Origin of the sequence: Sphingomonas citri (assembly GCF_019429485.1) — a bacterium.
Classification (GTDB): Bacteria; Pseudomonadota; Alphaproteobacteria; order Sphingomonadales; family Sphingomonadaceae; genus Sphingomonas; species Sphingomonas citri.
This window is the reverse complement of the sequence record NZ_JAHXZN010000005.1, coordinates 1-54,814: the sequence shown is the minus strand read 5'-3', so window position 1 is coordinate 54,814 and position 54,814 is coordinate 1. Positions and strand designations below refer to the sequence as shown.

Sequence of the window (54,814 nt, the reverse complement as noted above, 5' to 3'; positions counted from 1 at the left end):
TATCCTGGCACCTCCGCAGAAACGGCCGCGACTATGCTGGTCGCGTTTGACACGACACAGATCACCAGCGCCGCCAATTTCAGCAATCCGAAGCCAGGCGACCCCTGCCACCCTCTCGCGCGCGGGCAGCATGCGCCAGCGATCGCGTTTGCGATTCAGGAGCGTGCCCTAAGCGAGAACCTTGCTGCCGGCCCGCAGGGTGCCGGCTTCCAGGCTGACATCGCCTACACGCTGGAAGCACGGCACCACACCCAGTCGGTCGCTACCAGCTCGGTTCGCCGGCTGACGCCGCGCGAGTGCGAGCGGCTTCAAGGCTTCCCGGACGATTACACTCTCGTCCCTCACCGCGGAAAGCCGATGGCGGACGGTCCCCGATACAAGGCGCTCGGCAACAGCATGGCCGTGCCCGTCATGCGCTGGATCGGCGAGCGGATCGCCGCCGTAGACGCGCTGACCAACACCACTCTCGCCGCATGACGGAGCATACCATGAAGCGCATGAGGCTCGAGTTGCGCCGGGCACGCGGCTGGCTGGCCTTCCACTGGGTCTGTCACCTGACGCCGGCGGGCGCGCGGTGGCTGTGGTGGCCGTTCCTCTCGTGGGCCGGCCTCTACGCGCACTGGGACTATGACCGCGCCAATTGGAACCCCCGCCATGACGCATGAAGCAGCGGAGATCGCGAAGCCGGCGGAGGACCACGATCGTCTGGCGCGGTCGATAGCCGCGCGTATGGGGCGGGACCCGTCGTTTAAGGAGTTGTGGGCGCGCTTGGAGCGGGCCGAGGCCGACCGCGACCGGATGATGAACGCGCTCCAGCTCGTGCTCGATCGAGCTGGCAACGGCAAGGTCTTGCTCAGCCCGCACACTCGCACGCTGATCAAGCGCGCGCTGTCGCGGATCCAGCCCGCCCGAGCCATCCTGTCCGAGAAAGGGGAGCAGAAGTGACCACCGCCGCGAAAGCAGCATACCCGCGCCGCTCGATGATTGAGCGCGCGATCGCCGCGGCGAAGGCCAGCGGCATCAAGGTGGGTGGGTTCGAGGTCGACCCCGACGGGACGATCCGGATTCTGTCGGAGCGCAACTCAGCGGGCGGCGAAGATGCCTATGCCCGGTGGAAGGCGAAGGAGCGCGCGCAGGGATGACCGCGGGCCTGCACATCGTCACCAAACGCCGCCCGGGCAAGACGCTGATCCACTACGTCTATGCCTGGCGCGGCGGGCCGCTGATTCACCGCGCCGAGGGTCCGCGCCCGCGGATCACCGCCGCGATTTCGGACGCAGCTGCCGAGGCGCGAGCGGCGCGGCGCGACGACGAGGCGAAGGGGCTGACGATCAAGGGGCTGATCCAGCTGTTCTGCGCGGCGCCCGAGTTCACCCGGCTGGCCAAGTCGACGCAGACCTCGCACAACACCTGGCTGACCCGGATTGAGGAGCGCTTCGGCAAGTGGCCGCTCGCACTCTTCAACGACCGCCGCACCCGCGCCGACATCCTCGATTGGCGCGACCGCTGGGCCGACAAGCCGCGCAGCGCCGACGCGGCCATGCAGACCTTCACCCGGCTGCTCAGCTGGGGCTACGACCGCGGCAAGCTGCGCGAGAACGTCGCGAAGGGCATCGGCCAGCTCTACGACGCCAACCGGTCCGAGGTGATCTGGGAGGCGGAGGATTTCGAGAAGGTCGCCGCCGTCGCGTCGGTCGAGGTCAACGAGGGCGTCGCGCTCGCGGCGTTCACCGGCCTGCGCCGCGGCGATCTGGTGAAGCTTCCCTGGTCGGCGATAGGCGAGCACGCGATCGTCTGGAAGACGAACAAGAGCCGCGGCCGCAACCTGGCGACCGTGCCGCTGCTGCCCGAGACCAAGGCGCTGCTGGCGCGGATACGCGCGCGTCACGCCGACGAGATGGCCAAGCTGACCGAGGACAAGCGCCGGCCGCTGCCCGAGACCGTGCTGTCGAACACCCGCTGGCAGCCGTGGACCCCGACCGGGTTCGGCTCGCGGTACGACGACGCGAAGAAGGCCGCCGGTATCGACAAGCACCTGCACGACCTGCGCGGCACCTTCGTGACCCGCTGCTGCATCGCCGGGCTCAACGACCGCGAGATCGCTGACATTGTCGGGTGGGACACCAAGGACGTGGCGTCGATCCGGGCGAAGTACGCAGACCAGGCTAGGGTGGTGGTGGCCATCGGTGAGCGGTTGGCGAGAGCGGCGATAGCATAAGTGCTGAGCCAGCTCCGGCCAGTTCCGGTCGCGCCGAGCATCAAGTCGGGCCATATATCGGTCGACAGCAGCAGCTGGTGCCGGACCGCCCGGGAGCGCCAGCGAGACGACGAACGCGCTGTCGGTGCTTTGGGAGGTGCAGATCGCGCTCGCATCAACGGGTGAAATTTGCGAGGCTGTGAAGATAATTAGTGTCTCGCGGCCGTCAAGGAGCTATATAGGTGGTGCGGTAAACTTGCCGCTTGAACGGAGATAACAGAAACATGATCAAAGAAAACTCACAGCTGCTCAGTAAGACACCGCACCAATATAAGGGACGGAACTTCGAGATCGTCACGTACGTAGACCCACATGATCCTGACCGTATCTCGGTTGAACCTCTTGAGGACGGTAAGCCGGTCGTGGTCACTTTTCCGGACGGCTTTAAGGCTACACGCACGTATACCGTTGATTTCATCACCCGAGTCGAGATGGCAACCGGGCCGCTGAAGATGGACGCCGTAGACAATCTCGTTCGCACGGCGATTCAGGACCTCGAGGCCTCGATCTGACGGGCGATCAGGGCCGCGTATCACAAGGCCGCAGACGCTCAGGCAAGCTTGGGTCGGTTTCGTGCGGCGAAATCCAGCTTCGCAGCGCAGGAAATGCACGCCGGTTGAGCCGAGCGGCGAGGCCCCAGACGATGGGGCAGAGCTCCGCCGCCCTGTAAACCGGTATGTAAACCGGCTCACGACGCGATCTCAGAAATGCCGGAAAAGGTGGTCGGGGAGACAGGATTCGAACCTGCGACATCCTGCTCCCAAAGCAGGCGCGCTACCAGACTGCGCCACTCCCCGACGCGGCTGCCGGCCTAGTCGCCGCGGCGCGGCGGCGCAAGCTCGGCCGGACAAGCGAAGGGGCACCCGCGGGTGCCCCTAGCCGATCCCGACGCCTCACCGGCTCCAGCGCTCAGCGCGTCACCGGTTCGGCCGCGACGTTGCCGGCATTGCCCGCCTCGTCGCCGAAGTTCGTCTCAGCACCGGCGAGCATCGCCGCGGCACTGTCGTTGGCGGCGGCCTCGGCCATCGCCTCGAGATTGTCGGCGCGACGCTCGAGCGCGTCGGCCATCATCTCGGTGTTGTTCCCGATCGAGGCGGGTTCGGGGCTGCGGTCGCACGCGGTGACGCCGAGCGGCGCGACGGCGGCGAGCAGCGGAAGCAGCGAGCGCCTCATCCTCCCGAACCCGACCCGGTCGATCACATGTTGTGCGCGGCGTCCTCGCCGGCGTCGCGGACGTTGTCAGCGGCCGAGTGGATGTTCTCGGCGACCGCCTCGGCATTGTCCTCGGCGAACGGGTTCGCGGTGGTGTTCGACATGTCAGCGACGTTGCTCGCGAGCGCGTCCATGTTGTCCGCCATCATGTCGGCGTTGTTCTCGACCGAGGCGGCCTCCGGCGACTTCGAGCAGGCGGCGACCGACATCAGCGACGCGGCGGCGGCGACGAGCAGGATCTTCTTCATCTGAATGCTCCCAAGCATCATAAACCATTCGCGGCCGACCCCAACGCCGTCGCGAACGCTCGCCATACCCTACCGCCGCGGGGGGTCAATAAGCAAAATTCATCTCTCCGAAAGGTTGCGACGAACGGTGACGCCCGCCGCCGCTCGCGCTCACGACCGCGGTACCGGCCCGATCTCCTCCGGCGCGTCGGCGACGACCGCGAGCATCGTCGTCCAGGCCGCGACATTCTGCCGCAGCTGCTCGGGGTCGACTCGCTCGAGCGTGTCGTCGGGCGTGTGATGCGTGTCGAAATAGCGCAGCCCCGACTGGTTGAGGTCGACCCCCGCGACGCCCGTCGCGATCGTCGCGGCGATGTCGGTGCCGTCGCCCGCCTTGCCGGCGCCGCGCACGATGCCGAGCGGCGCGAGCGCGCTGGCGAGCCGGTCGCCGACCGCCGTGGCGGTCTCCGGCAGCATCGTCTCGAAACGCCACACGCGGTCGGCGCCGAAGTCGCTCTCCGCCGCTATCGCGTGGCGCTCCTTGCCGTGGCGCTCGGCATAGGCCGCGCCGCCGAGCCCGCCGACCTCCTCCGCGCCGAACCAGACGACGCGGATCGTGCGCCGCGGGCGATGGCCGCTGTCGAGGATGCGCTTGGCCGCGGCGGCGGTGATCGCCACACCGCTGGCATCGTCGATCGCGCCGGTGGCGAGGTCCCAGCTGTCGAGATGGCCGCCGACCAGCACCACGCCCGCCCTCGGGTCGGTGCCGGGCACCTCCGCGATGACGTTGCCCGACTGGCTCGGCCCGGGCGAGCGCGGGGTGAGCAGCAGGTGCATCCGGATCGGCTGGCCGCGCTGGGCCATGCGCTCGATCAGCGTGGCGTCGGGCACCGACAGCGCGGCGGCGGGGATCGGCTTCACGCCTTCGGGGAAGTCGGTCGTGCCGGTATGCGGCAGGCGGTGCGTGTCGGTGCCGATCGAGCGGATGACGATCGCCGCCGCGCCCTTGCTCGCCGCCACGCCGGGGCCGTTGAAGCGCGCGACGCCGTTGGCGCCGTAGCCCGAGCCGTCCTGCGTCGGCTGCATGCTGTTGCCGACATAGGCGATCTTGCCCCTGAGCGAGCCCGCCGGCGCGGCGACGAGATCGCCGTACGTCGGGAACACGACCAGCTCGGCGGTGATCCCCTTGGGCGGAGTCGCGGCGGAGTGGCCGAGCGCCACCAGTTTCAGTTTCTGCGGGAAGGGCGCGACGATCTCGGCTTCCTCCTCGCCGCGCAGCCACAGCGGCATGGTGAAGGGCTCGGCGCGGACGTTGCTGAAGCCCAGCGCGGTCAGCTTCTTCACCGCCCAGTCGCGCGCGCGCGCCTCGGCGTCGGTGGCGGCGAGGCGCTGGCCGATCTCGGTGGTGAGCCCCTCGACCAGCTCATAGGCGAGCTCGTCCTTCAACGCGGCGTCGCGCAGCGCCGCCACCTCGGGCGCCACCGCCGCGGGCGCGCGCGGCACCGCGTGCTGGGCGACGGCCGGCGCGGCGAGTGCGACGAGGGCGGCGAGGGCGCTGGAGGCGAGCGCGGCGATCCGGTGCGGGGAGCGGTTCATGCGCCGCGGCGTAACCAAAGCTTGCCGGTTTGCCAACGCGCCCGCGCGCGCTTACATGCGCGCCACCGATTTCCCGTCGCACCCAGCCCATGGAGCAGCGCGCCAGATGGCCGTCCAGTACACCTATGTCATGAAGGGTCTGACCAAGACCTTCCCGGGCGCGAACAAGCCCGTTCTCAACAACATCCACCTGCAGTTCATCCCCTCGGCGAAGATCGCGATCATCGGTCCCAACGGCGCCGGCAAGTCGACGCTGATGAAGATCATGGCCGGGATGGACCCGGACTTCACGGGCGAGGCCTGGGCGGCGGAGGGCGTGCGCGTCGGCTATCTCGCGCAGGAGCCGCAGCTCGATCCCAGCAAGGACGTGATCGGCAACGTCAAGGACGGCGTGCGCCCGATCGCGGACCTGGTCGATCGCTTCAACGCGATCTCGGCCGAGATGGGCGATCCCAAGGACGACACCGACTTCGACGCGCTGATGGAGGAGATGGGCGAGCTCCAGGGCAAGATCGACGCGGTCGACGGCTGGACGCTCGACAATCAGCTCGAGGTGGCGATGGAGGCGCTGCGCTGCCCGCCGGGCGACGCCGACGTCACCAAGCTGTCGGGCGGCGAGCGCCGCCGCGTCGCATTGTGCCGGCTGCTGCTGGAGAAGCCCGACATCCTGCTGCTCGACGAGCCGACCAACCATCTCGACGCCGAGAGCGTGTCGTGGCTCGAGAACTTCCTCAAGGAATATGCGGGCAACGTCATCCTCGTCACCCACGATCGCTATTTCCTCGACAATGTCGTCAACTGGGTGCTCGAGCTCGATCGCGGGCGCTACTACACCTATGAGAGCAACTACTCGGGCTACCTCGAGAAGAAGGCCAAGCGGCTCGAGCAGGAGGAGCGCGAGGAGGCGGGCAAGCAGAAGGCGATCGCCGACGAGCTTGCCTGGATGCGCCAGACCCCCAAGGCCCGCCAGACCAAGAGCAAGGCGCGTATCCGCGCGTTCGACGAGCTGATGGCGAAGCAGGAGAACCGCGTCGCCGGCAAGGCGCAGATCCTGATCCAGCTGCCCGAGCGGCTCGGCGGAAAGGTGATCGAGGCCAAGGGGCTGACCAAGTCCTATGGCGACAAACTGCTGTTCGAGAACCTCGACTTCATGCTCCCGCCGGGCGGGATCGTCGGCGTGATCGGGCCGAACGGCGCGGGCAAGTCGACGCTGTTCAAGCTGATCACCGGCCAGGAACAGCCCGACGCGGGGACGATCGAGGTCGGCTCGACCGTGAAGCTCGGCTATGTCGACCAGAGCCGCGACGACCTCGATCCCAACAAGAACGTCTGGCAGGAGATCTCGGACGAGCTGGAGGTGTTCCGCTTCGGCAAGCAGGAACTGGGCACGCGTGCCTATGTCGGCGCGTTCAACTTCCGCGGGCCGGACCAGCAGAAGAAGGTGGGCCAACTCTCGGGCGGTGAGCGCAACCGCGTTCACATGGCCAAGATGCTCAAGGAGGGCGGCAACGTCCTGCTGCTCGACGAGCCGACCAACGATCTCGACGTCGAGACGCTGCGCGCGCTCGAGGAGGCGCTGGAGACCTTCGCCGGCTGCGCGGTGGTGATCAGCCACGATCGCTTCTTCCTCGATCGCCTGTGCACGCACATCCTCGCGTTCGAGGGCGACAGCCATGTCGAGTGGTTCGAGGGCAATTACGAGAGCTACGAGGAAGACAAGCGCCGCCGCATGGGCGACGCCGCCGACCGCCCGACGCGGCTCGCGTACAAGAAGCTGACCCGCTGAGGGCAGGGCGGGGGCGGCGCGCGCGAGCGATCGTGCCCGCGCCGCCGCCTCTTCGCCACGCTAATCGCTTCCCCTCGCTGCCCCGGCTGGCCTAGCGCTGCACGGATGGACCGACCCAATTACATCACCCCCGCGGGCTATGCCGCGCTGCGCGCCGAGTACGACCAGCTGTTCGCCACCGAGCGTCCCGCGCTGGTCGAGACGATCGCCTGGGCCGCGGGCAACGGCGACCGCTCCGAGAACGGCGACTATATCTACGGCCGCAAGCGACTGCGCGAGATCGACCGGCGGCTCGGTTGGCTGTCGAAGCGGATGAAGGCCGCCAAGGTGGTCGATCCGGCGCAGCAGCCCGACCGCGCGCGCGTCTGGTTCGGTGCCACCGTCACCCTCGTCGACGACGACGACAGGGAGCGCGTGCTCACGCTCGTCGGCGACGACGAGGCGGACGCCGGCGCGGGACGGGTCGGCTGGAACGCGCCGCTCGCCCGCGCGCTGCGCGGCGCCGCGGTCGGCGACCTGCGCCGCGTCCACCTGCCCGCGGGCGAGCGCGATTACGAGATCGTCACGATCTCCTACCCGACCGGCTGAGGAACGCTGGTGCGAGCTAAGCCGTTGATCTCCCGAGAAGGAGACAGACGATGGCGAGCGAGAACCCGCGCACCGAGAGCGCGCGCGACCATGACGACAAGGACGTGATCGAGGGCATGATCCCCGGCGGGGAGGCAGTGCCGAGCAGCGGCGGTGGCGCGCTCGCACGCGAGGTCGGCAGCGCAGCCGATCTCGGCCAGGTCGACGATCCCGACGGCAGCGTGCGCGCGACCAAGCAGGACGATATCGACGCGGGCGTGGCCTATCGCAGCGACAGAGGGTGAGGCGGATGTGGGGCAGACTGGGCCGGCGACGGCCCGGGCTGTTCCGCTCGCGCATGGCCGCCACGAGCGTTGGGGTTACGCACGCACTGCGCGCGATCTCAACCGACTAGCTGCAAGCTCCTCATAAACGTTGACCTGCGTCGCGTCACCGCCGATGCAGCGGCATGCCCGCTGACGACCTCCCCACCCGCAACATCGCGCTGCTGATCGACGCCGACAACGCGTCCTGGCACGCGCTCGACCCGGTGCTGACCGCGCTCGCGGAGTTCGGCAGCGTCAACGTCCGCCGGGTCTACGGCAACTGGGTCAAGGAGGCGCTCAAGGGCTGGCGCGACATGACCGTCAAGCACGGCATCGAGCCGCAGCAGCAATTCGATCTCACGCGCGGCAAGAACGCGACCGACATGAAGATGACGATCGACGCGATGGACCTGCTTCACCGCGGCCGCGTCGACGCCTTCGGGATCATGTCGTCGGACAGCGACTTCATGCCGCTCGCCACGCGGATCCGGCAGGATGGGCTCGACGTCTACGGCTTCGGCAACAGCAACACGCCCGAGGGATTCCGCAACGCCTGCACGCGCTTCATCGACGTCAACGCGCTGCTCGAGACGACCAAGCCCAAGCGCGCGCGCCGCGTCGAGGTGCCGTTCGACCAGTCGGTACCGCCCGCGATCGGCACCGCCAACGCGACGGCCACGCGCGCCGCGGGCACGGTCGACGATCCCGAACTTCTTCACCTGCTCCACGACGCGTACGACTCGCTCAAGCCCGACAAGGACGGTTTCGTCGGCCTCTCCGCGCTCGGGCAGCGCGCCGCCAATCGCTCGAGCTTCGACGTCCGCAATTATGGTTACAAGCGGCTCTCCGACCTGGTCGACGCGATCCCCTCGATCGACGTCGATCGGCGCGAGAACCACGTCTACGTACGCTGGAAGGACTGACGTTTTGACCCGACGCCTCATGCCGCTCGCCGCGCTCGCGCTGATCGCGGCACCCGCGCTCGCGCAGGGCGCGCCCCACGCCGACCCGAAGCGGCTCTCTGACGACGTCCGCACGCTCGCCGCGCCCGATTTCGGCGGCCGCGCGCCGGGGACACCGGGCGAGAAGCGGACGCTCGACTGGCTCGTCGCCCGCTTCAAGGCGCTCGGGCTCGCGCCCGCGGGGCCCGACGGCCAGTATCTCCAGCAGGTGCCGCTGATCCATACGCGCGTGGCGTCCGATGCCGTGATGCGCGTCGGCGACGCGACGCTGGCGCAGGGCAAGGAGGTCGCGGTGACCAGCGTGCGACCCGCGGCGTCGATCGCGATCACCGACTCGCCCCTCGTCTTCGTCGGCTATGGCGTGCGCGCGCCCGAGGCGCGATGGGACGATTTCAAGGGCATGGACCTGCGCGGCAAGACCCTGGTCTTCCTCGTCAACGATCCCGACTTCGGGGCGCAGCCGGGCGATGACGCCAAGGGCCGCTTCGGCGATCGCCGGATGACCTATTACGGGCGCTGGACCTACAAGTTCGAGGAGGCCGCGCGGCAGGGCGCCGCCGCCGCGCTGATCATCCATGACACCGCGGGCGCGGGCTATCCCTGGTCGACCGTCAACGCCTCGAACGGCGAGAACTACGACATCGTCCGCGGCGCGGACGATCCGCGCGTGCCACTCCAGGGCTGGATCGAGCATGACGCCGCCGAGCGCCTCTTCGCCGCTGCCGGCCTCGACCTCGCGGCGCTGCGGGTGAAGGCGCGCTCGGCGTCGTTCCGTCCGGTCGCGATGAACACGAGCTTCTCCGCCGCCGCGACGGTGAAGGTGGAGCGCGTCACCAGCGCCAACGTGCTGGCCAAGATCCCCGGCCGCACCCGCCCGAGCGAGTCGGTGCTGTTCGCGGCGCACTGGGACGCCTACGGCGACGGCCCGCCCGACGCGAGCGGGCGAACGCTCCGACCCGGCGCCAACGACGATGCGCTCGGCACCGCGGGCGTGGTCGAGCTAGCGCGGCTGTTCAAGGCGGGGCCCGCGCCCGAGCGCTCGCTCGTTTTCGCTTTGTGGACCGGCGAGGAGCGCGGTCTGCTCGGCTCCGAATATTACGCGGCGCACCCGACGATGCCGCTCGCCACCACCGCGGCGAACTTGACGCTCGACATCCTTCAGACCGCGGGACCGGCGAAGGACGTGGTGCTGGTCGGGCCCGGCCAGTCGACCCTCGACCCGCTGCTTGTCGCGGCGGCGCGTTCGCAGGGCCGGACGATCACGCCCGAGACGTTCAGCGAGCGCGGCCTGTTTTACCGCGCCGACCATTTCTCGACGGTGCGGCGCGGCGTGCCCGCGCTGCTGCTGATGGCGCTCGGCGGCGCCTCGGACCTGACACAGGGCGGCCGGGTCGCCGGGCAGAAGTGGCTCGACGATTACATGGCCTGCTACCACAAGACCTGCGACAGCTGGGACGCGGGCTGGGACCTGCGTGGCGCAGCGATGGACGTCGACCTGTTCCACGACGTCGGCGCGCGGCTGGCGCGGCCGGGCGTCTGGCCGAGCTGGAGCAAGGGCAGCGAGTTCGCCGCCACCCGTGACTGGAGCGCCGCCGAGCGGAAGTGAACCGCCGCCGCCGCGGTCAGCCGCCGCGGCTGCGCCCCAGGTACCAACTCAGGTTGTTGGGCCCGCGGCTGCGCGCGCGCGGCGGGTTCATCAGGTCGTACACCACCGCGTTCTCGAGCACGCGCTGCACGTAGTTGCGCGTCTCGGAATAGGGGATGGCCTCGACCCAGTCGACCATGTCGACCGCCCCGGTGCGCGGGTCGCCGTTCGCGCGCAGCCACTTGTTCACGTTGCCCGGCCCGGCGTTATAGGCCGCGATCGCCAGCGGGTAGCTGCCGTACAGGCCGAAGATGCGCTGGAAATAGCTCGACCCGAGCTGGATGTTGTAGCCGGTGTCGTCGACCAGCCGCCCGGCGTCGTAGGAAAGCCCGAGCTTGCCCGCCTGCTCGCGCGCGGTGGCGGGCATCAGCTGCATCAGCCCGGCGGCGCCGACGGGGCTGCGCGCGGTGCGGTCGAACTGGCTCTCCTGCCGCGCCACCGCGTGGATCATCGTCCACTGGTCCTCATAGCCGCCCGGCACCGCGACGGTGGGGAAGCCGTTGGCGCTATATTCGGTCAGCCCGTTCTGCATCGCGCTGCGCCCGACCAGCACGCCCAGGTCAGGGCGGCGCAGCTGGCGCGACAGCTCATCGGCGAGATAATGGTCGGTGTCGCCCTTCGCCACCGCAGCGATCTGCTTCACGAAGGCGGTCTGGTCCTGATACTGGCCGGTCTGGCCGAGGAACTGCGCGGCGCGGACGATCTCGCGCGCGTAGAAGGCCTGGCGCGCGGCGGGGTCGATCGCGGGCGAGGGCGGCGCGGGCGGGGCGGTCAGGCGGCGCCCGAGATGCTCGATCGCGAGCTGGCCGTAATATTGGTCGCGATAGCCCGCGGCGCGCTCGAACAGCGCATTGGTGTCGGGCTGCTGCGCCTTCTCGGCGGCGCGCGCCGCCCAGTAGAAGCCCTTGGCACGCGTCTGCGGCGCCTGGCTGGCGCGGCCGTAGCGCTCGAACATCGCGCGCGCGTCGGCCGGGCGGTTGAGCCTGGTCGCGGCCTGGCCGGCGAGCCACGCCAGCGAGGTGTAATCGTCGCGCTCTCCATAGCCTTTGGTCGAGACGTCGGTGCCCGGCGGATAGGCGTCGTCGATCTGGCGCGCGATGTCATAGGCGGTCTGCCACTGCCCGTCCGCCGCGGCGGCGCGCGCGTTGACCAGCAGCACCTCGTAGAATTTCTCGACGTTGCCCGGCAGCGCCATGCCGTTGCGGGCGCGCGCCAGCCACGAGCGCGCGCTGGGCGAGGCGCCCGCGTTGCGCAGCCACGTCGCCTTGTCCGCGATATAGCCCGGATCGCGCGCGCCGATTGAGTCGCCGCTCGCCGCCAGCGACGAGGCCTCGGGCGAGTCGCTGCGGAAGGCGAGCCGCGCGGTGAACAGCGGCCGCGCCGACGCGCTGGTGTAGGGCAGCACGCGTGCTGCCGCCGAGCTATTGCCCTGCCACAGCAGCGCGTCGACGCGGCGGTCGTGGTCGGCCGGGGTGAGCGCGGAGCCGAACTGGCCCAGCACGGTTGCCTCGTCCTGCGCCGAGAGCGAGCCGAGCCGCCAGGCGGTGCGCGCCGCCTCTTGTGCCTGGGCGCTGGCGCCGGTCGCTATGTACGCGCGCGCGCAGGCGACCCAGCCGGCGGCGGTCAGCGGCGCCCAGCGCCGGCAATAGGCCGCGACGCTGGCGGGCGTGACGTTCGGGTCGGACGCCTTGCGCTCCACGGTGCGCCGCATCGCCGCCTCACCGGGCCAGCCGGGGTGCGCGGTGAGGAAGCTGACATAGCTGTCGAACGGCAGAGCGTCGGTCTGCTGGAGCACCTTCCACTGCGCCAGTGGCTGCGCCATGCCGGGTAGCGGCGCCGCCGGGCTGGGGATCGGCGCGGGGGCCGGGGCACCCTGCGGAACCGAGACGCTACCATATTGACTCGCCGCGAGAACCGCGGCGCCTGCTGCTGCTACGACGAAGATCAACGAACCTGCCTTCACTCTCTGACCGACGCGACCGGTGGACAGACTAGCGACCCTAGCCGTATCTGCGCTGAACGGCGCCCCCCAATCGGTCGCAGGAGCAAATTCACCTCATGTTCTCCGGTTCCATCCCCGCTCTGGTGACCCCGTTCGACTCGGCCGGCGCCTTCGACGAGAGCGCCTATCGCGACCTGATCGAGTGGCAGGTCGCCGAGGGCTCGTCCGCGCTCGTCCCCTGCGGCACCACCGGCGAGGCGGCGACGCTGACCCAGGCGGAGCAGTTCGCGATCGTGCGAATCTGCGTCGACCAGGCGCGCGGGCGCGTGCCGGTGATCGCGGGCGCGGGCTCGAACGACACCCGCGTCGCCGCTGCCAACCTACGCGCCGCCAAGGAAGCGGGTGCCGACGCGGCGCTGATGGTCCCGCCTTATTACAACCGGCCGTCGCAGGAGGGCATCTTCCGCCACTTCGAGGCGCTGGCGCAGGACGCCCCGCTGCCGATCGTGCTCTACAACGTGCCAGCGCGTACCGTGACCGACATCCTGCCCGATACGCTGGTGCGGATCGTCACCGCCTTCCCGCACGTGTTCGTCGCAGTGAAGGACGCCTCGGGCGTGCTCCAGCGCGTGTCGCAGCACCGCGCCGCGCTCGGGGCGAACTTCTGCCAGCTGTCGGGCAACGACGACCTAGCGCTCGCCTATAACGCGACGGGCGGGGTCGGGTGCATCTCCGTCACCGCCAACGTCGCGCCGCGGCTCAGCGCGGCTTTCCAGCGTGCCTGCGCGGCCGGTAACGCGGCGGCGGCGCTGGTGCTGCACGACCGGCTGTTCCCGCTCCACGTCGCTCTGTTCAGCGACGCGTCGCCGGGACCGGTGAAGTACGCGATGACTCGGGTACGGCCGGACTTTCCCGCCGGGCTTCGGCTGCCGATGACGTGGCCGAGCGAGGCGAGCCGGCAGGCGATCGACGCGGCGCTGGCGCACGCGGGATTGTGACGCGCGAGGGGGCGTCCTCTCTCATCGTCCCCGCTCCTTCCTACTCGGGCGACCTGATACGTCATCAGTCACCCCTCTCCCGTCAGCCCCGCGAAGGCGGGCGTCCAGACACGCAGGTCCCCGACGGGGCCGCCACGTCAGCGTTTAGGGATCCCCGCCTTCGCGGGGATGACGGAAAACATGGCATGACATACCAGTGGGGTGACGACGTCCAGCGAGGATAGCGACGGCAAGCGGCACGAACAGTCGGCGGCAAAAAGCGATCGTCCCACCTCTTCCGATCGGCTCGCACGTCCCCCTTTGCCCTGGCGCGCGGCTGCGCCTACATCGCGCGCATGTCGCGTCCCAAGCCCGCCACCTTCGACAAGAAGAAGATCGTCGCCGAGAACCGCCGCGCGCGCTTCGACTATGCGATCGACACCACCTATGAGGCCGGGATCGTGCTCAGCGGCACCGAGGTGAAGAGCCTGCGCTTCGGCGAGGGATCGATCGCTGAGAGCTATGCCGAGGTGAAGGGCGACGAGGTCTGGCTGGTCAACTCGAACATACCCGAGTTCAGCCACGGCAACCGCTTCAATCACGAGCCCAAGCGCCCGCGCAAGCTGCTGCTCCACGAGCGCGAGATCAACAAGCTGCACGGCGCGGTGGCGCGCGAGGGCATGACGCTCGTGCCGCTGACCGTCTATTTCAACGGCAAGGGCCGCGCCAAGGTCGAGCTCGCGCTCGCCAAGGGCCGCAAGGCGCACGACAAGCGCGAGCACATCAAGGAGCGCGAGTGGAAGCGCGAGGCTGGGCGCGTGCTGCGTGAGCATAGCTGAGTGCCGGCGCGACCGATGACCGCGTGGGACCGCATCGCGGCCTGGAGCCGTCGCAACCTGCCGACGCGCGAGTCGATGGAGCGCAGCCGGCTGCTGCGCCCGGTGGCGCATCGCGTACTCGCCCCCGAGCTGTGGCGCTTCACGCGCCGCTCGGTGCCGCGCGGGGTGGCGCTGGGCATGGTCGCTGGAATCCTCTTCCCGGTGGCGCAGATCGCGATCGCGGCGCTGATCGCGCTGCCATTTCGTGCCAACGTGCCCGTGGCTGCGCTGGTGACCTTCATCACCAATCCCTTCACCACGCCCTTCATCCTGTTCGCCGCCTATCAGATCGGCGCCTGGCTGCTGCGCGCCAACGCGCCCGCGGTGGCCCAGCCCGTGGCGGAGGCGGCGACGGGCTGGCTGCAGTGGCTGTGGGACGCGGGGCCGCCGCTCGTGCTCGGGCTGCTGGTGCTGACGCTGGTCGCCGCTGTGTTCGGCTACGCGCTGGCGGCGCTCGGCTGGCGCTTATGGATCGCGCGCAAGTGGCGGCATCGCCACGAGCATCGCCGCCATGGCGGCTGCCACTGAGGGTGCCACGGCGCTGGCGCCACGTGGCCCGCGTGGTTAAGAGAGCGCGCAACCCAACTGTGACAGACGAGAGGGTGCCACGTACATGCGTTTGACCGCCGCGGCCGCGACGTCGCCGCTCGCTCTCCGCCGCGCCGCGGCGCCCCTCCCGCGGGATCGAGGTGGTGCAGCGGCCGTGTGGCCGTCCGCGCCGGTCCTCCGAACGAAGCGCTCCCCCGCGCGTGACATGGCGCCGCGGCGTCACGCGGTCGGCGCGAACCCGGACGAGATGCTGGACCTGACCGCAGACCAGCGCGTGACGATCGGGTGAGCGCGGCACGATGATCCCGCTCGCCTCGCTCGACTCGCGCGGCTGGTGGCGCGGCCAGCGCGGCGCGCTCGGCATCGCGCTGCTTGCCGGCGCGCTCGCCGCGGCGCTGGTGCTGTGGCTGATCGGCGACATGGCGGTGGCGTGCGGCTTCGTCGCCGCCGCGCTGGTGCTCGCCGGCGTCGCGGTGGCGGCCATGCGGCTGCGCGCACCGGTGGCGGTCGGGCCAGCGGTCGAGCATGACTGGGAACTCGTCCGCTCGCTCGCCGAGTCGAGTGACGACGCGGTCGCCATCACCGATCGTGGCGGCAAACTGGTCTGCGCCAACGATCGCTACGAGCAGCTCTTCGGCGGCTTCCCGACTCCGCCCGCGCTGCCGTTGGTGGGCGACGGCGCCGGGCAGCTGGCGGTGGCCGGCCGGGCGGCGTGGCGTGATGGCACCGCGCGCGCTTCGCTGCGCGGCGCGGCGGGCGCGATCGACGCGGTGATCGCGCGCACCGGGCAGCAACAGGACTTCCTGATCTGGCGCTTCCTCGGCGCGGCGGCGCCGACCGGGCAGGTGGCGCGGCTGCTCGAGTCGATTGACGGCGGTCTTGGCCAGCAGCTCGGCGCCGCGGGCGTGATGGCCGCGCTGATCACCGCCAACGGCCATGTCCTCTCCGCCAACGCGGTGCTGCGTACGCGCGCCACCGGCACGCCCGAGGGAACGATCGTCGACGAGGACCTCGCGCGCTTCCTCAGCGAAGATCCCGGCGGCACCGTCCGCTTCCTCGCCGAGGGCGCGAGCGCGACACCGCTGCGGCTGCTCCAGATTCCGCTCGGTGATGATCCCGACGCGCCGATCCTGGTGGCGATGGTCGACGTCGACAATGGCATCGCCGGCGGCGGCGCGGCGGAGGACCTCGAGGGCCTGCTGATGCTGATGCCGTTCGGCGTCGCGCTGGTCGATCGCGAGGGACGCTTCACTCAGATGAACCGCGCCTTCGCGCGCGCCGCCAGCGTCGAGCCCGGCGCGACCCCGACCTATCCCGGCGACCTCGTCGTGCGCGAGGACAAGGCCGCGGTGGCGGACGCGATCCGCCGCGCCAGCGGAGGCGGGCGGCCGATGGACCTGGCGGTGCGGCTCAAGGACCATCCCGACGAGCCGGTCGCACTCTCGATCGCCGCCGCGCGCGGGCTGGGCGACGCCGCGGTGCTGCTCAGCCTCAAGGACAATGGCGAGGAGAACCGGCTGAAGCGCGAGGTGGCGCAGGCCACCAAGATGCAGGCGGTCGGTCAGCTCGCCGGCGGCGTCGCGCACGACTTCAACAATATCCTCACCGCGATCATCGGCCATTGCGACCTGATGCTGATGCGTCACTCGCCCGGTGACAGCGACTATGACGACATTCAGCAGATCCGCGCCAACTCGAACCGCGCCGCCAGCCTGACGCGCCAGCTGCTCGCTTTCTCGCGCCAGCAGACGCTGCGCCCGCAGGTGCTCCAGCTGCCAGACGTCGTGTCTGAAGTCTCGAACCTGCTACGCCGGCTGATGGGCGAGACGGTGACGTTGGAGGTCAAGCATGGCCGCGACCTCGGGCCGGTCCGCGCCGATCCGGGGCAGCTCGAGCAGGTCGTCGTCAACCTAGCGGTCAACGCGCGCGACGCGATGCTGAGCAAGGGCACCGGCGGCAAGCTGACGATCCAGACGCGCTCGGTACCGATCGCCGAGATCCGTCGACGCGGCAGCGACATCGTGCCGCTCGGTGACTATACCGCGCTCGACGTGTCCGACACCGGCACGGGCATTCCGCCCGAGGTCTTGCCCAAGATCTTCGAGCCCTTCTTCACCACCAAGGACGTCGGCAAGGGCACCGGACTCGGGCTCTCCACCGTCTACGGCATCGTCAAACAGTCGGGAGGCTTCATCTTCGCCGACTCCAAACCGGGGCAGGGTGCCACCTTCACCATCTACCTGCCCGTCTATGCCGCCGCCGCGGCGGAAGCGGGGACGGCTCCCGCCGCGAGCAGGCCGGCGCCGCGCCAGCGCACCGGCGACCTGTGGGGCAGCGGCACGATCCTGCTGGTCGAGGACGAGGACATGGTCCGCGCGGTGGCGGAGCGCGCGCTGGCGCGCCAGGGCTATACCGTGCTCGCCGCGGAGAACGGCGAGGCGGCGCTGGAGCTGATGCAGGGGGTCGACCGGCCGACGCTGGTGATCTCCGACGTGATGATGCCGGTGATGGACGGGCCGACGCTGGCGCGCCAGCTGCGCCAGGCGCACCCGAACATCCCGATCCTGTTCATGTCGGGCTATGCCGAGGAGCAGCTGCGTCGTTCGATCGACCTCGACAACGTCGCCTTCCTTCCCAAACCCTTCTCAGTCCAGCAGCTCGCCGAGGCGACCCGCGACGTGCTGGTGGCGCAGGAGGCCCGCGGCGGATCATAACGGGTCCAACCATCTGTTGCGCCCGCGCGCGAGCACGCTATGGCACGCGGCATGACGATGCGCGTGCTTTTGGTCGAAGACGAACCCCTGATCGCGATGATGCTCGAGGATTTTCTCGACGCGCTCGAGAAAGGCCACGCCGGCACCGCCGACAGCGTGGAGGCCGCTCTGCCGATGGTGGAGGCGGGCGGCTTCGACGCCGCGATCCTCGACGTCAACCTGCGCGGCGGCGAGAAGAGCTTCGCCATCGCCGACGCGCTCGCCGCGCGCGACATCCCGTTCGTCTTCGCCACCGGCGGCGGCGGCGACGAGATCGCGCCAGAGCATCGCGAGCGGCCACGGCTCGCCAAGCCGTTCACGATGGACAATGTCGAGAAGGCCCTCGCCGATCTGGGGTGAGAGCGGAGTGTCTTGGCAGCGTGCGGCTAGGGGCTGCGGCATGCTCCTGGTCCCCTCGAACTGTCTCGCGCCCTCCGTCATCCAGGCCGCTCGCCTCGGAGCGTTGTTCCGGCGTCGCCCCCCCTCTCGTCATCCGCGCGAGGGTGAGGATCCATAAACGCTGACGTCGCGGCTCCATGGAGAACCCGCGTGTCTGGATCCCCGCTTCCGGGGAGATGACGCGGGGCGGCTGCCTTGCACACGGCGGCGCATTGTCAGCCAACCACTCCTCTGCCACAACATACTTGCGCGAACGCCCTCTCCCGCGACATAGGCGTGCGCGACATGACCCACACCTTCGACAAATCCCGCCTGCCGAGCCGCCACGTGTCGGTCGGCCCCGAGCGCGCGCCGCATCGCAGTTATTATTACGCCATGGGCCTCAGCGAGGAGGAGATCGCGCGCCCGTTCGTCGCGCTTGCCTCCGCGGGCAATGACAGCGCGCCATGCAACACCACCCTCGACGCCCAGGCCGACGCCGCTCGCCGCGGGGTCGAGCAGGGTGGCGGCATGCCACGTCGCTTCAACACGATCACCGTCACCGACGGGATCGCCATGGGGCATCAAGGGATGAAGGCCTCGCTGGTCAGCCGGGAGGTGATCGCCGACTCTGTCGAGCTGAGCGTCCGCGGCCATTGCTATGACGCGCTCGTCGGCTTCGCCGGCTGCGACAAGTCGCTGCCGGGCATGATGATGGCGATGCTGCGGCTCAACATCCCGTCGATCTTCGTCTACGGCGGGTCGATCCTGCCCGGTCGCTTCCACGATCGCGACGTCACCGTCGTCGACGTGTTCGAGGTGGTCGGCAAATATGCCGCGGGCGCCTGCCCGCTGTCCGAGGTGCACGAGCTGGAGAAGGTCGCCTGTCCGGGCCATGGCGCGTGTGGGGGGCAGTTCACCGCCAACACCATGGCCTGTGTCGGCGAGGCGATCGGGCTCAGCCTGCCCAACAGCAACATGGTGCCCGCACCCTATACCACGCGCGAGCAGATCGCCGTCGCCGCCGGCGCGCAGGTGATGGAGCTGGTGAGCCGCCAGCTGCGCCCGCGCGACATCTGCACGCGCGCCGCCTTCGTCAACGCCGCGCGCGTCGTGGCGGCGACCGGCGGTTCGACCAACGCCGCGCTCCACCTCCCCGCCATGGCCAATGAGGCAGGCATCGACTTCGACCTGTTCGACGTCGCTGAGGCGTTTAAGACAACGCCTTACATCGCCGACCTCAAGCCAGGCGGAAAGTATGTCGCCAAGGACATGTACGAGGCCGGCGGTGTCTACATGCTGATGAAGACGATGCTGGCGGGAGGGCTGCTCGACGGCGACTGTCTGACCGTCACCGGCCGCACCCTGGGCGAGAACATCGATCAGGTGACGTGGAACCCCGACCAGAAGGTGATCTACGACGTCCGCACCCCGATCACGCCGACCGGCGGCGTGGTCGGCCTGCGCGGCTCGCTCGCGCCCGACGGCGCGATCGTCAAGGTGGCGGGCATGCACCGGCTCCAGTTCGAGGGGCCGGCGCGCTGCTTCGACTGCGAGGAGGACGCCTTCGCCGCGGTGGAGGCGCGCGAGATCGCGGAGGGCGAGGTGATCGTGATACGCTACGAGGGGCCCAAGGGCGGTCCTGGCATGCGTGAGATGCTGTCGACCACCGCGGCACTCTACGGCCTCGGCATGGGAGAGAAAGTGGCGCTGATCACCGACGGTCGCTTCTCGGGCGGCACGCGCGGCTTCTGCATCGGCCATGTCGGCCCTGAGGCGGCCGAGGGAGGACCGATCGCGCTGGTCGAGGACGGCGACCCGATCCGCATCGACGCCGAGGCGGGGACGATCGACCTGCTCGTTGACGAGACGGTGCTGGCCGATCGCCGAGCGCGCTGGCAGGGACGCGAGAACGCCTACGGGGCCGGCGCGCTGTGGCGCTACGCGCGAAACGTCGGGCCGGCCTACCAGGGCGCGGTGACGCACCCCGGCGCGAAGGCGGAGCGCCACATGTTCGCGGACATCTGAGCGGGGCGCGTCGCGCGCCGCGAGTGGCTTCCTTCGATCGCTCAGGATCGCAGGCGGCGGCCTCTGGCGGTGGAAGCGCGGCGCCCCATCCGTCTCCGTCATCCCGGACCTGGTCCGGGATCCAGCCCTCCACCAGCACGACGGCCCCTGCTCACGCAGCACCGTGGCTCCCGGACCAAGTCCGGGATGACGGAGAGCGTAGGGCGACGGCTGGCCGTGCGATGCCTCGCGGTCGGCCTGGCAGGTCATCGGACCGGGTCGCGGTGACGCCCGCTAAGCTCCCACATAGCGTGCATTATCCGCTCGCGGCACACCCCCGCATTGACACGCGCGCCGCCATGCGGCTCAGACGTGCCGCTCGCGCCCGCGCCGATCGCGCCCGCGCCGTGAGATGAGGGACCTGACGTCATGACGCCGCTCGACGGCACGATCGTGCTCGACGCCGCCGCGATGCGCGCCGCCGAGCAGGCGGCGATCGCCGCCGGAGAGAGCGTCGAGTCGCTGATGCAACGCGCCGGTCGCGCGGTAGGAGACGCGGTCCATCGGCTCGCCGGCGCGCATGCGGTGCTGGTGGTGTGCGGCCCCGGCAACAACGGCGGTGACGGTTACCTCGCCGCGGCGCGGCTGCGCGCGCTCGGCCGCACCGTCCGCGTCGCCGCCGCGGCCGCGCCGCGGGGCGCCGCCGCGATCGCCGCGCGCGAGGCGTGGGGCGGGGCAGTCGAGCCGCTCGCGGCGGCGAAGCCCGCGCCCGTCTTGGTCGACTCGCTCTACGGCACCGGGCTCCGCCGCCCACTCGCGGCGGACGAGGCCGCTTCGCTGGCGCGGCTCGTCGCGGGCGCGGCGCTGGCGATCGCGGTCGATCTGCCCAGCGGGGTGGCCAGCGACGACGGCGCCCTCCTCGGCCAGGTGCCGCGCTATCACGTCACGCTCGCGCTCGGCGCGGCCAAGCCGGCGCATCTGCTCCAGCCCGCCGCGGCGCGTTGCGGCGGGGTGCGGGTGCTGCCGCTCGGCATCGCGCTGAGCGGCGACACGCGGGCGCTCCCGCCGCCGCGCCTCGCGGCTCCCCCAGTGGACAGCCACAAATTCAGCCGCGGCATGGTCGCATTGATCAAGGGACGCATGGCGGGCGCGGGGGAGCTCGCCGCGCGCGCTGCGATGCGCGCCGGCGCGGGGTACGTGTCGCTGCTCGGCGCGACCATCCCGCAGGCGCCGCACGCGCTGGTGCGCCGCTCGATCGAGCGCGACGATCCGCTCGTCGACGCGCGGATCGGCGCGCTCGTGATTGGCCCCGGGCTGGGCCGCGACGATCACGCGCGCGACCTGCTCGAGCGGGCGCTGGCGAGCGACCGCGCGTTGCTGATCGACGGCGACGCGCTCCATCTCGTCACGCCCGAGCGGCTGCGCGCGCGCGGCGGCACGATCGTGCTCACGCCGCACGCGGGCGAGTTTCACGCGCTGTTCGGCGAAACCCAAGGCTCCAAGCTCGCCGCCGCATGCACCGCGGCGGAGCGCGCCGGGGCCGTCGTCGTGTACAAGGGCCCCGACACGGTGATCGCCGCGCCCGGCGGCCGTGCCCTGCTCGCGGGCGAGGCGAGCAGCTGGCTCTCCACCGCGGGCAGCGGCGACGTGCTGGCGGGCGCGATCGCGGCGCGGCTGGCGGCGGGCGGGGACCCGCTCGACGCCGCCGCGGCGGGCGTATGGCTGCACGCCGCGGCGGCGCGCCGGCTCGGCGCCGGCTTCATCGCCGACGATCTCGCCGAGGCGCTCGCCCCCGCGCTCGCCGCGGCGATCCGGGAGACACGCGCGTGAGCCTCATCGTCAAGGTCGCCGGCCGCGGCGACGGTGTCACCGCCAACGGCCGCTACGCCGCCTTCGCCGCGCCGGGCGACACGCTGGCGGACGACGGCAGCGTCCTGCCCGGCCCGCACCACCAGGTGCCGCCGTGCCGGCATTTCCCGACCTGCGGCGGCTGCCAGCTCCAGCACCTCGACGATCCGAGCTGGGCGGGCTTCATCACCGAGCGGGTCGGATCGGCGCTGGCGGCGCAGGGACTCGTCGCGCCGATCCGCGCGCCGCTGCTGTCGCCGCCGCGGACGCGGCGTCGTGCGACGCTCCACTTCGAGCCGTCCGGGCGGCTCGGTTTCAGCGCGGAGAAGAGCCACCAGCTCGTCGACCTGCAGGAATGCCACGTGCTCGCGCCCGAGCTGTTCGCGCTCGTCAAGCCGCTCAAGCGACTGCTCGCCTCGTTCAGGGCGAAGCGGCGGCTCGACGTGCATCTCGCGCTGGCCGACCAGGGGCCGGACGTGCTCGTCACCGGCGTCGCGCCCGAGGGCCTACAGCATCACGATTCGATCACCGCCTTCGCCCAAGCGCACGGCGTCGCGCGCGTGGCGTTCGACGACGGACTCGGCGCGGAGACGCGCTGGGAGCCGGAGCCCGCGACGGTGACGCTCGGCGACGTCGCGGTGCCGCTGCCGCCCGGCGCCTTCCTCCAGGCGACGCACGAGGGCGAGGCGGCGCTGGTGGCGGCCGCGCGGGAGGCGATCGGTGCGCCGCGCACGGTGGCCGACCTGTTCGCGGGGCTCGGCACCTTCGCGTTGGCGCTGCCGGCGCGGGTCTACGCGGCGGAGGGCGGCCGCGACGCGCTGCTGGCGCTCAAGGCGGGGGCGGGGCGCGCCGGGCGGCCGGTCTTCACCGAGCACCGCGACCTGTACCGCCGCCCGCTCACCGCGACCGAGCTCGACCGGTTCGACGCGGTGGTCCTCGACCCGCCGCGCGCCGGCGCGCGCGAACAGGCCGCGCAGCTGGCCGCGAGCAAAGTGCCGGTCGTGGCGTATATCTCGTGTAATCCGAGTAGCTTCGCCCGCGATGCTAAGGAAATGGTCGAGGCGGGTTATCGGCTCGACTGGGTGCAGCCGGTGGGGCAGTTCCGCTGGTCGACCCATGTCGAGCTCGCGGCGCGGCTGTCGCGGGCGTAAGAGACGGCGTGATCGTCACCTTCTTCCTCCCGTCGTCCCCGCCTCGCAGGGATGACGGTGAGAAGGCAAGGAGCTATCGTCCCGCGCCGACCAGCCGATCCGCGGGCTCCACACCTCACGCCGGATAGCGCGCCTCGACGAAGTACAGTCCGTCCGGCGGCGCGTTGAGCCCGAGCCGCGCGCGATCCGCTGCCCGCAGCGCGTCCCCCAGATCGTCGGCGCTCCACCGTCCGAGCCCGACCAACGCGAGGCAGCCCACCATCGAGCGGACCTGATGGTGGAGGAAGGAGCGCGCCGCCACGTCGACCGCGAGCCGGTCGCCGTCGCGAGTCACAGCGATCGAGTCGAGCGTCTTGACCGGGCTGGCCGACTGGCAGTGCGCCGAGCGGAAGGTGGTGAAATCATGCTGCCCGACCAGCAACTGCGCCGCCGCGTGCATCGCCTCGGCGGCGAGCGGCTGCGTCACCTGCCACGCCAGGCCGCGCTCCAGCGTCAGCGGCGCGCGGCGGTTGACGATCCGGTAGGTGTAGGCGCGCCCCAGGCAGGAGAAGCGCGCGTGCCAGTCGTCCGCCACGGCCTCGCACGCGGTGATCGCCACCGGCGCGGGCCGCAGCCGCGCGTTGAGCGCCTCGCCGAGGCGGAAGGCGGTCAGAGGCTTGGCGACGTCCAGATGCGCGCGCATCGCGACGGCGTGGACGCCCGCGTCGGTGCGGCCGGCGGCGTGTACCACGACCGTCTCGCCGGTGACCGTGTTCGCCGCCTCCTCGATCGCCTGCTGCACGCTCGGCCCGTGCGCCTGCCGCTGCCAGCCCATGAACGGCCGCCCGTCGAACTCGACGGTGAGCGCGTACCGGGTCACAGCCTCGTGCCCGGCGGCAGCGCGAAGCCGCGCAGCAGCTCGCCCGCGTCCATCTCGCCGCGGCCGGCGCGCTGTACCCGCAGCAGCCGGATCGCGCCGCTGCCGCAGGCCACCAGCAGCGCGTCGTCGAGCACCTCGCCCGCCGCGCCGACCCCGTCCTCGACGCGCGCGGCGCGCACCTTGATCCGCTCGCCCGCCTGCTCGACGAAGGCGCCGGGCGCGGGGTCGAAGGCGAGTATCTGGCGCTCGACCTGCGCGGCGGGCGCGGTGAAGTCGAGCCGCGCCTCCTCCTTGCTGATCTTGGCGGCGTAGGTGACGCCCTCCTCGGGCTGCGGCCGCGGCGGATAGGCGGCGGGGTCGGCGAGCACCTGCACCATCAGCCGCGCGCCCATCGCGGCGAGCTCGGCGGTGAGCTCGCCCGCGCTCTTGCCCGCACAGGGCGTTCGCCCCTCGAGCCGCACCGGCCCGGTGTCGAGCCCCGCCTCCATCTGCATGATGCCCACGCCGGTCTCGGCGTCGCCGGCCAGGATCGCACGCTGCACCGGCGCCGCGCCGCGCCAGCGCGGCAGCAGCGAGCCGTGGACATTGAGGCAGCCGAGCCGCGGTGCGTCGAGCACCGCGCGCGGCAGGATCAGGCCGTAGGCGGCGACCACCGCGACGTCGGCGTCCAGCGCCGCGAACGCGGCCTGCGCGCTCGCGTCACGCAGCGTCACCGGCGTCCGCACCGCCAGCCCGAGCGCCTCGGCGCGGCGCTGCACCGGTGAGGCGACCAGCTCGCGCCCGCGTCGCCCGCCCGGGCGCGGCGGCTGGCTGTACACCGCGGCGATGTCGTGCCCGGCCGCCACCACAGCGTCGAGCGTCGGCACCGCGAACTCCGGGGTTCCCATGAAGATGATCCGCATGGCGCCAGCTCTCGACACGCTGGCGCGGCGCGACGCAACCCCCTATCTGTTCCGCATGGCTTCCCCCGAGATCGAGGCGCTGACCAACGCGCTGGCGCGGCTTCCCGGTTTCGGGCCGCGCTCGGCGCGCCGCGCGGTGCTCCACCTCGTCAAGAAGCGCGAGGGCGCGCTGGCGCCGCTGCGCTCGGCGCTGGTGGCGGTGGAGGAAAGGCTGTCGACCTGCTCGACCTGCGGCAACGTCGACACCACCGACCCGTGCGCGATCTGCGCCGACCCGCGCCGCGACGACCGCTCGCTCTGCGTCGTCGAGGACGTCGCCGATCTCTGGGCGCTGGAGCGGTCGCGGCTGTTCCCGGGGCGCTTTCACGTGCTCGGCGGGCGGCTCTCCGCGCTCGAGGGCGTGCGGCCGGAGGATCTCGCGATCGAGCCGCTGCTCGCGCGCGTCGCCGGGGGCGGGGTGGACGAGGTGGTGCTGGCGATGAACGCGACGCTCGAGGGCCAGACCACCGCGCATTATCTCGCCGAGCGGCTCGAGCGCTTCCCGGTGCGGCTCACCCAGCTGGCGCACGGCCTGCCGGTCGGCGGTGAGCTCGACTATCTCGACGAGGGCACGCTGGCGCAGGCGCTGCGCGCGCGGCGTCCCGTGGCGTGAGCGCGCTCGCTTGACGCTTCTCCGGCGCGCCCCTAGCTCGCGCCTATGGCCATTCTTCCGATCGTAGAGGTACCCGACGCGCGGCTGCGCGAGACCTGCGCCCCCGTCGCCGAGGTGAACGACGAGGTGCGCGGCATCGTCGCCGACATGTTCGACACGATGTACGACGCGCGCGGGATCGGGCTCGCCGCGATCCAGGTCGGCATCCTGCGGCGGATCGTCGTGATCGATCTGCAGGAGCGCGAGCTGGAGGAAGGCGAGCCGCCCGAGGCGGCGCGCGCGCCCCAAGCCTTCATCAACCCCGAGATCAGCTGGGTGAGCGAGGAGCAGTCGAGCTACAACGAGGGCTGCCTGTCGATCCCCGAGCAGTACGCCGAGGTGACCCGCCCCGAGCGCTGTCGCGTGACCTGGCTCGACACCGCGGGCGAGCGCCACGAGGCCGAGTTCGAGGGGCTGATGTCGACCTGCATGCAGCACGAGATCGATCATCTCAACGGCGTGCTCTTTATCGACCATATCTCGCGGCTGAAGCGGGGCATGTTGCTGAAGAAGTTGGACAAACTACGCCGCGGCGGGTGAGGGGGCTGCCTCAGCGTCCTATTGCCCCCTCCACCGGCGTCATCCTGAGCTTGTTTCAGGATCCACGGTGTGGCGCATCCATCCGGCGGTGAGACGCGCGGACGGGTGGATCCTGAGACAAGCTCAGGATGACGCCCATGGTGAGTGAGGGTGCGCGTGACGCGCGTCCGTGTTCCTGCGCACGCAGAAACCCAGGGCTCCACGCGTCGCGCCCGCCGCTCTGGACTTCCGCCTTCGCGCGAGTACCGCCGCGCCGATATCCCGCTCCCGCACCGATCGCTTGCGACCGCGCCCCCGTTCGATCTATGTTCTGCCCATGACCGATCTCCTTTCCGTCGCGCTGATCGCGCTTGCGCTCGGCGTGCTCGCCGGCTGGCTGCTGACCCGCGGCGCGGCCGAGCGGGTGCGCGCCGAGCGCGACGCGCAGGCCGAGCTGTTCCGCCGTGCCATCGCCGATCTCGCCGGCGCGGAGGAGCGCGCGCGCGCCGCCGAGCCGCTCCGCGCCGAGCTCGCCCAGGCGCGCGACGAGCGCGAGGCGGCGCGGCTCGAGGTGGCGCGGCTCACCGCCGAGGGGCGCGCCGCCGAGCAGCGCATCGCCGACCTCAAGCTGGCCGCGGACGAGCTCAGCGCGCGCTTCCGCGATGCCGCGCAGACCGCGCTGACCGACGCGCAAAAGGCCTTCCTCGAGCGCGCCGAGGCGCGGCTGCGCCAGTCCGAGGAGCAGGCGGGGCAGGGGCTCAAGGCGCTGCTCCAGCCGGTCAACGACCGGCTCCAGCGCTACGAGGAGGGTGTCGCCAAGATCGAGGCCGAGCGGCGCGACGCCTTCGGCCAGCTGCACGGGCAGATCGAGGCGATGCGCGCCGGGCAGGAACGGGTCTCGGGCGAGGCGGCCAAATTGGTCAACGCGCTGCGCAACGCGCCCAAGGCGCGAGGGCGCTGGGGCGAGCAGCAATTGCGCAACGTGCTCGAGTCGTGCGGGCTCGCCGAGCACACCGACTTCCAGATGGAGGTCAGCGTCGCGGGCGAGGACGGCGGGCGGCTGCGTCCCGATGCGATCGTCCGCGTGCCCGGCGGCAAGTCGCTGATCGTCGACGCCAAGGTCTCGCTCAACGCCTATCAGGATGCGTTCGGTGCGGTGGACGAGGCGGAGCGCCAGCTCGGACTCGCCGCGCACGCCCAGTCGATGCGCGCGCACGTCAGCGCGCTGGGCGCGAAGGCCTATTGGACCCAGTTCGCCGACGCGCCCGAATATGTCGTGATGTTCGTGCCGGGCGAGCATTTCCTCTCCGCCGCGCTGGAGCACGACCCGGTGCTGTGGGACTTTGCGTTCGAGAAGAAGGTGCTGCTGGCGACGCCGACCAACCTGATCGCGATCGCTCGGACGGTGTCGGCGGTGTGGCGACAGGAGAAACTGGCGCGCGAGGCGCAGGAGATCGGTGCGCTCGGCAAGGAACTCTACGCGCGGCTCGCGACCATGGGGACGCATGTGGCGCGGCTGGGCAAGAACCTCGACACCGCGATGGGCGCCTATAATAGCTTCGTGGGCAGCTTGGAGAGTCAGGTGTTGACCAGCGCGCGCCGCTTCGAGGCGCTCAATATCGACACCGGCAACAAGACGATCGACGCGCTACCGGTCGGCGAGCAGGCGGCGCGACCGCTCACCAAGCTGGCGACGAGCGTGCCCGCGGCTCTGGTGGACGAGGCGCTCGAGGATGCGGCGGAGTGACGCGTGGCGCGAAGCTATCAGACGAGGCTCTCGCCGCCCTATCTGAAGCAGGTGCGCCTGCGCCACGACGTGGAGCTCGATCGCTCACTCTACCCCTTCGATCTCCCACTGCTGCGCGATCGCGAGTTCACGCTCCGATTCGATCGCGCGATCACCGTGATGGTGGGAGAGAACGGCGTCGGCAAGTCGACCTTGCTGGAAGGGATCGCGGCCATGGCGGGGTTCGATCAGGCCGGCGGCGGCCCCGGGTATCGCCCGCTCGATCACAGCACCGCGGCGGAGCGCAACGGCGACACGCTGCGTGACGTGTTGCGCGCCAGCTGGCTCCCGAAGATCGGGCAGAGCTGGTTCTTTCGCGCGGAAAGCTTCTTCAGCGTCTCGCGCTACCTCGACCTGGCCGCCCGCGAGGCGGGCGGCAGCGGGCCGGAGTTCCTGTCGCACTCGGACGGCGAGGGATTTCTGCGCTTCTTCGCCGAGCGCTGCACCCGGCCTGGTATCTTCCTGTTCGACGAGCCAGAATCAGCGCTTTCGCCGCGGCGTCAATTCGAGTTCGTGCGGCTGCTCCGCGACATCGCCGCCGCCGGCAAGGCGCAGGTGATCGTGGCGACACACTCCCCGATCCTGATGGCGACACCTGGGGCGACACTGCTGTCGGTCACGCGGGGCGGCATCGACCCGGTCGCGCTCGAGGACACCGATCATTACCGGCTTTACCGCGAGTTCGTGCTCGATCCTCATGGGACGATCGAAGCGATGATCGGGGCCTGACACCCGCGACGCGGGAGAACGCCGGCGCTGATCGGCCGGATCGCCGCGCCCGGGCGAACAGCGCGGGCGTTCGTCGGTGATCGGCGCTAGCCTTACAGAGCTGACCGTGGCGCCTCGCCCGGTAGCACCGGAGCACTACCGCCATGAGCCTCATCGCTTTCGCCGCCGCCGCCGGGCTCGCCGGCATGCTGACCACCGCCGCGGCGACGGCGCCGGAGCCCGCGCCGATGGTCCGCATCGCCGAGCTGGAGATCGATCCGGCGCAGCTCGACTCGTACAAGCGGATCCTCGCGGAGGAGCAGGAGACGTCGGTGCGACTCGAACCTGGCGTGCTGATGCTTCACTCGGTGGCGCTGGCCGAGTGGCCGACGTCGGTGCGGCTGCTCGAGGTCTATGCCAGTCGTGCCGCTTATGAGGCACATATCCGTTCGCCACACTTCCTCCGGTACAAGAGCGCGACCGAGCGAATGGTGCGCTCGCTGCGACTGGTCGAGACCCGGCCGATCCTGCTCTGCGCCAAGTCGAAGGGCGCCGCGGGCGGCGCCGTCACCTGCCTGTGAGCGACGACCGCGTCGGCGGCGGTCTCGCCTGACCTCGCTACCGCGGAGATGGCCACGACATCGTGCGATCGCCGTCTCCTATGACCGGTCATAGCCCAGGTGCGCGCCGCTCCGGCGCCTTCGCCGCCCGCAGCTGTTCTGTCCTACGTCAGGGGTCAGGCGCTATCACGGCGGCGTGATCGACCAGTCGCAGACCCGCCGCTCCTCTCTCCTGGGCGCCACGCGCACCCGTGTCTCGACGCTGATCGCTACCCGCGCCCATCCCTCAACATTCGCAACATTCGCGCGTGCGGCGAACCTCGCCCATGACTCAACATTCGCAACATTCGCGCGCCGGCGCCCGCCGGTTCAGTCACTTGCGATGCTGCGCCAGCACCTCATAGGCCATCACCGCGGTGGCCACCGCGGCGTTGAGACTGTCCGCCTTGCCCAGCATCGGCAGCTTGACCAGCAGGTCGCACTCGCGCTCATAGCCCGCAGGCAGGCCCTGCGCCTCGTTGCCGGTGAGCAGGAAGGTCGGCGCGTCGTACCGCGCCGCGCGATAGCCCTGTTCCGTCTGCAGGCTCAGTCCGACCAGTTGCCCCGCGCCGCCGCGCAGCCACGCCAGGAACTCGCTCCAGGGTGCGCGCGCGATCGGCACCGTGAACAGCGCGCCCATGCTGGCGCGCACCGCCTCGGTCGAGAAGGGATCGACGCACTCGTCGACCAGGATCAGCCCGCCCGCGCCGACCGCGTCGCCGGTGCGCAGGATCGTGCCGAGATTGCCGGGATCGCGCAGCCGCTCCGCCACCAGCCAGATCGGCGCGGCGTGGCGGTCGAGCGCGGTGAGCGCGGTCTCGAACGTCTCGAACACGCCCACCACCGCCTGCGGGTTGTCCTTGCCCGACAGTTTGGAGAGGATGTCGGGGATGGTCTCGATCGCCTCGCCGCCGCGCGCCTCGACCGCCTCGACCAGCGCGAGCACCAAAGGATGGCGCGCGCTCGCCGCGGCGTAGAAGAGATAGACTGGCACGCGCCCGGTCTCGCGTGCCTCGGTCAGGATGCGCAGGCCCTCGGCGAGGAACAGCCCTTCCTCGCGGCGGTGGCGCTTGTCGCGCAGGCCCTGGACTCGCTTGACCAAGGGGTTGGAATAGGCGGTGACGGTGCGGGGCATAACCGAGCGGCGGCGCGGACCTCAGTCCTCGCCGAACTTGCCCTCGACCAGCGCGCACATCGTCGCGACCACGTCCTCGGCCGAGTCGCCCTCGGCGCTGATCGTGATCTGGTCGCCCTTGGCCGCGCCGAGCATCATCAAACCCATGATAGAGGTGCCCACCACCTCCGAGTCGCCCTTAGCGACCTTAACCGGCGCGGGCTGGCCCGAGGCGAGCGTGACGAACTTGGCGCTGGCGCGCGCGTGCAGCCCGCGGCGGTTGGTCACCTCCACGGTACGCGACACGGTCACGCCGCCGCCTCGCCGAGCACTTCGGACGCCACCGAGATGTACTTGCGCCCCGCCTCGCGTGCGGCGGCGACCGCGGCGGTGACGGTCATCGCCTTGCGCGCCGATTCGAGCCGGATCAGCATCGGCAGGTTGATCCCCGCGATCACCTCGATCCGCCCGCGCTCCATCAGCGAGATCGCGAGGTTGGACGGGGTGCCGCCGAACAGGTCGGTCAGGACGATCACGCCGCGCCCCGAGTCGACGTCGGTGATGGCGCCGGCGATGTCGGCGCGGCGCGCTTCCATGTCATCGTCGGGACCGATCGCGACGGTGCGCACCTGCCCCTGCGGACCGACGACATGTTCCATCGCCGTCACGAACTCGTCCGCGAGGCGGCCGTGGGTGACGAGCACCAGACCGATCACGGGTCCGAGCATGGGCTTCGATACTTCGTTCATTGACGCGATGGTCGTCCTTCGAGCGCATCCTGCGGTGCCGCCGCCAGGTCACGATGCGTGATGGTGGGACAAAAGCCCGCCTCGCGCAACCGACGACCGACCCGCTCGGCGACGTGCACCGAGCGGTGCTTGCCGCCGGTGCACCCGAAGGCGACGGTGACGTAGGGCTTGCCCTCGGCGTGATAGCGCGGGACGAGCAGCAGGAGCAACTCCTCGATCCGGCCAACTGCCTCATCATAGGCCGGATCCGCCGCGACATAGGCGGCGACCTCGGGATCCAGGCCGGTGCGCGGGCGCAGCTCGGGCACCCAGTGCGGGTTGCGCAGGAAGCGCATGTCGAAGACCAGGTCGACTCCCGCGGGCACGCCGCGCGCGAAGCCGAACGATTCGACCGTCAGCGTCGTGCCGACGGTGCCGTCGCGGCGAAAGGTGCGGCGGATCTCCTGCGCCAGCTGGTTGCTGGTCAGCCGGGTCGTGTCGATCAGCCGGTTGGCGCGCGCGCGCAGCGGCTCGAGCAGGCGCCGCTCCAGCGCGATGCCGTCGGCGGCAGGTCGGTCGTCCGCGAGTGGGTGGCGGCGGCGCGTCTCGGCGAAGCGTCGCGCCAGCTCTCCCTCCGAACAGTCCAGGAAGAGCATGCCGACCTCGACCCCTGGCTCCTCGCGCAACTGCTCGAAGCGGCGCAGCACCGCGGCTGGGTCGAAGTTGCGCGTGCGCGTGCCGAAGCCGAAGGCGAGGGGGCGCGGCGTCTCGCCGCTGTCAGGCGGCAGCGCGACGACGCGGGTGAGCAGCGACAAGGGTACACTGTCCACCGTCTCCCAGCCGAGGTCCTCCAGCGTCTTGAGCACGGTGGTCACGCCCGCCCCGGCCATGCCGGTGATCAGCAGCACCTCGGTCACGACGGCATCTCCTTCAGCCGCGCCAACGCATATTCCACCTTGATCGGTGCCGAGGGCCAGCGCGGATCGATCACGATCTCGGGCAGGGTGACGCCGGCGAGCTCGATCCAGCGCGGCTCGGGCATGCGCTCGCCTTCCTCGCCGAGCGCCACCACCAGCGCGACCGGTGCGACGCGCCGGTACGGCCGGTCGACGATGCCGAGCCCGCGCACCTCCATCCGGCCCGCGATCGTCGCGGGCGACCCCGCGACCAGGTCGGCGCCGTCGTGCACCAGCATCGTGTAATCGTCCGCCACCAGCTCGGCGCCGCGATCGATCAGCCGCAGCGCCAGGTCGGACTTGCCCGCGCCCGACGGCCCGGTGAGCAGCACCGCTCGCCCGCCGAGCGCGACCGCGGTGGCGTGGAGCGTCACCGCTGCGGTCACAACACCGCGCCCCGCGCGGCGAGCGGCAGCCGCACGACGAAGCGCGCGCCGCTCAGCCGGTCGTCGCGCGACTCGACCCCGATCTCGCCCTGGTGCGCGTCGACGATGGTGCGCGCGATCGCGAGGCCCAGGCCGCTGTGTTCGCCGAATCCCTCCTGCGTCGGCCGCACCGAGTGGAAGCGCTGGAAGATCGCCTCGCGCGCTTCCTCGGGCACGCCCGGCCCTTCGTCTTCCACCCGCACCTCCAGCATCGAGCGGTCGCGCCGTGCCGCGACGCTGACAACGCCGTCATCGGGCGAGAAGGAGATGGCGTTGTCGATGAGATTGGCGAAGACTCGTTCCAGCCGCGCGCCCTCGCCGAGCACGTGGAGCTCGCCGTGATCGCGCGCGTCGAGCCGCACGCGGACGCCGCGCGGCACGCCACGCGCCTCGCGCTGCGCCACCATCGCCGCCAGCATCGCCTCGACGTCGACTGGCTCGAAGGTCGCGCGGCTGAGCTGGGCGTCGAGCCGCGACGCGTCCGAGATGTCGCTGATCAGCCGGTCGAGCCGGTGCACGTCGTCGCCGACGATCGCGAGCAGCTGCGCCTGCGCGTCGGGCGCGCGGACATGGCCGAGCGCGTCCACCGCGGAGCGCAGCGAGGCGAGGGGGTTCTTGAGCTCGTGCGTGACGTCGGCGGCGAAGGCCTCGGTGGCGTCGATGCGTGCGCGCAGCGCCAGGCTCATGTCGCTGAGCGCGCGCGCGAGCATGCCGATCTCGTCGCGCCGCTCGGGCAGCCGCGGCACCACCACCTCGCGCGCGCGGCCGAGTCGCACCCGCACCGCGGCGCGCGCGAGCCGGCGCAGCGGCTCGACGATGGTGCGCGCGAGGAACAGCGACAGGCCGATCGAGATCGCCGCCACCACCAGCAGCACCACGCTCAGCCGAAAACGCTCGAGCCGCACCCGCTCGGTGATGTCGCGCGCGTTGACCGCGGAGAGCAACGCGCGGCCGCCCGGCAGCGGGGCGGCAGCGGTGATCACCGGAGTGCGATCGGGCGCGCGCCATACCGTCACCGCGCTCGGGGCGCCGGCCAGCACCGCGCGTACGTCGGGCCAGCGTCGTCCGTCGGCGCGCTCGCGATAGCCCGGTGCGAGCGGGGCGCGCACGACTCGGTCGATCGCCGCGTCGAGGAAGCGCGCGCTGCGCTTGGCCAGCGAGTCGTCGTCGGGATCGTCGAGCCGGAAATTCGCGACGCCGAGCGCGCGCGAGTCGGCGCTCGCGACGCCGTCGGCGTCGTACAGCCGCAGCCGCGTGCCGGTGTCGGTGGCGAGCCGCGCCAGCAGCCAGTCGCGTCGCGCGTCAGGGATGGCGGTGAGCGCCTCCGCCATCAGCCGCGCCTCGCGCGAGGCCTGCGCCGCGCGCTCGTCAAGGATGCGGCTGCGGAACGTGTCGAGGTAGAAGAAGCCACCCGCCAGCAGGAGCAGCGCCAGGGTGTTGACCGCGAGGATGCGCGGAGTGAGCGAGACCTTGCCGGACCAGGAGCGCGCCTGCTCGGCGGCGTCACTCCTCCGAAAAGCGGTAGCCGGCGCCATACAATGTCTCGATCGAGTCGAAGCCGGCATCGACCTCGCGGAACTTGCGGCGGACGCGCTTGATATGGCTGTCGATCGTGCGGTCGTCGACGTAGATGTCGTCCTGATAGGCCGCGTCCATCAGCTGGTTGCGCGTCTTCACGATGCCGGGGCGCTGCGCCAGCGTCTCGAGGATCAGGAACTCGGTGACGGTCAGCGTCACATTGTGGCCGTCCCAGCTGACGCGGTGGCGCGCCGGGTCCATCACCAATCGGCCGCGCTCGATCGGGCCCTGCGCGGCGGCATCCTCTCCGCCGGGCGCGGCGCTGCCCTCGGTGCGGCGCAGGATGGCGCGGATGCGTGCGATCAGCAGCCGCTGGCTGAACGGCTTGGCGATGTAATCGTCCGCACCCATCGCCAGCCCGAGCGCCTCGTCGAGCTCGTCGTCCTTGCTGGTGAGGAAGATGACGGGGACGCGGCTCTTCTCGCGCAGCCGGCGCAGCAGCTCCAGCCCGTCCATCCGCGGCATCTTGATGTCGAAGATGGCGAGATCGGGCGGGTTGTCGGTGAGCGCCTTCAGCGCTGCCTCACCGTCCGAATAGACCCGCGTCAGGAACCCCTCGGCCTGCAGCGCGATCGACACCGAGGTGAGAATGTTGCGGTCGTCGTCGACCAGCGCGATCGTGGCCGTCATCGAAAGGTCCGGGTCATGCCAGCGGGGTAATCCAAAGCGGGCGTGCGCTCAATGGCGTGCGACGAAGCGCAGAGTACGCCTGTTTAACATGTTTGACGCATCGTCCGGCCAGGTGTAAAACATGTTTAGCAGAGGCCGGTCGGCGACGGCACGGCGGCACGAAGAAGAGGATGGACCATTGAGCGATCGCATTCCGGACGCCGGGCTCGAGGCACAGGGCATCGAGACCCGCGCCACGCTCCACTGGAACCTCGTCACCGCGCGGCTGGTCGAGGCCGCGGTGGCGCGCAACGAGGGCAAGCTTTCCGCCGACGGCCCGCTGGTGGTCGAGACCGGGCAGCACACCGGCCGCTCGGCGCAGGACAAGTTCATCGTGCGCGACGCCGAGACCGAGACGAGCGTGTGGTGGGGCAAGTCGAACAAGGCGATGACGCCCGACCATTTCGCCGCGCTCAAGCAGGATTTCCTCACCGCGCTGCGCGCCAAGAGCGACCTGTTCGTGCAAGACCTGTACGGCGGCTCGCAGCCGGGCCATCGCGTCCGTGTCCGCGTGATCAACGAGCTGGCGTGGCACAACCTCTTCATCCGCACCATGCTCGTTCGGCCAGAGGAGCGTGAACTCAAGGGTTTCGTCGCCGATTACACGATCATCGACCTGCCGAGCTTCCGCGCCGATCCCGCGCGCCACGGCTGCCGCAGCGAGACCGTGATCGCGGTGAACATGACTGAGAAGCTCGTGCTGATCGGCGGCACGCGCTACGCCGGCGAGATGAAGAAGTCGGTGTTCGGCATCCTCAACTACCTGCTGCCGCCTACGGGCGTGATGCCGATGCACTGCTCGGCGAATATGGGAGAGGACGGGCGCACCGCGGTGTTCTTCGGCCTGTCGGGGACGGGCAAGACCACGCTGTCGGCCGATCCCAAGCGCACGCTGATCGGCGACGACGAGCACGGCTGGTCCGACGACGCGGTCTTCAACTTCGAGGGCGGCTGCTACGCCAAGATGATCCGGCTCTCGCCCGAGGCCGAGCCCGAGATCTTCGCCACTACCAAGCGGTTCGGTACCGTGCTCGAGAACGTCGTGATGGATGAGGTGACGCGCCAGCTCGACCTCGACGACAACTCGCTCGCGGAGAACAGCCGTGGCGCTTACCCGATCGACTTCATCCCCAACACGTCCGAGCGCAACATGGGAGGCACGCCGCGCAGCATCGTGATGCTGACCGCGGACGCCTATGGCATCCTGCCGCCGATCGCCAAGCTGACGCCCGATCAGGCGATGTACCACTTCCTGTCGGGCTATACCGCGCGCGTCGCTGGCACCGAGATGGGCGTGACCGAGCCCGACGCCACTTTCTCGACCTGTTTCGGCGCGCCGTTCATGCCGCGCCACCCGTCGGTCTACGGCAATCTACTGAAGAAGCGGATCGCCCGCGGCGGGGTCGACTGCTGGCTGGTCAACACAGGCTGGACCGGTGGAAAGTATGGCGTGGGCCATCGCATGCCGATCAAGGCGACCCGCGCGCTGCTCGACGCCGCGCTGGACGGCAGCCTCAATCATGCTGAGTTCCGCACTGACCCGAACTTCGGGTTCAAGGTACCCGTGGCGGTGCCGGGTGTTGACAGCGCGATGCTTGACCCGCGCGCGACCTGGGCGGACAAGGCCGCCTATGACACGGCGGCGGCCCGGCTGGTCGACCTGTTCAACGACAATTTCGCGCAATTTGCGGAGCACGTCGACCAAGGCGTTCGCGACGCGGCACCGCGGGCGGTCGCGGTAGCGGCGGAGTGAGGTCGGTGGAGGACTTGTTCGCGCGAAGACGCTACCTGGAATTAAGGTGATCATAACGCCGGCGTCAAAGAGCTTCCTATCTGCGACTCCGCGCTTGCGCGCGAACTAATTCTCTTCGCGACTTCGCGTGAACGCTGGTCCTTCTTAGTTTCCCGGCAATCGCCGGGGAACGCTTTGAGGCACGGAACACCGCGCGCCCACGACGGGGAACGCCGCCCGCGTCCAGAAGACGCGAGCGGCGCTCGTTTTTCGCGCTGCCGAGACGATCAGCGCGGCTTGCGCTTGGCCTTGGTGGTCGTCGTGGTCGCGCCCGGCGCGGCCGTCGAAGCCTCCGCGGTGGTGCCCGGCGTCGAGGCGCTCTCGGTGCCGGTCGCGGCGGTGGTGCCGGCGGCCATGTCACCGGCGGTGGTCGAGGACGAGCTGGACGACGAAGCGCCGGCGCTGCCACCGCCCGCCGCGGTCATCGCCGCCTTGAGCTGTGCCGCGGTCATGCCGAGCACGATACCCTGCGGGCCGGGGCCGAAGCCGTTGGCCGGCAGTACGACGGGGCCGTCGGCGGTGGTCAGCGTCACGCCGCTGGCATCGACCGACTTGATCGTGCCGAGCTGCGTGCCGCCGGTGCCATAGACAGTGGCGCCCGGGACGAGCTTCGACTTGAAGTCGGCGGTGGCCTGCGCCTGCTGCTGCCCGGCGGCGGCCTCGAGCTGCGCCTTGGTCATCGCCAGCACCGGGCCCTGCGCACCCTGACCGAGCGAGGTCAGCGGGATCGCCGCCTTCACCGTGCCGGTGTTGACCACCGCATTGGTGCCGTCGGTGCTCTCGACGGTGCCGACGACGCCGCCCGAGGTGTCATAGACGGTGGCGCCGGTGGCGACCGTGGCCGCACCCGTGGCAGGCGCCTGGGCCGGCGCCGCCGCTTGCGCCAGCGCGGCCCCGGGAAGGGCGGCGGCGGAAGCGAGAGCGAAAACGGCGAAGTGCTTCACGAGAAACTCCTATGGTCGTTTGCGAATATGTCGTCGCTGAAACGATCGCGTCACAACGAGGGTTCCGAGTGATGGGCGACTCGCCCTGCACCTGCGGTGAACCGCTCGTTCATCGAACAGTCGTTCCCTTCCTGTTCTGGCTGCGCTACGAGCATGCCATGGCCAAGATGCACAAGAGATATGTCTGCCAGTCGTGCGGGTCGGTGAACCACCGCTGGCAGGGGCAGTGCGCCGACTGCTCGGAATGGAACACGCTGGTGGAGGAAGCGCCGGCCGTAGCGACGCCCTTTCAGGCCAAGCATAATCTTCAGGGTGGCGGACGCACGATCGCGCTGGTCGGGCTCGACGCCGAGGTGGCGCTGCCGCCGCGGACGCCGTTCGGCATCGCCGAGCTCGATCGCGCGCTCGGCGGCGGGCTGGTGGCGGGCTCGGCGACGCTGATCGGCGGCGACCCCGGTATCGGAAAGTCGACCCTGCTGCTCCAGGCCGCGGCGGCGCTGGCGCGGCGCGGCCACGACGTCGCCTATGTCTCGGGCGAGGAGGCGGCGGACCAGGTGCGGCTGCGCGCGCGCCGGCTCGGGCTGGGCGACGCGCCGGTGAAGCTCGCCGCCGCCACCTCGACACGCGACATCCTGACGACGCTGTCGCACGACCGCCCGCCCGCGCTGCTGGTGATCGACTCGATCCAGACGATGCACTCCGACCTGATCGAGGGCGCGCCGGGTACCGTCAGCCAGGTCCGCGCCAGCGCGCAGGAGCTGATCCGCTTCGCCAAGGAGCGCGGCACCGCGGTGGTGCTGGTCGGCCATGTCACCAAGGACGGCACGATCGCGGGTCCGCGCGTGCTCGAGCATATGGTCGATACGGTGCTGAGCTTCGAGGGCGAGCGCAGTCATCAGTATCGCATCCTGCGCAGCCTCAAGAACCGCTTCGGCGGCACCGACGAGATCGGCGTCTTCGCCATGGCGGGTGACGGCTTGGCGGAGGTGTCGAATCCGTCTGCGCTGTTCCTCACCCAGCGCGACGAGGGTGTCACCGGCGCGACCGTCTTCCCCGCGCTGGAGGGAACGCGGCCGGTGCTGGTCGAGATCCAGGCACTGGTGGTGCGGCTCGCCAGCGGGGCGACGCCGCGGCGCGCGGTCGTCGGCTGGGACTCGGGGCGGCTGGCGATGATCCTGGCGGTGCTGGAGGCGCGCTGCGGGCTCAGCTTCTCGACCTGCGAGGTCTATCTCAACGTGGCAGGGGGCTATCGCGTGCAGGATCCGGCGGCCGACCTCGCGGTCGCGGCGGCGCTGGTCTCGGCGCTGAGCGAGCGGCCGGTGCCCGCCGACGCGGTGGCGTTCGGCGAGATCGCGCTGTCGGGCGAGCTACGCCCGGTCGCGCACGCGCCGCTTCGGCTCAAGGAGGCGTCCAAGCTCGGCTTCGAGCGCGCGCTGCTGCCAGAAAGCGCCGCGGGGGCGGAGCGCGAGGTGATGCGGCGGTCGAGCTTCCGGACGCTCGGGCAGTTCGTCGATCACCTGCTCGGGAGAGGGTGAGGAGGCAGACGAAATCCTCCCCGTGGGGCGGGGAGGGGAGGGGAGGGGAGGGGGAACGCTCGCCGAAGGCGAGTGGTGGAGGGGGCTCACCACGCAGCGCAGCATCTGCGGCAGCCCCCCTCCACCAGGCTGCGGCTTGTCCCCGCCCCGTGCCGGGGAGGATCGGCACCGCTCTGGGGGCAATCGCACGTCACCATTCTGGGTACCCGTGTTTACCTCCTCGCACCCGCATCGCAACTCGCGCTGGCCCCCGCCGCCGTGGCGCCATAAGGATGCGCGCATGAACTTGCAGGGGCTCGACATCGCCGTGCTCGCCGCGGTGGCGCTGACCGCGCTGGGTGGCGTGCGGCGCGGTTTCGTCGGCGAGGTGCTGGCGCTGTTCGCCTGGGTGGCGATGGTGTTCGCGCTCAAGATCTTCCACCTGCCGCTCGCGCGCGCGCTGGCCGGCACCGTCGGCAGCGCCTCGGGCGCGGCGGTGCTCGCCTTCGTTATCCTCACCGCGGGCACGTATGTCCTCAGCAAGATCGTGGTCAACGCGGTAGCGCGGCGCACCCGCACCTCGGTGCTCGGCCCGATCGATCGGGCGCTGGGCTTCGGGTTCGGCGCGCTGAAGGGTTTGATCCTGGCGAGCCTCGCCTATCTTCTGCTGATCCTCGTGCTCGACACGACGGGCGGCGGGCCGTCGCACCGGCCGGCGTGGTTGACGCAGGCGCGGACCTACCCGCTGCTCAGCGCGACGAGCGCGTCGATCGCCGATTTCGTCGACCGGCGGCGCCGCGGCGAGCCCGTCTTCGCGCCGCGCGTCTCCCAGCGCGCCGCCAGAGAGAACAGAGAGTCATGAGCCTCGACTTGTACACCCCCGAGATCAGCGCGCTGGCGATCGGCAACCCCTATCCCGAGCGGCTCGCCGACCCCGCGGGAACGGCCGAGAAGCGCTCGCCGATCTGCGGCAGCCGCGTGATCGTCGACGTCGATCTCGACGGCGCCGGGCGGGTCGCCGCGCTGGGCACGCAGGTGCGCGCCTGCCTGCTCGGCCAGGCCTCGTCGACGCTGCTGGCGCGGCACGCGATCGGCCGCACGCCCGAGGAACTGGCGACAGCGCGCGACTCGCTCACCGCCTGGCTCGCCGGCAGCGGCGACACGCCCGACTGGCCTGGCATCGCGATCTTCGCGCCCGGCCTCAAGCTCACCGCGCGCCACCCCTCGATCCGGCTCGCCTTCGAGGCCGCGGCGGAGGCGGCCGAGCAGGCGCGCGCCGCGAGCGAGGTCGCGGTCTGATGGAGCACGCCGCCGACGGCTCGCTGGTCCGCGACGGGACGATCCTGCTCGGCGCGGGACTGGTCTTCGTGCTGCTGTTCCGCCGGCTCGGGCTGGGCGCGACCCTAGGCTTCCTCGTCGCCGGCGCGCTGGTCGGGCCGCAGCTGCTCGGGCTGGTCGGCGATGCCGAGACCAAGCTGGGCTTCGCCGAGCTCGGCATCACGCTGCTGCTCTTCATCGTCGGGCTGGAGCTGAGCCCGACGCGGTTGTGGCGGCTGAAGGAAGATATCCTCGGACTGGGGCTGCTCCAGGTCGTCGCCTGCGGCGTCGCCATCGCCGCGATCCTCGCGCTCGCAGCGAAATTCTCGCTCGCCGCGGCGCTGGCGGTGGGCATGCCGCTGGCCCTGTCCTCGACCGCGCAGGTGCTGCCCATGCTGCAGTCCTCGGGACGCCTGCGCACGCCGTTCGGCGAGCGCGCCTTCTCGATCCTGCTGTTCCAGGACCTGTCGATCATCCCGATGATCACGATCATCGCCGCGATGAGCCGCAACCCCGAGGCCGCGGCCGGGCCGCCGGGCTGGTTGCTGGTGGTCTATACCGTGCTCGCCATCGCCGGGCTGGTCGCGGTCGGGCGCTTCGTGCTGCGCCCGCTGTTCCGCGGCATCGGCAATCTCGGCGAGCGCGAGATGTTCGTCTTCGCCGCGCTGTTCACGGTGATCGCCGCGGCGGCGCTGATGGAGTGGCTGGGGCTCTCCACCGCGCTCGGCGCGTTCGTGGCGGGCGTGATGCTGGCGGACAGCCCTTATCGTCACGAGCTGGAGACCGACGTCGAGCCCTTCCGCTCTATCCTGCTCGGGCTGTTCTTCCTCGCGGTCGGCATGATGCTCGACCTGCACGCCATCGCCGAGCGTCCCTTCTTCGTGGTGGCGATGGCGGCGGCGTTGATCGTCACCAAGGCAGGGATCATCACCGCGCTGGGGCTGGCCTTCCGCATGAAGTGGCGGCAGGCGGTCGCGCTCGGACTGCTGCTGAGCCAGGGCGGCGAGTTCGGCTTCGTGCTGCTCGCCCAGGCGCAGAACGCCTATCTGATCGCGCCGCAGGCGGCGAGCCTATTCGGCGCGATCATCACGCTGTCGATGGCGACGACGCCCTTCTTGATGATGTTCACGCGCCGCTTCCGCGAGGAGCCGATCGTCGCCGACGGCGCACGTGACGGGCCGAAGGCGGACGGCGCCAACGCGATCATCGTCGGCTATGGCCGATTCGGCCAGACGGTCGGGCAGATGCTGATGATGCAGGACATCCCGGTCACGCTGATCGACACCGATATCGAGATGATCGATATCGCCGAGGAGTTCGGCTCCAAGGTCTATTACGGCGACGGCACCCGGCTGGACCTGCTGCGCCAGGCCGGCGCTGCCGAGGCCGAGCTCATTATGTTCTGCATGGATGGCGACCAGCTCGACCTCGGCCAGCTCGAGGCGATCCACGAGGCCTTCCCGCGCGCCGCCATCTACGTCCGCGCCTTCGACCGGCGCGCGCTGGTGCGGCTCAAGCCGGGGCCGGCGCGCGCGGTGGTGCGCGAGGTGCTCGAGTCGGCGATCCGCATGGCGCGGCTGGCACTGGAAGGGCTGGGCGTCTCGCCCGCCGAGATCGACCGTGCCGAGCAGATGTACCGCGCGCGCGACCGCGAGCGGCTGCGCATCCAGATCGAGGCGGGCGACATCCGCGCCGCGCGCGCGCTGGTCGCCGAGCAGGCGCCATGGGGCGGGGGGCAGCGCGAGTGAATGGGTTGGTGGTCCTGGCGGCGCTGTCGGGCGCGCTCGCGGTCGGCGCTGGCGCGTTCGGGGCGCACGGCGCGAGCGGCGCGGCGGTGGAATGGCTCAAGACGGGGAGCCACTATCAGCTGGTCCACGCGCTCGCCGCGCTGGTGGCGCTGCGGCTGGAGGCACGCGGGCCGGCCTGGCTGTTCCTCGCCGGCGGCGCGCTGTTCGCGGGGACCCTGTACCTGATGGCGATCGGGCTGCCGCGCTGGCTCGGCGCGGTGACGCCGATCGGCGGGACGCTGCTGATCGCGGGCTGGCTGTGGCTGGCGTGGATCGGGGTGCGCGGGTAAGCCTGATCGGGATACTCAAACGGATCCGTGCTTCTGCCGACCCAGGAGCCCAGAAGTCGGGTCACCGTCGTTTGCCGCCAATCGGTCCCCGCGTACCGAGACACATGCCTGCGCTTACCGCACCGTCGCCGCCGGCACCGCCTCCGCCTCACTGCTGCCCGACTCGCGGACCGAGGGACGCAGTCGCGCGAGGCTGCACGCGCCCGCCACGAGCGCCAACCCGGCCGACACCAACGGCGGCACCGCCCCCGCCCCGACGCCGACCGCCAGCAGCGCTGCCACCAGTGTCGCACCCGTGGTCTGGCCGACCAGGCGCACCGTGCTCACCAGCCCGCCGGCAGCGGCGACGCGCGCGCGCGGTGCCGATCCGATGATCAGCCGCGCGTTCGGCGGCAGGAAGGTGCCGAAGCCGGAGCCGCACAGCGCCATCCGCCACGCCACGTCGAAATAGCTCGGATCGGCCGGCATCAGCGCGATCAGCACCAGGGCGACGATCGAGATCGCCATGCCGATCCCGCCGAGCAGCCCCGCCGGCACGCGGTCGGACAGCCAGCCGGTGAGCGGCGCGACGATCATGTTGGTCAGCGGCCAGGGCGCGATCGCCGCGCCGACCTCGGCCGCAGTGAAGCCATATTCGTGCGTGAGCCGGAATGGCGTCGACAACAGCAGCGTCATCGAGGCGATGAAGGCGGTGAAGCCGCCGATCGTCGACAGCGCGATCACCGGCCGCGCGAGCAGGTCGACCGGCAGGATCGGGTCGGCGGTCCCCCGCTCGCGCCGGACGTAGATCACGCCGATCGCGACGCCGAGCAGCACGATCGCGGCGGACACCACCGGGCTGTCGCCGTGGACCGCGCTCTCGGCGCCCCCAATCACCAGCCCGAACATCGCCGCGCACATCACCGCGCCGAGCACGTCGAAGCGCCGGTCGCGCGGCGCGGGGTCGGGCAGCGCGCGGCCGAACAGCAGCGAGGCGAGCGCGAAGGGGATCGCGCTGGCGAACACCCACGGCCATGGCGCCACCGCGAGCACCAGTCCGCCGATGGTCGGCGCCGCCGCGGCGGAGCTCGACACCACCACTGAGTTGATGCCGAGGCCGCGCCCCAGCTGCGCGCTCGGATAGGTCTGGCGGATCAGCGCCGAGGCGACCGCCAAGGCACCCGCCGCACCGATCGCCTGCGCCGCGCGCACCACCAGCAGGAAGGGCAGGCTCTTGGCGAAGAAGCAGAGCAAGGTCGCGACGGTGAAGATCGACTGGCCGAGCTGGTACATGCGTTTCAGCCCGATCCGCTCGCCCAGTCCGGCGAAGGGCAGCAGCAGCATCACCAGCATCAGCTGATAGACGGTCACGATCGCAACCACCGCCGAGGAGTCGACGCCGAGGTCGCGCGCGATCGTCGGCAGCGCGACATTGGCGACGCCGCCGTCGATGATCACCAGCGCGGTGCCGAAGCAGAGCGCCGCGATCGCGGCGTAGCGGCGCGGCGCGGGTAGGCCATCGGCGGCGGGGACGCCCGCGGCGGCGCGTCGGATCGGGTCAGCGGGCGGCATCCTTGCCTGCCCGACTCGTCACGTTGCGGCTTGTTCCGCGCCGCCGCGCGCCGCAAGAATGGCGGCAACGAAGAGAAGGGTCGCTGCGATGAGGGTTTCGGGACGGGGCCGGCTGGCCATCGGGGTGGCGCTCGCCGCGGCGCTTGCGGCATCGGCGGCGCTCGCCCAGAGCAAGGCGATGACCGACGATCCCTATGTCTGGCTCGAGGAGAAGGACGGCGCCCGGGCGCTCGCCTGGGTCGAGGCCGAGAACAAGCGCACGCTGCCGCGGCTTCAGGACGACCCGCGCTACCAGACCTTCTACCAGCAGGCGCTGGCGATCGCCGCGGCGAAGGATCGCATTCCGATGCCGAGCCAATTGTACGGCCGCATCTACAATTTCTGGCGCGATGCCGATCATCCGCAGGGCATCTGGCGCTGGACCAGCGAGGCCGATTACGCCCGGCCGCAGCCGAGATGGACGACGGTCCTCGACCTCGATGCGCTGTCGAAGGCAGAGGGCAAGAAATGGGTGTGGAAGGGCGCGACCTGCCTGCAGCCCGAGGAGCGGCTGTGCCTGGTCGCGCTCTCCGAGGGCGGCGAGGACGCGATCAGCTATCGCGAGTTCGACCTGGCTGCCGGCGCGTTCGTCTCCGGCGGATTCGCTTTGCCCAAGTCGAAACAGGGCGCGAGCTGGCTCGACGAGGACACGCTGCTGGTCAGCCGCGACTGGGGCGCTGGGACGATGACCGCCTCGAGCTATCCCTTCGTGGTGAAGATGGTGAAGCGCGGCCAGCCCTTGGCGGCGGCGACCGAGGTCTACCGCGGCCAGCCGGCCGACCAGCTCGGCACCTACGCCGGGGTGATCACCGACGGCCAGGGCCACCGGCTGGTCACGATCACGCGGCAGACGACCTTCTTCGGCGGCGAGACCTATGTCTGGACGCCGGCGGGGACGCGCAAGCTCGACGTGCCGGCGCGGACCTTCCCGGAGGCCATGGTCCACGGCCAGGTGCTGTTCCGCACCAGCGACCCGTGGGGCAAGGTGCCGGCGGGCGCGATCGCCTCCGTGCCGCTCGCCGACGTCGAGAGCGGAGCGCTGGACCCGACGGTGGTGTTCGCGCCCGACCCGCGCCAGTCGGTCGACGAAGTGGTGACGACCAAGGATCGGCTGGTGCTGATCTACAACGACAATGTCCGCGGGCGGGCGACGATCTACACGCCGGGAGAAAAGGGGTGGACGGCACGGCCGGTCGCGCTGCCCGACAATGTGTCGCTGGGCGTGGCGAGCGCCGACGACAAGAGCGACCATGGCTATGTGACGGTGACCGGCTTCCTGACGCCGACGACGCTGCTGCCGCTCGACGCCGCGACGGCGACGGCGGGGGCGGCGGTGAAGACGTTGCCGGCGAAGTTCGACGCCGCCGGGCTGGTGGTCGAGCAGCATGAGGCGACCTCCACCGACGGCACAAAGGTACCCTATTTCATTGTTCACCGACGAGGCATCCGACCCGACGGCACCACGCCGACGATCATGACGGCCTATGGCGGGTTCGAGCTGCCGATGCTGCCGGCCTATTCGGCGATCACCGGCAAATTGTGGCTCGAGCGCGGCGGAGCCTATGTGCTCGCGAACATTCGCGGCGGGGGCGAGTTCGGCCCGGCGTGGCACGACGCCGGGCGCAAGACCAAGCGACAGGTGATCTACGACGATTTCGCCGCGGTGGCGAAAGACCTGATCGCCCGGCGGCTGACCAGCCCGCAGAAGCTGGGCATCTACGGCGGCTCGAACGGCGGGCTGCTGATGGGGGTCGAGTTCAACCAGCATCCCGAGCTGTGGCAGGCGGTGACGATCCAGGTGCCGCTGCTCGACATGCTGCGCTACGAACAGATCGCGGCGGGCGCCTCCTGGGTCGACGAATATGGCTCGGTCAGCGTGCCCGAGGAGCGCGCCTTTCTCGGCACGATCTCGCCGTACCAGAACATCCGCAAGGGCGTGCGCTACCCCGAGCCGTACATCTGGACGACCACCAAGGACGACCGGGTCGGGCCGCAGCACGCGCGCAAGTTCGCCGCGCGGCTCAAGGAATATGGGCTGCCCTATCTGTTCTACGAGGACACGGCGGGTGGCCATTCTGGCGACGCGGACATCGAGCAGGGAGCGCGGCTGCAGGCGCTGCAGATGACCTATTTCGCGCAGAAGTTGATGCCGCGTTGACCGGTTTCTCGTGCTATGATGGGAACGTAGGCGATCTCGCGAGGTTCTTGCTGCGACGCAGCGCGATCGGCTAGGGGCAGCGTGATGAATGCTCAGACGATGAACAAGCCAAGCGCCGTTCCCGACACCGTCCCGATCGTCTTCGAGGCGATCGTCAAGCAGCAGGCGATCGCCGCGACCTACAATCGCGGCGAGGTGACGCTGGCGCCGCACATCCTCTACACCAAGCACGGCGAGATCTATCTCGACGCGCTCACGCTGGAGCGCGACGGCCAGCCGCCCAAAGAGCCAAAGATCGGCGCGTTCAAGCTCGCCGGGCTGACCGGGCTGCGGATCACGCCGCGTCGCTTCAAGCCGAGCGAATTGTTCGTTCCCGGTGACGACAAGTACGAGGGCGTAACGCTCCTGGCCGTGGAGGTCTGACCGGCTTGCCGGTCGATCGCTACGCTTCCTACGGCTTCAAGCGCCAGCGCGAGAGTGACGCGCGGCGCTGGGGCCGGTGGGCGCTCGCGCTGTTCTACGCGCTGGGCGGCATCGCGCATTTCGCCTTCACCGACGCGATGGCGGCGATCGTCCCGCCAGCGATCCCGCTGCCAGTCGCGGTGGTGGCGGTCACCGGCGTGATCGAGCTGGCCGGCGCGGCGATGCTGCTGCCGCGCGCCACGCGGCGCTTCGCCGGATGGGGGCTGGCGGCCTATGCGCTGTGCGTGTGGCCGGCCAATATCTACCACGCCATGCTCGATCTCGGCAGCGGTACGGGGCTGCCGGTCTGGTACCATGCGCCGCGGCTGCTGCTTCAGCCCGCGATCATCTGGTGGGCGCTGTGGGGGAGTGGCGCGGTGGAGCTGCGCAGGTAAAGGCGACTCTCTGATGTGCTTCGGTGCAGGCCGGAGCCTAGGTGGGAAGGCCGTAGTGGCTCTGACGTGAGGTCACCCAACTGTACCCGGCCCGCGCCGGGGCGCGTGGCTGACCGATGACGCGACCAGATCTGCGAACTATCCCGCGAGCGCCTTCGCCAGCTCGTCCTTGTTCATCGTCGAGCGACCGGGGATGTCGCGCTTCTTCGCCTCGGCGTAGAGATCGGCCTTCGAGCGATGGTCGCGGTACGGCCGCGTCTTCTCCGCCACGTCAGAGGGCTGGGCGGAGAATTGCTTCCCCTTCTTGGTGTCGGCCCGCTTCTTCGCGCTGGTGCGCGCATACTCCTTGTCGGACAGCGCCGCGCGCGCCTTCTTCGGCAGATAGCGCTCGCCGCTTGCCTCGCTCGTCGCGCCCGACTTGGTGCCCCAGTCCTCCTCGCTCCACTGGTGCAGCGAATTGTCCTCGTCCTTGCCGCCCTTATAGCCGCCGCCGCGCTTCTTATACTCGGCGACTGCCATCTGCGCCTTGCGCGCGGACCATTGCCCCTTCCTGCCGCCCTTCGCGCCGGCGGTGATCTCGTCCTTCACCGTCTCCCACAGAGCGGGATCGGTCTTCTCGGCGGTCTCGGACATGGCACACCTCCGCCGCCGACAACCCGGACGCGCCGGGAAAGTCTCAGCTGGCGCTGACGAAACTGTCCATCACGCGCTTGCGCCCGGCCTGTTCGAAGTCGATCTCGAGCTTGTTGCCCTCGATCTCGGCGATCGCGCCATAGCCGAACTTCTGGTGGAACACGCGCTGCCCCACTGACAGATCGCCGCGACCCTTGTTGCCGATGCTCACCGCCGAGGCGCGGCTCTCCACCACGCGGACCGGCTCGCGCGAGAAGGTGCGGCTGGTCCACTCGCCGCCGGGCTTGCTCCCGCTCTGGGTGCCGAGCGTCCCCGCCGCGCGCTGCCAGCCCGGGCCGCGGCCGGTGCCGCGCGCGACGTCGGCGAAGGGATCGGCGCGCTCGCTCCAATTGGCGCGCCACAGGCTCTCGCCGCCCGACATGCTCGTCTCGCTCTCGACATGCGCGTCGGGCAGCTCGCCCACGAAGCGCGACGGTAGCGAGCTGGTCCACTGCCCGTAGATGCGGCGGTTGGCGGCGTGGAGGATGGTGGCGCGGCGGCGCGCGCGCGTGATCGCGACATAAGCGAGGCGGCGCTCCTCCTCGAGGCTGCGCGTGCCGCCCTCGTCGAGCGCGCGCTGCGACGGGAACAGCCCTTCCTCCCAGCCGGCGAGGAAGACGGTGTCGAACTCCAGCCCCTTGGCGGCGTGGATCGTCATGATCGTCACCTTGGGATCCTCGCGCGTCGCCTCATTGTCCATGACCAGGCTGACATGCTCGAGGAAGGCGGTCAGGCTCTCATATTCCTCCATCGCGCGCACCAGCTCGGTGAGATTCTCGAGCCGCCCCGCCGCCTCGGCCGACTTCTCCGCCTGCCACATCGCGGTATAGCCGCTCTCGTCGAGGATCTGCCGCGCCAGCTCGGCGTGGGGCAGATCGTTGGCCATGTCGCGCCAGCGCGCGACGTCGCCGACGAAGCGGCCGAGCGCCTTGCGCGCCTGCGGGGTGAGTTCGTCGCTGTCGAGGATGCGCGCCGCCGCGATCGACAGCGGCAGCCGCTCGGCGCGGGCGAGCTGGTGGAGCTTGGCAATCGCCTTGTCGCCGAGGCCGCGCTTGGGCGTATTGACGATCCGCTCGAAGGCGAGGTCGTCGGCGGGCTGGTGGACGACGCGCAGATAGGCGAGCGCGTCGCGGATCTCGGCGCGCTCGTAGAAGCGGAAGCCGCCGACGATGCGATAGGGCAGGCCGATCGCGATGAAGCGGTCCTCGAACTCGCGCGTCTGGTGCTGCGCGCGCACGAGGATGGCGACATGGTCGAGGTTGGTGCCGTCGCGCTGCGCCGCCTCGATCTCCTCGCCGACGCGGCGCGCTTCCTCGGGCCCGTCCCACACGCCGAGGACGCGCACCTTCTCGCCCGCGTCGAGCTCGGTCCACAGCTCCTTGCCGAGCCGCCCGCCGTTGTTGGCGATCACGCCCGAGGCGGCAGCGAGGATATGTGGCGTGGAGCGGTAGTTCTGCTCCAGCCGGATCACCTTGGCGCCTGGGAAATCCTTCTCGAACTTGAGGATGTTCTCCACCTGCGCGCCGCGCCAGGAATAGATCGACTGGTCGTCGTCGCCGACACAGCAGATGTTGCGGCGCTCCTGCGCGAGCAGCCGCAGCCAGAGATACTGGACCGAGTTGGTGTCCTGATACTCGTCCACCATGATGTAGCGGAAGCGCTGCTGATACTGCTCGAGCACCGAGCGCTCGCGCTTCAGGATCGTCAGCACGTGAAGCAGCAGGTCGCCGAAGTCGCAGGCGTTCACCGCGCGCAGCCGGTCCTGATATTGCTGGTAGAGCTCACCGCCGCGGCCGTTGCCGTAGCGCTCGCTCTCGCCGGCGTCGATCTCGGACGGGGTGAGCCCCTTGTTCTTCCACTCGTCGATCAGCCCGGCGAGGCTGCGCGCGGGGAAGCGCTTCTCGTCGAGGTCGGCGGCGACGATCAGCTGCTTGAGCAGGCGGAGCTGATCGTCGGTGTCGAGGATCGTGAAATTGCTCTGCAGTCCGACCAGCTCGGCGTGACGGCGCAGCATCTTGGCGCCAATCGCGTGGAAGGTGCCGAGCCACGGCATGCCCTCCACCGCGTCGCCGACGAGACGCCCGACGCGCTCGCGCATCTCGCGCGCGGCCTTGTTGGTGAAGGTGACGCTGAGGATCTCGGACGGATAGGCCTTGCGCGTCCATAGCAGGTGCGCCAGCCGCGCGGTGAGCGCCGCGGTCTTGCCCGTACCAGCGCCGGCGAGCACCAGCACCGGCCCGTCGGTGGTGAGCACTGCGTCGCGCTGCGGCGGGTTGAGCCCGGCGAGATAGGGTGGGTCCTGAAGGGCGTTGGCTGGCTCGGTCACCGCCGAACAGGTAGGGAACGAAGCGCCGCGGAGCAAGCGCGCGGCTTGCCAGGTGCATGTTCTCGTGAGAACATCCTGGGAACATCGGTCGAGTCGAGGGAGAGCGAGATGGCGGAGCAGGCGGTGATCGCGGGGGGCTGCCACTGCGGCGCGATCCGCTACGAGGCGGAGGGCGCGCCCGAGCACCACGCGCTGTGCCATTGCACCGATTGCCGCGGCTGGTCGGGCGCGCCGGTGATGGGCTGGATCGCCTTTCGCGAGGATCACGTCAGCGTGACGGGCGAACCGGTGACGTATCACTCGTCGGAGCATGGCGAGCGGCAGTTCTGCGGGCGCTGCGGTACCGGGCTGTTCTATCGCAACGCGAGCGCGCTGCCGGGGCTGGTCGACGTCCAGTCGGGGACGCTGGACGATCCCGCGACGTGTCCGCCCAGCGCGCAGATCATGGTGAAGGAGCGGCTGCCGTGGACCAGAGGGATGGCGGACTTGCCCGCGTTCACCACCTATCCGGGCATGGGCTGAGCCGCGCCGCGGCTTTCTTCAAGGGCGGGCGAACCACCACGCTCGCTTCGTCTTGCAGCATCAGGACGCCTCGTCGGCGGCCGGTCCCTCGACGGCCGCTGCGTCAGTTCTGGCTCATCCTGGGACATTAATCGTCATTAAAGTGTCACTTTCGAGGAGGATGGCGGTGCCACCATGGCAACCACCGTCCTCGCGGCCAGCGAGTCGCCGCCGTCGCTTGCTGCTGCGCGACGATTCGACGCGCCGGTTCATCCCGGTGCGCGCCTCCTGTTCCTGCTGCTCGCCGCGGCGGGGCTTCTCTATGCCGGGATCAGCATCGTCATCGACACGCAGCAGGTCGGCGAGCAGCTCGCGGTCGGCGTGTTCCTGTTCCTCGGCCTTGCCCTGTTGATCGCGCTGGGCTTCGAGTTCGTCAACGGCTTCCACGACACCGCCAATGCCGTCGCGACGGTGATCTACACCAACTCGCTGCCCGCCAATCTGGCGGTGATGTGGTCCGGCTTCTTCAACTTTCTCGGCGTGCTCTTGTCCTCGGGCGCGGTGGCCTATTCGATCATCACGCTGCTGCCTGTCGACCTGATCCTCAACGTCGGCTCGGGCGCGGGCTTCGCGATGATCTTCGCGCTGCTGCTCGCCGCGGTGATCTGGAACCTCGCGACCTGGTACGTCGGCCTGCCCAACAGTTCGAGCCACACGCTGATCGGCTCGGTGCTGGGCGTCGGGCTCGCCAACCAATTGCTCACCTCGGGCGCGGGCGGCACCGCCGGGGTCGACTGGAGCCAGGCGACCAAGGTGCTGACCGGCCTGTGGATGGCGCCGCTGATCGGCTTCTCCGCCGCGGCGTTGCTGCTGCTGGTGCTGCGCCGCGTCGCGCGCTCGCCCGAGCTGATGCGCGCGCCCGAGGGCGACGCGCCGCCGCCGCTCGGCATCCGCGCGCTGCTCGTGTTCACCTGCACCGCGGTGTCGTTCAGCCATGGCTCGAACGACGGGCAGAAGGGCATGGGGCTGATCATGCTCATCCTGATCGGCTGCGCGCCGACCGCCTATGCGCTCAACCGCACACTCCCGGCGAGCGAGACGCCCGCTTTCCTCGCCAGCGCCACCGACGCGAGCGCGACGCTGATCCGGCACGGCGCCGCCGCGGTACCGCTCGAGCGCGCGCGACCGCTGCTCAAGGACGCGTTGGAGCAGCGCCGCGCGGTGTCGCCCCAGGCCTATGGCGCGGTGGTGGCAGTGTCGCGCGACCTGTCGCAGCGCGTCGCCGGTTATGGCGCGCTCAGCAACGTCCCGGCGCAGGCCGCGCCCAACGTGCGAAACGACATGTACCTGGTGCTCGACGCGACGCGGATGATCGTCGCCGACAAGCAGTCGCGGCTGAGCGGGCCGGAGAAAGACGCGCTCGCCGATTATCAGAAACGGCTGGAGCGCGGCACGCGGTTCATTCCCTTGTGGGTGAAGGTGGCGGTGGCGCTGGCACTCGGGCTCGGCACGATGATCGGTTGGAAGCGGATCGTCGTCACCGTCGGCGAGAAGATCGGCAAGCAGCACATGACCTATGGCATGGGCGCCTCGGCCGAGCTGGTCGCCGCGGCCACGATCCTGGCGGCAGACCGTTTCGGGCTCCCGGTGTCGACCACGCATATCCTCTCCTCGGGCGTGGCAGGCGCCTCGGTGGCGAGCGGGCAGGGGCTGCAGCGCCGCACATTGCTGCAACTCGCCGCGGCCTGGCTGTTGACGCTGCCGGTGGCGATGGCGCTGTCGGGCGCGCTGTTCTGGCTGCTGCGCGCGCTGGTGCGGACCGCCGGCCTGTCGTGACGTTGCGGCGAGCGACGTTCCAGCCGCACGGCACGCGCGTCCACGTCGCTGTCGGAAAAGCCGGGGCGGCCCTCGCGAGCCGCCCCGTAGTCCAGGGAAGGATCGGACGAGGGGGAGTGTCCGACCACCACGGTGCCACACAGGGGGAGCGGCACCGTCATCCTCTTCATAGCCGGGCAACGTTGCTGCTGTGTGTCGGTCGCAGAGCCTTTAGTGACCGTGCGGCAAACTTTTCCCGTTGACCCGGGCCCGACCGCCGCTCGATGACCGCCGCCATGCCAGCGTCCCCGCTCCCGACCGCCCCGCGCGCCAGCGCCTCGCATCGCCGCATCCTGCTCGCCAGCCTGGTCGGGACGTCGGTCGAATTCTACGACTTCTACATCTACGCCACCGCGGCCTCGCTCGTGTTCGGAACCCTGTTCTTTCCGATCGGCGACCCCGCGATCGAGCTGCTCGCCGCCTATGGCAGCCTGGCGGTGGCCTTCTTCGCGCGGCCGATCGGCGCCTGGGCGTTCGGTCACTTCGGCGACCGCGTCGGGCGCAAGTCGACGCTGATCGCCAGTCTGCTGCTGATGGGCGGCTCGACGATGGCGATCGCCTTCCTGCCGACCTTCGCGCAAGCGGGCTATGTCGCGCCGCTGCTGCTGTGCCTGCTGCGCTTCGGCCAGGGCTTCGGGCTGGGCGGTGAGTGGGGCGGGGCGGCGCTGCTGGCGGTGGAGAACGCGCCTTCGCACCGTCGCGGGCGCTACGGCATGGTCCCGCAGCTCGGCGCGCCGGTCGGTTTCATCGCCGCCAACGGGCTGTTCCTGCTGCTCGGCGCCACGATGGACCGCGACTCCTTCATGGCCTGGGGCTGGCGACTACCGTTCCTGCTCTCCTCGGTGCTGATCGCGCTGGGACTGTGGGTGCGGCTGACGATCGCGGAGACGCCCGCTTTCGCGGCGATGATCGAGGAAGGGCCGCCGCCGGCGGTGCCGATCGGCGAGCTGCTGCGCCACCATTGGCGCGCCGCACTGGGCGGAACGCTGGGGGCGGTGGCGTGCTTCGCGGTCTATTATGTCGCGACCGCCTTCGCACTCGGCTATGCGGTGACGCGCGGGTTCGACCGGCAGCTGTTCCTCGCGCTCCAGCTCGGCGCGATCCTGTTCATGGCGCTCGGCATCGCGCTGTCGGGCGAGTGGAGCGACCGGCGCTCGCCCGCGCACGTGCTGCGCTGGGGCTGCGTCGGCGCGGTGGTCGCCGGTTTCGCGCTGGTGCCGGGGCTCGGCTCGGGCGCGCCGCCCGCGGTCTTCGCGACGCTCGCCTTCGCGCTCTTCGTCATGGGCTTCGTCTATGGGCCGCTGGGCGCCTGGCTGCCGGGCCTGTTCCCGGCGCGGGTGCGCTACACCGGGGTGAGCCTCGCCTTCAACATGGCGGGCATCATCGGCGGCGGGCTCACCCCGATCGCGGCGCAGACGCTGGCGCAGCGCGGCGGGCTCGTCCCGGTCGGCGTCTATCTCGCCGCCATGTCGCTGCTGAGCCTCGTCGCGCTGCTGGTCATGCGACCCGCGCGCCACGTCGACGCGGTGCCGGTCGAGGGGCCGTGACGCGCGCTCAGGCGAGTCGCAGCAGCGTGACCTGGGCGCGGCCGTAGACCCGCTCCGCCACCGTCTCGAACCCCGCGGCCGTGACCGCCTCGCCGCGCGCGGTCTCGACCGTGACCCAGGTGGCGGGGCCGATCCAGCCGAGCCGCGCCAGCTTGTCCGCCGCCACCGCGCCCGCGCCGGTGCCGTAGGGCGGGTCCATCAGGACGAGGTCGAGCGGTGCGGTCGCGGGGCCGAGGGCCAGCACCGAGCCCGCGCGCACGTCCGCGCCGGTCGCGCCCAGCTTCGCCACGTTGGCGCGAAGCGAGTCGAGCGCGGCCTTGTCCTGCTCGACGAACAGGCAGGAGCGCGCGCCGCGCGACAGTGCCTCCAGCCCGAGCGCGCCCGAGCCGGCGAACAGATCCGCCACCGCGAGGCCCTCGAAGCTGCCGACCCGGCTGAGCAGCATCGAGAACAGCGCCTCGCGCGTGCGGTCGGCGGTGGGGCGCGTGGTCTCACCCGCGGGAGCGACGAGCGCGCGGCCGCGCCAGCTGCCGGCGACGATCCTCATCGCCGCCCCTTGCGCGGCGGTCCCGAGCGCGGCTTGGGCTTGGCCCAGCCCGGCTGGCGCTTGGGCCGCTCGGGCCGGGTCGGCGGCGCGGCGTCGGCGTCGTCCGGCGAGCGCGGGGACGATCCACCGGCGCGGGGTGGGGCGCGACGGGCGCGCTGATCATCGTCGGCGCGCTGCGGGGCGCGGCGGGTGCGCGCGTCGTCGCCAGCGCGGGACGAGCGCTCGACGAACGCCCCAGCGCGCGACGGCGAGCGACGCGTGCGCTCGTCCTCGCTGGCGCGGGCCGGGCGCTCGGCCGCTGCACCGGCCCGCGGCGTGGTTCGGGGCGCGCGCCGATCCTTGGCGGGGCGGGTCGGGCCCTCGGACTCCGCGCCGTCACGCACTCGCGCGCGCCGACCCGCTGCGGCAGGGGCATGCGCCTCGAGCGCCGCGCCCGGCGCCGGCCGCGCGCCGCGCGCGGCACCCGCGCGCTCGCTCACGTCCGCGGCGGGTCGCGCCGGCC

The 54,814-nt window shown here is 70.7% G+C and carries 54 protein-coding genes, 1 tRNA gene and 1 pseudogene (1 of these 56 cut by a window edge); 36 read left to right on the top strand and 20 right to left on the bottom strand.

Annotation, left to right across the window (positions count from 1 at the left end):
- From KZ820_RS21975 to KZ820_RS14175, 6 genes are all read left to right on the top strand, one after another.
- Positions 1-477, top strand: partial view of a DNA cytosine methyltransferase gene (locus KZ820_RS21975; RefSeq protein ID WP_308462234.1) — the final stretch only. Its footprint begins 720 nt before the window's first position; the window shows 477 of its 1,197 coding nt (coding positions 721-1,197); the start codon falls outside the window, past its left edge; it ends in the stop codon at positions 475-477.
- An 11-nt stretch (positions 478-488) separates the two neighbouring features.
- Positions 489-665 (top strand): hypothetical protein, encoded by a 177-nt coding sequence (locus tag KZ820_RS14195; protein ID WP_219749275.1) that lies wholly within the window; start codon positions 489-491, stop codon positions 663-665.
- On the top strand, positions 628-945 hold the full coding sequence (locus tag KZ820_RS14190; RefSeq protein WP_219749274.1) for a hypothetical protein: 318 nt from the start codon (positions 628-630) through the stop codon (positions 943-945). Before KZ820_RS14195 ends, KZ820_RS14190 begins: the two co-directional genes overlap by 38 nt.
- Entirely contained in the window at positions 942-1,142 is a 201-nt protein-coding gene (locus KZ820_RS14185) for a hypothetical protein (RefSeq protein WP_219749273.1), read from the top strand. The genes KZ820_RS14190 and KZ820_RS14185 overlap by 4 nt, the downstream gene beginning before the upstream one ends.
- A complete protein-coding gene (locus tag KZ820_RS14180) occupies positions 1,139-2,218 on the top strand; it encodes a tyrosine-type recombinase/integrase (RefSeq protein ID WP_219749272.1) in 1,080 nt (359 codons plus the stop codon). Before KZ820_RS14185 ends, KZ820_RS14180 begins: the two co-directional genes overlap by 4 nt.
- Before the next feature lie 263 nt (positions 2,219-2,481).
- Entirely contained in the window at positions 2,482-2,769 is a 288-nt protein-coding gene (locus KZ820_RS14175; RefSeq protein WP_219749271.1) for a hypothetical protein, read from the top strand.
- Between the two features lie 208 nt (positions 2,770-2,977).
- Here the strand turns inward: KZ820_RS14175 and KZ820_RS14170 are convergent.
- From KZ820_RS14170 to KZ820_RS14155, 4 genes are all read right to left on the bottom strand, one after another.
- Positions 2,978-3,054: transfer RNA gene (locus tag KZ820_RS14170), tRNA-Pro, on the bottom strand.
- A gap of 112 nt (positions 3,055-3,166) precedes the next feature.
- Positions 3,167-3,430, bottom strand: a complete 264-nt coding sequence (locus tag KZ820_RS14165; RefSeq protein WP_219749270.1) for a hypothetical protein — start codon at positions 3,428-3,430, stop codon at positions 3,167-3,169.
- 23 nt (positions 3,431-3,453) lie between these two features.
- Entirely contained in the window at positions 3,454-3,717 is a 264-nt protein-coding gene (locus KZ820_RS14160) for a hypothetical protein (RefSeq protein ID WP_219749269.1), read from the bottom strand.
- A 150-nt stretch (positions 3,718-3,867) separates the two neighbouring features.
- On the bottom strand, positions 3,868-5,292 hold the full coding sequence (locus KZ820_RS14155; RefSeq protein ID WP_219749268.1) for a M20/M25/M40 family metallo-hydrolase: 1,425 nt from the start codon (positions 5,290-5,292) through the stop codon (positions 3,868-3,870).
- A 106-nt stretch (positions 5,293-5,398) separates the two neighbouring features.
- Here KZ820_RS14155 and ettA point away from each other — a divergent pair, with 106 nt between their 5' ends.
- The 5 genes from ettA to KZ820_RS14130 all read left to right on the top strand — a co-directional run bounded on the left by ettA (position 5,399) and on the right by KZ820_RS14130 (position 10,539).
- The gene (ettA, locus tag KZ820_RS14150; protein WP_132907922.1) at positions 5,399-7,078 is read left to right on the top strand and encodes an energy-dependent translational throttle protein EttA; all 1,680 of its coding nucleotides are present in this window, start codon (positions 5,399-5,401) and stop codon (positions 7,076-7,078) included.
- Positions 7,079-7,183: 105 nt separating this feature from the next.
- Positions 7,184-7,666 carry a transcription elongation factor GreB gene (gene greB, locus KZ820_RS14145; protein WP_219749267.1) on the top strand — a complete coding sequence of 161 codons (483 nt, stop codon included), beginning with the start codon at positions 7,184-7,186 and terminating at the stop codon, positions 7,664-7,666.
- Positions 7,667-7,716: 50 nt separating this feature from the next.
- Positions 7,717-7,950: a hypothetical protein gene (locus KZ820_RS14140; RefSeq protein ID WP_219749266.1), complete on the top strand. Its 234-nt coding sequence runs from the start codon at positions 7,717-7,719 to the stop codon at positions 7,948-7,950.
- A gap of 164 nt (positions 7,951-8,114) precedes the next feature.
- Positions 8,115-8,894: an NYN domain-containing protein gene (locus KZ820_RS14135; protein ID WP_219749265.1), complete on the top strand. Its 780-nt coding sequence runs from the start codon at positions 8,115-8,117 to the stop codon at positions 8,892-8,894.
- Between the two features lie 19 nt (positions 8,895-8,913).
- Positions 8,914-10,539, top strand: a complete 1,626-nt coding sequence (locus KZ820_RS14130; RefSeq protein ID WP_219749470.1) for a M28 family peptidase — start codon at positions 8,914-8,916, stop codon at positions 10,537-10,539.
- Positions 10,540-10,555: 16 nt separating this feature from the next.
- Here the strand turns inward: KZ820_RS14130 and KZ820_RS14125 are convergent, their stop codons facing one another.
- Positions 10,556-12,400, bottom strand: a complete 1,845-nt coding sequence (locus KZ820_RS14125; RefSeq protein WP_219749469.1) for a lytic transglycosylase domain-containing protein — start codon at positions 12,398-12,400, stop codon at positions 10,556-10,558.
- Positions 12,401-12,636: 236 nt separating this feature from the next.
- On the opposite strand from KZ820_RS14125, the gene dapA reads away from it, so the two are divergent.
- From dapA to KZ820_RS14085, 8 genes are all read left to right on the top strand, one after another.
- Entirely contained in the window at positions 12,637-13,518 is an 882-nt protein-coding gene (gene dapA / locus KZ820_RS14120; RefSeq protein ID WP_219749264.1) for a 4-hydroxy-tetrahydrodipicolinate synthase, read from the top strand.
- Between the two features lie 335 nt (positions 13,519-13,853).
- Positions 13,854-14,336, top strand: a complete 483-nt coding sequence (gene smpB / locus KZ820_RS14115) for an SsrA-binding protein SmpB (protein ID WP_183943250.1) — start codon at positions 13,854-13,856, stop codon at positions 14,334-14,336.
- A gap of 15 nt (positions 14,337-14,351) precedes the next feature.
- Positions 14,352-14,903: a DUF2062 domain-containing protein gene (locus KZ820_RS14110; RefSeq protein WP_219749263.1), complete on the top strand. Its 552-nt coding sequence runs from the start codon at positions 14,352-14,354 to the stop codon at positions 14,901-14,903.
- A 320-nt stretch (positions 14,904-15,223) separates the two neighbouring features.
- Positions 15,224-17,638 (top strand): response regulator, encoded by a 2,415-nt coding sequence (locus KZ820_RS14105; protein ID WP_219749262.1) that lies wholly within the window; start codon positions 15,224-15,226, stop codon positions 17,636-17,638.
- 39 nt (positions 17,639-17,677) lie between these two features.
- Positions 17,678-18,037 (top strand): response regulator, encoded by a 360-nt coding sequence (locus tag KZ820_RS14100; RefSeq protein ID WP_258048210.1) that lies wholly within the window; start codon positions 17,678-17,680, stop codon positions 18,035-18,037.
- 324 nt (positions 18,038-18,361) lie between these two features.
- The gene (ilvD, locus tag KZ820_RS14095; RefSeq protein ID WP_219749261.1) at positions 18,362-20,083 is read left to right on the top strand and encodes a dihydroxy-acid dehydratase; all 1,722 of its coding nucleotides are present in this window, start codon (positions 18,362-18,364) and stop codon (positions 20,081-20,083) included.
- A gap of 408 nt (positions 20,084-20,491) precedes the next feature.
- Positions 20,492-21,892, top strand: coding sequence for an NAD(P)H-hydrate dehydratase (locus KZ820_RS14090; protein ID WP_219749260.1), 1,401 nt, complete (start codon positions 20,492-20,494; stop codon positions 21,890-21,892).
- Positions 21,889-23,061 carry a class I SAM-dependent RNA methyltransferase gene (locus KZ820_RS14085; protein ID WP_308462233.1) on the top strand — a complete coding sequence of 391 codons (1,173 nt, stop codon included), beginning with the start codon at positions 21,889-21,891 and terminating at the stop codon, positions 23,059-23,061. The genes KZ820_RS14090 and KZ820_RS14085 overlap by 4 nt, the downstream gene beginning before the upstream one ends.
- 115 nt (positions 23,062-23,176) lie before the next feature.
- Here KZ820_RS14085 and truA read toward each other — a convergent pair whose 3' ends face one another.
- The gene (gene truA, locus KZ820_RS14080) at positions 23,177-23,920 is read right to left on the bottom strand and encodes a tRNA pseudouridine(38-40) synthase TruA (protein WP_219749258.1); all 744 of its coding nucleotides are present in this window, start codon (positions 23,918-23,920) and stop codon (positions 23,177-23,179) included.
- Positions 23,917-24,822, bottom strand: a complete 906-nt coding sequence (gene fmt, locus KZ820_RS14075) for a methionyl-tRNA formyltransferase (RefSeq protein WP_219749257.1) — start codon at positions 24,820-24,822, stop codon at positions 23,917-23,919. The genes truA and fmt overlap by 4 nt, the downstream gene beginning before the upstream one ends.
- 55 nt (positions 24,823-24,877) lie before the next feature.
- On the opposite strand from fmt, the gene recR reads away from it, so the two are divergent.
- The 5 genes from recR (at position 24,878) to KZ820_RS14050 (ending at position 29,107) form a co-directional block, all read left to right on the top strand.
- Complete coding sequence (gene recR, locus KZ820_RS14070; RefSeq protein WP_183943556.1) at positions 24,878-25,474, top strand: recombination mediator RecR; 597 nt, start codon at positions 24,878-24,880, stop codon at positions 25,472-25,474.
- 45 nt (positions 25,475-25,519) lie between these two features.
- Positions 25,520-26,053, top strand: a complete 534-nt coding sequence (gene def / locus KZ820_RS14065) for a peptide deformylase (protein ID WP_183919895.1) — start codon at positions 25,520-25,522, stop codon at positions 26,051-26,053.
- 316 nt (positions 26,054-26,369) lie between these two features.
- Positions 26,370-27,779, top strand: a complete 1,410-nt coding sequence (locus tag KZ820_RS14060; RefSeq protein WP_219749256.1) for a DNA recombination protein RmuC — start codon at positions 26,370-26,372, stop codon at positions 27,777-27,779.
- 3 nt (positions 27,780-27,782) lie between these two features.
- On the top strand, positions 27,783-28,547 hold the full coding sequence (locus tag KZ820_RS14055; protein WP_219749255.1) for an AAA family ATPase: 765 nt from the start codon (positions 27,783-27,785) through the stop codon (positions 28,545-28,547).
- Positions 28,548-28,690: 143 nt separating this feature from the next.
- Positions 28,691-29,107 carry a putative quinol monooxygenase gene (locus KZ820_RS14050; protein WP_219749254.1) on the top strand — a complete coding sequence of 139 codons (417 nt, stop codon included), beginning with the start codon at positions 28,691-28,693 and terminating at the stop codon, positions 29,105-29,107.
- Positions 29,108-29,459: 352 nt separating this feature from the next.
- Here KZ820_RS14050 and KZ820_RS14045 read toward each other — a convergent pair whose 3' ends face one another.
- Genes KZ820_RS14045 through KZ820_RS14015 form a run of 7 tightly spaced genes read right to left on the bottom strand, consistent with a single transcriptional unit; the run spans position 29,460 to position 34,556 of the window.
- Positions 29,460-30,260 (bottom strand): TrmH family RNA methyltransferase, encoded by an 801-nt coding sequence (locus KZ820_RS14045; RefSeq protein ID WP_219749253.1) that lies wholly within the window; start codon positions 30,258-30,260, stop codon positions 29,460-29,462.
- Between the two features lie 21 nt (positions 30,261-30,281).
- Complete coding sequence (locus tag KZ820_RS14040; RefSeq protein WP_183919901.1) at positions 30,282-30,551, bottom strand: HPr family phosphocarrier protein; 270 nt, start codon at positions 30,549-30,551, stop codon at positions 30,282-30,284.
- A complete protein-coding gene (locus KZ820_RS14035) occupies positions 30,548-30,955 on the bottom strand; it encodes a PTS sugar transporter subunit IIA (RefSeq protein ID WP_219749467.1) in 408 nt (135 codons plus the stop codon). Before KZ820_RS14035 ends, KZ820_RS14040 begins: the two co-directional genes overlap by 4 nt.
- Before the next feature lie 29 nt (positions 30,956-30,984).
- Complete coding sequence (rapZ, locus tag KZ820_RS14030; protein ID WP_308462232.1) at positions 30,985-31,884, bottom strand: RNase adapter RapZ; 900 nt, start codon at positions 31,882-31,884, stop codon at positions 30,985-30,987.
- A complete protein-coding gene (locus KZ820_RS14025) occupies positions 31,881-32,309 on the bottom strand; it encodes an HPr kinase/phosphorylase (protein WP_219749252.1) in 429 nt (142 codons plus the stop codon). The genes rapZ and KZ820_RS14025 overlap by 4 nt, the downstream gene beginning before the upstream one ends.
- On the bottom strand, positions 32,306-33,883 hold the full coding sequence (locus tag KZ820_RS14020; RefSeq protein WP_219749251.1) for a sensor histidine kinase: 1,578 nt from the start codon (positions 33,881-33,883) through the stop codon (positions 32,306-32,308). Before KZ820_RS14020 ends, KZ820_RS14025 begins: the two co-directional genes overlap by 4 nt.
- A complete protein-coding gene (locus KZ820_RS14015) occupies positions 33,852-34,556 on the bottom strand; it encodes a response regulator transcription factor (RefSeq protein ID WP_219749250.1) in 705 nt (234 codons plus the stop codon). The genes KZ820_RS14020 and KZ820_RS14015 overlap by 32 nt, the downstream gene beginning before the upstream one ends.
- 178 nt (positions 34,557-34,734) lie before the next feature.
- On the opposite strand from KZ820_RS14015, the gene KZ820_RS14010 reads away from it, so the two are divergent.
- Complete coding sequence (locus KZ820_RS14010) at positions 34,735-36,348, top strand: phosphoenolpyruvate carboxykinase (RefSeq protein ID WP_219749249.1); 1,614 nt, start codon at positions 34,735-34,737, stop codon at positions 36,346-36,348.
- Positions 36,349-36,614: 266 nt separating this feature from the next.
- On the opposite strand, the gene KZ820_RS14005 is transcribed toward KZ820_RS14010, so the two are convergent.
- Positions 36,615-37,331, bottom strand: a complete 717-nt coding sequence (locus KZ820_RS14005) for a hypothetical protein (protein ID WP_219749248.1) — start codon at positions 37,329-37,331, stop codon at positions 36,615-36,617.
- Between the two features lie 158 nt (positions 37,332-37,489).
- On the opposite strand from KZ820_RS14005, the gene radA reads away from it, so the two are divergent.
- The 5 genes from radA to KZ820_RS13980 all read left to right on the top strand — a co-directional run bounded on the left by radA (position 37,490) and on the right by KZ820_RS13980 (position 42,239).
- A complete protein-coding gene (gene radA, locus KZ820_RS14000; RefSeq protein ID WP_219749247.1) occupies positions 37,490-38,866 on the top strand; it encodes a DNA repair protein RadA in 1,377 nt (458 codons plus the stop codon).
- Between the two features lie 280 nt (positions 38,867-39,146).
- Entirely contained in the window at positions 39,147-39,707 is a 561-nt protein-coding gene (locus tag KZ820_RS13995; protein ID WP_219749246.1) for a CvpA family protein, read from the top strand.
- Positions 39,704-40,144 (top strand): iron-sulfur cluster assembly scaffold protein, encoded by a 441-nt coding sequence (locus tag KZ820_RS13990; protein WP_219749245.1) that lies wholly within the window; start codon positions 39,704-39,706, stop codon positions 40,142-40,144. Before KZ820_RS13995 ends, KZ820_RS13990 begins: the two co-directional genes overlap by 4 nt.
- The gene (locus KZ820_RS13985; RefSeq protein ID WP_219749244.1) at positions 40,144-41,910 is read left to right on the top strand and encodes a cation:proton antiporter domain-containing protein; all 1,767 of its coding nucleotides are present in this window, start codon (positions 40,144-40,146) and stop codon (positions 41,908-41,910) included. The genes KZ820_RS13990 and KZ820_RS13985 overlap by 1 nt, the downstream gene beginning before the upstream one ends.
- On the top strand, positions 41,886-42,239 hold the full coding sequence (locus KZ820_RS13980) for a DUF423 domain-containing protein (protein ID WP_219749243.1): 354 nt from the start codon (positions 41,886-41,888) through the stop codon (positions 42,237-42,239). Before KZ820_RS13985 ends, KZ820_RS13980 begins: the two co-directional genes overlap by 25 nt.
- 114 nt (positions 42,240-42,353) lie before the next feature.
- Here KZ820_RS13980 and KZ820_RS13975 read toward each other — a convergent pair whose 3' ends face one another.
- Positions 42,354-43,790 carry an MFS transporter gene (locus KZ820_RS13975; RefSeq protein ID WP_219749242.1) on the bottom strand — a complete coding sequence of 479 codons (1,437 nt, stop codon included), beginning with the start codon at positions 43,788-43,790 and terminating at the stop codon, positions 42,354-42,356.
- Between the two features lie 88 nt (positions 43,791-43,878).
- On the opposite strand from KZ820_RS13975, the gene KZ820_RS13970 reads away from it, so the two are divergent.
- The 3 genes from KZ820_RS13970 (at position 43,879) to KZ820_RS13960 (ending at position 46,844) form a co-directional block, all read left to right on the top strand.
- On the top strand, positions 43,879-45,987 hold the full coding sequence (locus KZ820_RS13970; protein WP_219749241.1) for a prolyl oligopeptidase family serine peptidase: 2,109 nt from the start codon (positions 43,879-43,881) through the stop codon (positions 45,985-45,987).
- Positions 45,988-46,086: 99 nt separating this feature from the next.
- Positions 46,087-46,410: a WYL domain-containing protein gene (locus KZ820_RS13965; RefSeq protein ID WP_183919925.1), complete on the top strand. Its 324-nt coding sequence runs from the start codon at positions 46,087-46,089 to the stop codon at positions 46,408-46,410.
- Positions 46,411-46,415: 5 nt separating this feature from the next.
- Positions 46,416-46,844 carry a DoxX family protein gene (locus tag KZ820_RS13960; RefSeq protein WP_258048208.1) on the top strand — a complete coding sequence of 143 codons (429 nt, stop codon included), beginning with the start codon at positions 46,416-46,418 and terminating at the stop codon, positions 46,842-46,844.
- A 138-nt stretch (positions 46,845-46,982) separates the two neighbouring features.
- Here the strand turns inward: KZ820_RS13960 and KZ820_RS13955 are convergent, their stop codons facing one another.
- Together KZ820_RS13955 and KZ820_RS13950 are read right to left on the bottom strand one after the other, a co-directional pair.
- Entirely contained in the window at positions 46,983-47,477 is a 495-nt protein-coding gene (locus tag KZ820_RS13955; RefSeq protein ID WP_219749240.1) for a DUF5872 domain-containing protein, read from the bottom strand.
- Positions 47,478-47,520: 43 nt separating this feature from the next.
- Positions 47,521-49,842, bottom strand: coding sequence for an ATP-dependent helicase (locus KZ820_RS13950; RefSeq protein ID WP_219749239.1), 2,322 nt, complete (start codon positions 49,840-49,842; stop codon positions 47,521-47,523).
- Between the two features lie 108 nt (positions 49,843-49,950).
- On the opposite strand from KZ820_RS13950, the gene KZ820_RS13945 reads away from it, so the two are divergent.
- The 3 genes from KZ820_RS13945 (at position 49,951) to KZ820_RS13935 (ending at position 53,765) form a co-directional block, all read left to right on the top strand.
- A complete protein-coding gene (locus tag KZ820_RS13945) occupies positions 49,951-50,364 on the top strand; it encodes a GFA family protein (protein WP_219749238.1) in 414 nt (137 codons plus the stop codon).
- A 174-nt stretch (positions 50,365-50,538) separates the two neighbouring features.
- A complete protein-coding gene (locus KZ820_RS13940) occupies positions 50,539-52,179 on the top strand; it encodes an inorganic phosphate transporter (RefSeq protein ID WP_219749237.1) in 1,641 nt (546 codons plus the stop codon).
- A 275-nt stretch (positions 52,180-52,454) separates the two neighbouring features.
- A complete protein-coding gene (locus tag KZ820_RS13935; protein WP_219749236.1) occupies positions 52,455-53,765 on the top strand; it encodes an MFS transporter in 1,311 nt (436 codons plus the stop codon).
- Between the two features lie 7 nt (positions 53,766-53,772).
- On the opposite strand, the gene rsmD is transcribed toward KZ820_RS13935, so the two are convergent.
- Both rsmD and KZ820_RS13925 read right to left on the bottom strand, forming a co-directional pair.
- Positions 53,773-54,312: a 16S rRNA (guanine(966)-N(2))-methyltransferase RsmD gene (gene rsmD / locus KZ820_RS13930; protein WP_219749235.1), complete on the bottom strand. Its 540-nt coding sequence runs from the start codon at positions 54,310-54,312 to the stop codon at positions 53,773-53,775.
- Positions 54,309-54,814: pseudogene (locus KZ820_RS13925) on the bottom strand (hypothetical protein); the annotation flags it as partial. The gene rsmD and the pseudogene KZ820_RS13925, both read right to left, overlap by 4 nt.

What these genes read in the sequence shown, in the direction of transcription:
- KZ820_RS14195 (WP_219749275.1), top strand. Translation starts at nt 489, where the DNA reads ATGAAGCGCATGAGGCTCGAGTTGCGCCGGGCACGCGGCTGGCTGGCC.
- KZ820_RS14100 (WP_258048210.1), top strand. Translation starts at nt 17,678, where the DNA reads ATGGCACGCGGCATGACGATGCGCGTGCTTTTGGTCGAAGACGAACCC.
- greB (WP_219749267.1), top strand. Translation starts at nt 7,184, where the DNA reads ATGGACCGACCCAATTACATCACCCCCGCGGGCTATGCCGCGCTGCGC.
- KZ820_RS13935 (WP_219749236.1), top strand. Translation starts at nt 52,455, where the DNA reads ATGCCAGCGTCCCCGCTCCCGACCGCCCCGCGCGCCAGCGCCTCGCAT.
- KZ820_RS14090 (WP_219749260.1), top strand. Translation starts at nt 20,492, where the DNA reads ATGACGCCGCTCGACGGCACGATCGTGCTCGACGCCGCCGCGATGCGC.
- dapA (WP_219749264.1), top strand. Translation starts at nt 12,637, where the DNA reads ATGTTCTCCGGTTCCATCCCCGCTCTGGTGACCCCGTTCGACTCGGCC.
- KZ820_RS14015 (WP_219749250.1), bottom strand. Translation starts at nt 34,556, where the DNA reads ATGACGGCCACGATCGCGCTGGTCGACGACGACCGCAACATTCTCACC.
- KZ820_RS13980 (WP_219749243.1), top strand. Translation starts at nt 41,886, where the DNA reads ATGGGGCGGGGGGCAGCGCGAGTGAATGGGTTGGTGGTCCTGGCGGCG.
- smpB (WP_183943250.1), top strand. Translation starts at nt 13,854, where the DNA reads ATGTCGCGTCCCAAGCCCGCCACCTTCGACAAGAAGAAGATCGTCGCC.
- def (WP_183919895.1), top strand. Translation starts at nt 25,520, where the DNA reads ATGGCCATTCTTCCGATCGTAGAGGTACCCGACGCGCGGCTGCGCGAG.
- KZ820_RS14130 (WP_219749470.1), top strand. Translation starts at nt 8,914, where the DNA reads ATGCCGCTCGCCGCGCTCGCGCTGATCGCGGCACCCGCGCTCGCGCAG.
- KZ820_RS14045 (WP_219749253.1), bottom strand. Translation starts at nt 30,260, where the DNA reads ATGCCCCGCACCGTCACCGCCTATTCCAACCCCTTGGTCAAGCGAGTC.
- ettA (WP_132907922.1), top strand. Translation starts at nt 5,399, where the DNA reads ATGGCCGTCCAGTACACCTATGTCATGAAGGGTCTGACCAAGACCTTC.
- KZ820_RS14175 (WP_219749271.1), top strand. Translation starts at nt 2,482, where the DNA reads ATGATCAAAGAAAACTCACAGCTGCTCAGTAAGACACCGCACCAATAT.
- KZ820_RS14165 (WP_219749270.1), bottom strand. Translation starts at nt 3,430, where the DNA reads ATGAGGCGCTCGCTGCTTCCGCTGCTCGCCGCCGTCGCGCCGCTCGGC.
- rsmD (WP_219749235.1), bottom strand. Translation starts at nt 54,312, where the DNA reads ATGAGGATCGTCGCCGGCAGCTGGCGCGGCCGCGCGCTCGTCGCTCCC.
- KZ820_RS14140 (WP_219749266.1), top strand. Translation starts at nt 7,717, where the DNA reads ATGGCGAGCGAGAACCCGCGCACCGAGAGCGCGCGCGACCATGACGAC.
- KZ820_RS13975 (WP_219749242.1), bottom strand. Translation starts at nt 43,790, where the DNA reads ATGCCGCCCGCTGACCCGATCCGACGCGCCGCCGCGGGCGTCCCCGCC.
- KZ820_RS13965 (WP_183919925.1), top strand. Translation starts at nt 46,087, where the DNA reads ATGAACAAGCCAAGCGCCGTTCCCGACACCGTCCCGATCGTCTTCGAG.
- KZ820_RS13940 (WP_219749237.1), top strand. Translation starts at nt 50,539, where the DNA reads ATGGCAACCACCGTCCTCGCGGCCAGCGAGTCGCCGCCGTCGCTTGCT.
- KZ820_RS14020 (WP_219749251.1), bottom strand. Translation starts at nt 33,883, where the DNA reads ATGGCGCCGGCTACCGCTTTTCGGAGGAGTGACGCCGCCGAGCAGGCG.
- KZ820_RS14060 (WP_219749256.1), top strand. Translation starts at nt 26,370, where the DNA reads ATGACCGATCTCCTTTCCGTCGCGCTGATCGCGCTTGCGCTCGGCGTG.
- fmt (WP_219749257.1), bottom strand. Translation starts at nt 24,822, where the DNA reads ATGCGGATCATCTTCATGGGAACCCCGGAGTTCGCGGTGCCGACGCTC.
- KZ820_RS13945 (WP_219749238.1), top strand. Translation starts at nt 49,951, where the DNA reads ATGGCGGAGCAGGCGGTGATCGCGGGGGGCTGCCACTGCGGCGCGATC.
- KZ820_RS14155 (WP_219749268.1), bottom strand. Translation starts at nt 5,292, where the DNA reads ATGAACCGCTCCCCGCACCGGATCGCCGCGCTCGCCTCCAGCGCCCTC.
- KZ820_RS14190 (WP_219749274.1), top strand. Translation starts at nt 628, where the DNA reads ATGACCGCGCCAATTGGAACCCCCGCCATGACGCATGAAGCAGCGGAG.
- KZ820_RS14110 (WP_219749263.1), top strand. Translation starts at nt 14,352, where the DNA reads ATGACCGCGTGGGACCGCATCGCGGCCTGGAGCCGTCGCAACCTGCCG.
- ilvD (WP_219749261.1), top strand. Translation starts at nt 18,362, where the DNA reads ATGACCCACACCTTCGACAAATCCCGCCTGCCGAGCCGCCACGTGTCG.
- radA (WP_219749247.1), top strand. Translation starts at nt 37,490, where the DNA reads ATGGCCAAGATGCACAAGAGATATGTCTGCCAGTCGTGCGGGTCGGTG.
- KZ820_RS14135 (WP_219749265.1), top strand. Translation starts at nt 8,115, where the DNA reads ATGCCCGCTGACGACCTCCCCACCCGCAACATCGCGCTGCTGATCGAC.
- KZ820_RS14180 (WP_219749272.1), top strand. Translation starts at nt 1,139, where the DNA reads ATGACCGCGGGCCTGCACATCGTCACCAAACGCCGCCCGGGCAAGACG.
- KZ820_RS13985 (WP_219749244.1), top strand. Translation starts at nt 40,144, where the DNA reads ATGGAGCACGCCGCCGACGGCTCGCTGGTCCGCGACGGGACGATCCTG.
- KZ820_RS14050 (WP_219749254.1), top strand. Translation starts at nt 28,691, where the DNA reads ATGAGCCTCATCGCTTTCGCCGCCGCCGCCGGGCTCGCCGGCATGCTG.
- KZ820_RS14160 (WP_219749269.1), bottom strand. Translation starts at nt 3,717, where the DNA reads ATGAAGAAGATCCTGCTCGTCGCCGCCGCCGCGTCGCTGATGTCGGTC.
- KZ820_RS13995 (WP_219749246.1), top strand. Translation starts at nt 39,147, where the DNA reads ATGAACTTGCAGGGGCTCGACATCGCCGTGCTCGCCGCGGTGGCGCTG.
- KZ820_RS13990 (WP_219749245.1), top strand. Translation starts at nt 39,704, where the DNA reads ATGAGCCTCGACTTGTACACCCCCGAGATCAGCGCGCTGGCGATCGGC.
- KZ820_RS13955 (WP_219749240.1), bottom strand. Translation starts at nt 47,477, where the DNA reads ATGTCCGAGACCGCCGAGAAGACCGATCCCGCTCTGTGGGAGACGGTG.
- KZ820_RS13970 (WP_219749241.1), top strand. Translation starts at nt 43,879, where the DNA reads ATGAGGGTTTCGGGACGGGGCCGGCTGGCCATCGGGGTGGCGCTCGCC.
- recR (WP_183943556.1), top strand. Translation starts at nt 24,878, where the DNA reads ATGGCTTCCCCCGAGATCGAGGCGCTGACCAACGCGCTGGCGCGGCTT.
- KZ820_RS14125 (WP_219749469.1), bottom strand. Translation starts at nt 12,400, where the DNA reads ATGGCGCAGCCACTGGCGCAGTGGAAGGTGCTCCAGCAGACCGACGCT.
- KZ820_RS14105 (WP_219749262.1), top strand. Translation starts at nt 15,224, where the DNA reads ATGATCCCGCTCGCCTCGCTCGACTCGCGCGGCTGGTGGCGCGGCCAG.